At 57.5% G+C, this 43,243-nt stretch carries 41 protein-coding genes and 1 tRNA gene; 15 read left to right on the forward strand and 27 right to left on the reverse strand.

All coding sequences use genetic code 11. The annotated features are described in order from the left end of the window. From GHN92_RS20350 to rluD, 4 genes are all read right to left on the reverse strand, one after another. Positions 1-76 (reverse strand) — tRNA-Asn (locus tag GHN92_RS20350). Between the two features lie 306 nt (positions 77-382). Next, positions 383-2,950 (reverse strand): ATP-dependent chaperone ClpB, encoded by a 2,568-nt coding sequence (clpB, locus tag GHN92_RS20355; RefSeq protein ID WP_094999335.1) that lies wholly within the window; start codon positions 2,948-2,950, stop codon positions 383-385. Between the two features lie 120 nt (positions 2,951-3,070). Continuing rightward, complete coding sequence (gene pgeF, locus GHN92_RS20360; RefSeq protein WP_178102662.1) at positions 3,071-3,805, reverse strand: peptidoglycan editing factor PgeF; 735 nt, start codon at positions 3,803-3,805, stop codon at positions 3,071-3,073. Further along, positions 3,802-4,764, reverse strand: a complete 963-nt coding sequence (gene rluD / locus GHN92_RS20365; protein ID WP_094999964.1) for a 23S rRNA pseudouridine(1911/1915/1917) synthase RluD — start codon at positions 4,762-4,764, stop codon at positions 3,802-3,804. The genes pgeF and rluD overlap by 4 nt, the downstream gene beginning before the upstream one ends. Before the next feature lie 148 nt (positions 4,765-4,912). On the opposite strand from rluD, the gene GHN92_RS20370 reads away from it, so the two are divergent. Further along, a complete protein-coding gene (locus tag GHN92_RS20370) occupies positions 4,913-5,926 on the forward strand; it encodes an outer membrane protein assembly factor BamD (RefSeq protein WP_094999337.1) in 1,014 nt (337 codons plus the stop codon). Between the two features lie 118 nt (positions 5,927-6,044). After that, positions 6,045-6,275 (forward strand): PP0621 family protein, encoded by a 231-nt coding sequence (locus tag GHN92_RS20375; protein ID WP_094999338.1) that lies wholly within the window; start codon positions 6,045-6,047, stop codon positions 6,273-6,275. Between the two features lie 154 nt (positions 6,276-6,429). Here the strand turns inward: GHN92_RS20375 and thiO are convergent, their stop codons facing one another. The 5 genes from thiO to pilV are packed head-to-tail and all read right to left on the reverse strand — an operon-like array spanning position 6,430 to position 9,451. Beyond that, positions 6,430-7,530: a glycine oxidase ThiO gene (gene thiO / locus GHN92_RS20380; RefSeq protein ID WP_095018372.1), complete on the reverse strand. Its 1,101-nt coding sequence runs from the start codon at positions 7,528-7,530 to the stop codon at positions 6,430-6,432. A gap of 33 nt (positions 7,531-7,563) precedes the next feature. Then, entirely contained in the window at positions 7,564-7,965 is a 402-nt protein-coding gene (locus GHN92_RS20385; protein WP_095023416.1) for a type IV pilin protein, read from the reverse strand. A 10-nt stretch (positions 7,966-7,975) separates the two neighbouring features. Beyond that, positions 7,976-8,518 (reverse strand): PilX N-terminal domain-containing pilus assembly protein, encoded by a 543-nt coding sequence (locus GHN92_RS20390; RefSeq protein WP_095031754.1) that lies wholly within the window; start codon positions 8,516-8,518, stop codon positions 7,976-7,978. Between the two features lie 10 nt (positions 8,519-8,528). Next, positions 8,529-9,212, reverse strand: coding sequence for a PilW family protein (locus GHN92_RS20395; RefSeq protein WP_094999342.1), 684 nt, complete (start codon positions 9,210-9,212; stop codon positions 8,529-8,531). Then, the gene (gene pilV / locus GHN92_RS20400; RefSeq protein ID WP_094999343.1) at positions 9,209-9,451 is read right to left on the reverse strand and encodes a type IV pilus modification protein PilV; all 243 of its coding nucleotides are present in this window, start codon (positions 9,449-9,451) and stop codon (positions 9,209-9,211) included. Before pilV ends, GHN92_RS20395 begins: the two co-directional genes overlap by 4 nt. A 234-nt stretch (positions 9,452-9,685) precedes the next feature. Between pilV and GHN92_RS20405 the strand changes: the two genes are divergently transcribed. Then, on the forward strand, positions 9,686-10,207 hold the full coding sequence (locus GHN92_RS20405; protein ID WP_240043139.1) for a GspH/FimT family protein: 522 nt from the start codon (positions 9,686-9,688) through the stop codon (positions 10,205-10,207). Here the strand turns inward: GHN92_RS20405 and ispH are convergent. The 6 genes from ispH to murJ form a co-directional block, all read right to left on the reverse strand. Further along, entirely contained in the window at positions 10,204-11,151 is a 948-nt protein-coding gene (gene ispH, locus GHN92_RS20410; RefSeq protein WP_094999344.1) for a 4-hydroxy-3-methylbut-2-enyl diphosphate reductase, read from the reverse strand. The two genes, GHN92_RS20405 and ispH, sit on opposite strands and share 4 nt — an antisense overlap. Positions 11,152-11,216: 65 nt before the next feature. Next, positions 11,217-11,654 (reverse strand): FKBP-type peptidyl-prolyl cis-trans isomerase, encoded by a 438-nt coding sequence (fkpB, locus tag GHN92_RS20415; protein ID WP_086795845.1) that lies wholly within the window; start codon positions 11,652-11,654, stop codon positions 11,217-11,219. Next, positions 11,647-12,165 carry a signal peptidase II gene (gene lspA / locus GHN92_RS20420; protein ID WP_094999345.1) on the reverse strand — a complete coding sequence of 173 codons (519 nt, stop codon included), beginning with the start codon at positions 12,163-12,165 and terminating at the stop codon, positions 11,647-11,649. Before lspA ends, fkpB begins: the two co-directional genes overlap by 8 nt. Next, positions 12,158-14,989: an isoleucine--tRNA ligase gene (gene ileS, locus GHN92_RS20425; protein WP_095018377.1), complete on the reverse strand. Its 2,832-nt coding sequence runs from the start codon at positions 14,987-14,989 to the stop codon at positions 12,158-12,160. The genes lspA and ileS overlap by 8 nt, the downstream gene beginning before the upstream one ends. Beyond that, positions 14,986-15,936: a bifunctional riboflavin kinase/FAD synthetase gene (ribF, locus tag GHN92_RS20430; protein WP_094999347.1), complete on the reverse strand. Its 951-nt coding sequence runs from the start codon at positions 15,934-15,936 to the stop codon at positions 14,986-14,988. The genes ileS and ribF overlap by 4 nt, the downstream gene beginning before the upstream one ends. Positions 15,937-16,054: 118 nt before the next feature. Then, the gene (gene murJ / locus GHN92_RS20435) at positions 16,055-17,593 is read right to left on the reverse strand and encodes a murein biosynthesis integral membrane protein MurJ (RefSeq protein WP_095018378.1); all 1,539 of its coding nucleotides are present in this window, start codon (positions 17,591-17,593) and stop codon (positions 16,055-16,057) included. 250 nt (positions 17,594-17,843) lie between these two features. On the opposite strand from murJ, the gene rpsT reads away from it, so the two are divergent. Continuing rightward, positions 17,844-18,122, forward strand: a complete 279-nt coding sequence (gene rpsT, locus GHN92_RS20440) for a 30S ribosomal protein S20 (RefSeq protein ID WP_003443902.1) — start codon at positions 17,844-17,846, stop codon at positions 18,120-18,122. A gap of 323 nt (positions 18,123-18,445) precedes the next feature. Here rpsT and GHN92_RS20445 read toward each other — a convergent pair whose 3' ends face one another. The 5 genes from GHN92_RS20445 to rplU form a co-directional block, all read right to left on the reverse strand. Then, positions 18,446-18,907, reverse strand: coding sequence for a CreA family protein (locus GHN92_RS20445; protein ID WP_094999349.1), 462 nt, complete (start codon positions 18,905-18,907; stop codon positions 18,446-18,448). 14 nt (positions 18,908-18,921) lie between these two features. Further along, positions 18,922-20,040, reverse strand: coding sequence for a glutamate 5-kinase (proB, locus tag GHN92_RS20450; RefSeq protein WP_019824017.1), 1,119 nt, complete (start codon positions 20,038-20,040; stop codon positions 18,922-18,924). A gap of 123 nt (positions 20,041-20,163) precedes the next feature. After that, positions 20,164-21,390 (reverse strand): Obg family GTPase CgtA, encoded by a 1,227-nt coding sequence (gene cgtA / locus GHN92_RS20455; protein ID WP_153380994.1) that lies wholly within the window; start codon positions 21,388-21,390, stop codon positions 20,164-20,166. Positions 21,391-21,587: 197 nt separating this feature from the next. Beyond that, positions 21,588-21,863, reverse strand: coding sequence for a 50S ribosomal protein L27 (gene rpmA, locus GHN92_RS20460; RefSeq protein WP_003443913.1), 276 nt, complete (start codon positions 21,861-21,863; stop codon positions 21,588-21,590). A 34-nt stretch (positions 21,864-21,897) separates the two neighbouring features. Beyond that, positions 21,898-22,212 (reverse strand): 50S ribosomal protein L21, encoded by a 315-nt coding sequence (rplU, locus tag GHN92_RS20465; RefSeq protein ID WP_007901869.1) that lies wholly within the window; start codon positions 22,210-22,212, stop codon positions 21,898-21,900. A gap of 240 nt (positions 22,213-22,452) precedes the next feature. Here rplU and GHN92_RS20470 point away from each other — a divergent pair, with 240 nt between their 5' ends. The 3 genes from GHN92_RS20470 (at position 22,453) to GHN92_RS20480 (ending at position 24,348) form a co-directional block, all read left to right on the forward strand. After that, the gene (locus tag GHN92_RS20470) at positions 22,453-23,421 is read left to right on the forward strand and encodes a polyprenyl synthetase family protein (RefSeq protein WP_094999351.1); all 969 of its coding nucleotides are present in this window, start codon (positions 22,453-22,455) and stop codon (positions 23,419-23,421) included. A gap of 122 nt (positions 23,422-23,543) precedes the next feature. After that, positions 23,544-23,885: a zinc ribbon domain-containing protein YjdM gene (locus GHN92_RS20475; protein ID WP_094999352.1), complete on the forward strand. Its 342-nt coding sequence runs from the start codon at positions 23,544-23,546 to the stop codon at positions 23,883-23,885. Between the two features lie 190 nt (positions 23,886-24,075). Further along, complete coding sequence (locus tag GHN92_RS20480; protein ID WP_094999353.1) at positions 24,076-24,348, forward strand: hypothetical protein; 273 nt, start codon at positions 24,076-24,078, stop codon at positions 24,346-24,348. A 62-nt stretch (positions 24,349-24,410) separates the two neighbouring features. On the opposite strand, the gene GHN92_RS20485 is transcribed toward GHN92_RS20480, so the two are convergent. Beyond that, on the reverse strand, positions 24,411-25,028 hold the full coding sequence (locus GHN92_RS20485) for an FKBP-type peptidyl-prolyl cis-trans isomerase (RefSeq protein WP_016779413.1): 618 nt from the start codon (positions 25,026-25,028) through the stop codon (positions 24,411-24,413). A 124-nt stretch (positions 25,029-25,152) separates the two neighbouring features. Beyond that, entirely contained in the window at positions 25,153-25,641 is a 489-nt protein-coding gene (locus GHN92_RS20490; RefSeq protein ID WP_016779412.1) for a TIGR00645 family protein, read from the reverse strand. Positions 25,642-25,783: 142 nt separating this feature from the next. Here GHN92_RS20490 and GHN92_RS20495 point away from each other — a divergent pair, with 142 nt between their 5' ends. Then, positions 25,784-27,616 carry a hypothetical protein gene (locus GHN92_RS20495; protein WP_133143774.1) on the forward strand — a complete coding sequence of 611 codons (1,833 nt, stop codon included), beginning with the start codon at positions 25,784-25,786 and terminating at the stop codon, positions 27,614-27,616. An 8-nt stretch (positions 27,617-27,624) separates the two neighbouring features. Here the strand turns inward: GHN92_RS20495 and GHN92_RS20500 are convergent, their stop codons facing one another. Together GHN92_RS20500 and GHN92_RS20505 are read right to left on the reverse strand one after the other, a co-directional pair. Next, entirely contained in the window at positions 27,625-27,936 is a 312-nt protein-coding gene (locus GHN92_RS20500) for a hypothetical protein (RefSeq protein ID WP_094999355.1), read from the reverse strand. Between the two features lie 258 nt (positions 27,937-28,194). After that, positions 28,195-30,633: a Lon protease family protein gene (locus GHN92_RS20505; protein ID WP_153380996.1), complete on the reverse strand. Its 2,439-nt coding sequence runs from the start codon at positions 30,631-30,633 to the stop codon at positions 28,195-28,197. 273 nt (positions 30,634-30,906) lie between these two features. Between GHN92_RS20505 and GHN92_RS20510 the strand changes: the two genes are divergently transcribed. The 3 genes from GHN92_RS20510 to GHN92_RS20520 all read left to right on the forward strand — a co-directional run bounded on the left by GHN92_RS20510 (position 30,907) and on the right by GHN92_RS20520 (position 33,636). Continuing rightward, positions 30,907-31,395, forward strand: coding sequence for a DUF3015 domain-containing protein (locus GHN92_RS20510; RefSeq protein WP_029611228.1), 489 nt, complete (start codon positions 30,907-30,909; stop codon positions 31,393-31,395). A 79-nt stretch (positions 31,396-31,474) separates the two neighbouring features. Next, positions 31,475-33,328, forward strand: a complete 1,854-nt coding sequence (locus GHN92_RS20515; RefSeq protein WP_095021254.1) for a DUF4105 domain-containing protein — start codon at positions 31,475-31,477, stop codon at positions 33,326-33,328. Positions 33,329-33,342: 14 nt separating this feature from the next. Further along, a complete protein-coding gene (locus tag GHN92_RS20520; protein WP_095018382.1) occupies positions 33,343-33,636 on the forward strand; it encodes a chorismate mutase in 294 nt (97 codons plus the stop codon). A gap of 46 nt (positions 33,637-33,682) precedes the next feature. On the opposite strand, the gene gdhA is transcribed toward GHN92_RS20520, so the two are convergent. Both gdhA and ettA read right to left on the reverse strand, forming a co-directional pair. Beyond that, a complete protein-coding gene (gene gdhA / locus GHN92_RS20525) occupies positions 33,683-35,020 on the reverse strand; it encodes an NADP-specific glutamate dehydrogenase (RefSeq protein ID WP_094999359.1) in 1,338 nt (445 codons plus the stop codon). A gap of 283 nt (positions 35,021-35,303) precedes the next feature. Beyond that, on the reverse strand, positions 35,304-36,998 hold the full coding sequence (ettA, locus tag GHN92_RS20530; protein ID WP_133143777.1) for an energy-dependent translational throttle protein EttA: 1,695 nt from the start codon (positions 36,996-36,998) through the stop codon (positions 35,304-35,306). Between the two features lie 147 nt (positions 36,999-37,145). Here ettA and GHN92_RS20535 point away from each other — a divergent pair, with 147 nt between their 5' ends. The 4 genes from GHN92_RS20535 to GHN92_RS20550 are packed head-to-tail and all read left to right on the forward strand — an operon-like array spanning position 37,146 to position 42,620. Next, positions 37,146-38,411, forward strand: coding sequence for a site-specific integrase (locus tag GHN92_RS20535; RefSeq protein ID WP_153380998.1), 1,266 nt, complete (start codon positions 37,146-37,148; stop codon positions 38,409-38,411). Continuing rightward, positions 38,408-39,994 carry a site-specific integrase gene (locus GHN92_RS20540; RefSeq protein ID WP_178102663.1) on the forward strand — a complete coding sequence of 529 codons (1,587 nt, stop codon included), beginning with the start codon at positions 38,408-38,410 and terminating at the stop codon, positions 39,992-39,994. The genes GHN92_RS20535 and GHN92_RS20540 overlap by 4 nt, the downstream gene beginning before the upstream one ends. Then, complete coding sequence (locus tag GHN92_RS20545) at positions 39,991-42,219, forward strand: hypothetical protein (protein ID WP_048388108.1); 2,229 nt, start codon at positions 39,991-39,993, stop codon at positions 42,217-42,219. Before GHN92_RS20540 ends, GHN92_RS20545 begins: the two co-directional genes overlap by 4 nt. A 2-nt stretch (positions 42,220-42,221) precedes the next feature. Continuing rightward, complete coding sequence (locus tag GHN92_RS20550) at positions 42,222-42,620, forward strand: hypothetical protein (protein ID WP_016779401.1); 399 nt, start codon at positions 42,222-42,224, stop codon at positions 42,618-42,620. 197 nt (positions 42,621-42,817) lie between these two features. On the opposite strand, the gene GHN92_RS20555 is transcribed toward GHN92_RS20550, so the two are convergent. Then, positions 42,818-43,192, reverse strand: coding sequence for a hypothetical protein (locus GHN92_RS20555; protein ID WP_178102664.1), 375 nt, complete (start codon positions 43,190-43,192; stop codon positions 42,818-42,820). Positions 43,193-43,243 lie beyond the last annotated feature (51 nt).

Below are 43,243 nucleotides of genomic sequence, written 5' to 3' on the forward strand. Positions count from 1 at the left end.
TGGCTCCACGACCTGGACTCGAACCAGGGACCCAATGATTAACAGTCATTTGCTCTACCAACTGAGCTATCGCGGAACTACATATTTCAATTTGTAACGTTGTTGCCTTACTGCTTAGCAACACTCTTCGAGTTCTTCGCATCGCTGCGTTGGCGTCTCTGAGGTCGGCTATTCTACAAACTTTAAAAGCCTTGTCAACCCTTATTTTTCGTTAGAAGACAATTACTTAGCTCTTCCAGCGGGCTTCTCGGTTTGGGCCAAGTCGCTATTACGGGTTGCTTGCTGCGGGGCGCATATTACAAGCGTTTTCCTTACAGATCAACACCCTAGAAAAAAAAGGCCTCGCAAAGCGAGGCCTCTGTTAAAACACCGCTTTCAAACCTTATGCGAAGACGATTTCGTCGTCCTTCACGCTGGCTGTCACGGTGGTGCCAGGCAAGAACTGACCGGACAGGATCAGTTGTGCCAGCGGGTTTTCGATCCAGCGCTGGATCGCACGTTTCAGAGGGCGTGCGCCATAAACCGGGTCGTAACCAACCGCAATCAGCTTGTCCAGAGCATCCTGGTTCAGCTCAAGGCTCAAGTCACGCTCAGCCAGACGACTGCGCAGACGACCCAACTGGATTTCGGCGATGCCAGCAATCTGATCACGGGCCAGAGGCTCGAAGATCACCACTTCGTCGATCCGGTTCACGAACTCCGGACGGAAGTGGGTGCTGACCGCATCCATCACCGCTGCACGCTGTGCCTCGCGATCGCCCACCAGCTCCTGGATCTGTGCAGAGCCCAGGTTGGAGGTCATCACGATCACCGTGTTGCGGAAGTCCACGGTACGGCCGTGGCTGTCAGTCAGGCGACCGTCTTCCAGCACTTGCAGCAACACGTTGAACACGTCCGGGTGAGCCTTCTCGACTTCATCCAGCAGGATCACCGAGTAAGGCTTGCGCCGTACCGCTTCGGTCAGATAACCGCCTTCTTCGTAGCCCACATAGCCTGGTGGTGCACCGATCAGTCGAGCCACGGAATGTTTCTCCATGAACTCGGACATATCGATCCGCACCATCGCCTCTTCAGTATCAAAGAGGAACTCGGCCAGCGCCTTGCACAACTCGGTTTTACCCACACCGGTCGGGCCGAGGAACATGAACGAGCCGCTAGGACGGTTCGGGTCACTCAGGCCGGCACGGGAACGCCGCACGGCGTTGGACACAGCCACTACGGCCTCGTCCTGGCCAATCACGCGCTCATGCAACAGGCTTTCCATTTTCATCAGCTTGTCGCGTTCGCCTTCGAGCATCTTGGAGACCGGGATACCCGTCCACTTCGATACCACTTCCGCGATTTCCTCTTCAGTCACTTTGCTGCGCAACAACTGGTTTTCAGTTTTGCCGCTGTGCTCGTCGACCATCTGCAGGCTGCGTTCCAGATCAGGGATGATCCCGTACTGCAACTCGGCCATGCGGTTGAGGTTGCCGCTGCGGCGGGCCACTTCAAGCTCCTGGCGCGCCTGCTCGATTTTCTGCTGGATCTGGGCAGAACCCTGCACTTCGGCTTTTTCCGAGGTCCAGATCTCTTCGAGGTCCGAATATTCGCGCTCGTGACGCTCGATTTCTTCCTGCAATTTCTCGAGGCGTTTTTTCGCGGCCTCGTCTTCTTCTTTCTTCAACGCCTGGGCTTCAACCTTCAGTTGAATCAAGCGACGTTCAAGACGGTCCAGTACCTCAGGCTTGGAGTCGATCTCCATGCGGATACGGCTGGCAGCCTCGTCCATCAGGTCAATCGCCTTGTCCGGCAACTGCCGGTCGGTGATGTAACGATGGCTGAGTTTGACCGCCGCAATGATCGCACCGTCGGTAATCGCTACCTTGTGGTGAACTTCATAACGCTCTTTGAGGCCACGCAGGATCGCAATGGTGTCTTCTTCGCTCGGCTCGTCCACCAGTACTTTCTGGAAGCGACGCTCAAGTGCTGCGTCCTTCTCGATGTATTGGCGGTACTCGTTGAGCGTGGTCGCACCCACGCAGTGCAACTCACCGCGAGCCAGTGCAGGCTTGAGCATATTGCCCGCATCCATGGCACCCTCGCCTTTACCGGCGCCAACCATGACATGCAATTCGTCGATAAACAGGATGACTTGCCCTTCCTGCTTCGACAGCTCGTTAAGCACTGCTTTCAGGCGCTCCTCGAACTCACCGCGGAACTTGGCACCGGCAATCAGCGCACCGATGTCCAGGGACAGCAGACGTTTGCCCTTGAGGCCGTCAGGCACTTCGCCATTGATGATCCGTTGTGCCAGACCTTCGGCAATCGCGGTTTTACCCACGCCAGGCTCACCGATCAGTACCGGGTTGTTCTTGGTACGGCGCTGCAAGACCTGAATGGTGCGACGAATTTCATCGTCACGACCGATCACCGGGTCGAGCTTGCCCTCTTCGGCGCGCTTGGTCAGGTCAATGGTGTACTTGTCCAGCGCCTGGCGTGACTCTTCAACGTTCGGGTCATTGACCGCTTCGCCGCCACGCAGGTTGTTGATGGCATTTTCCAGGGCTTTCTTGCTCACGCCCTGACCCAGCAACAACTTGCCCAGCTTGCTGTTGTCGTCCATCGCCGCCAGCAATACAACTTCGCTGGTGATGTACTGGTCGCCTTTTTGCTGCGCCAGACGATCCGCCTGGTTCAACAGACGTGCCAAATCCTGCGACATGTTTACGTCGCCAGTCGGATTCTGAATTTTTGGCAGCTGATCGAGCTCTTTGGTCAGCTCTTTACGCAGGCTGTTTACATCGAAACCGACTTGCATCAGCAACGGCTTGATCGAACCGCCCTGCTGTTCCAGCAATGCCTGCATCAAGTGCGCAGGCTCGATGGCCGGATGATCGAGGCCAACGGCCAATGACTGAGCATCGGACAACGCCAATTGCAACTTGCTGGTTAATCTATCTATACGCATTCGTCACCTTCCTTATGAGCAGGCCGGAGGGATGGAAACTCCTGAATGAAGAAACCTGCCAGATACCATAGTAGATGCGGGCGATTACGAGAGTTTCAAGCGTTTGGAAAATGACGCAGATCAGCTGGACGGTCTTTCGATCCAAACCAGTGATGCGAAGCGGCCAGTATTGGGACTGCGCCGATAGGAGAAGAAACGCGGGTCGGTCACGGTGCAAAAACCCCCGCCGTACACAGCCGTGATACCGAAGCGGGCCAGACGCAAACGCGCCAGCTCATAGATATCGGCCATAAAACGCCCGGCATTGATGCTGGGCACAAAGGCGGCTTCGGCCTGGGGCATGTCTTTTACAAAGACCTCCCGCACCTCGGCCCCGACCTCAAATGCCTTGGGGCCAATGGCCGGCCCCAGCCACACAAGCAGCTCCTGTGGCGCAACATTGAGGCTTAGTGCGGCGGCTTCAAGCACCCCGGCCGCCAGCCCGCGCCAACCGGCATGGGCTACCGCAACACGAGTGCCAGCACGATCGCAGAACAATGCAGGCAAACAATCCGCCGTCATTGCCGTACAGGCAATACCGGGGGTGGCCGTCCAGCTGGCATCGGCCTCAACAATCAGTTCGGGATTGGCAGGTGCGACCACAACCCCGTGAACCTGGCTAAGCCAGGCGGGCTGTACGTCAAAAATATGGGTAAGGCGATGGCGGTTATGCGCAACGGCAACACGGTCGTCGCCTACATGGTCGCCCAGGTTGAAGCTGTCGAACGGCGCCACACTGACGCCGCCCGCACGGGTGGTCACACAGGCCCGGATGCCTGCCGGCGCTGGCCAGTCAGGAATCAGGAAGGTGTTCACCCGATAAATGCCTCACGGTCTTGCTTGAGCAACGTCAACAGCCAGACAAAGTCGTCAGGCAGTGCTGATTCCCAGCTCATGCGCTTACCGGTCGTCGGATGATCCAGCTCGAGGAAACGGGCATGGAGCGCCTGACGCGGGAAGTTTTTCAGGGACTCGACCATCGTCACGCTGGCAGACGGCGGAATACGGAAGCGACCGCCGTAAGCAGGGTCTCCGACCAACGGGAAGTTGATATGAGACATATGCACACGAATCTGGTGCGTACGACCGGTTTCCAGCTTTACCCGCACATGGGTGTGGGAACGGAAACGCTCAAGCACACGGTAATGACTGACCGCCTGCTTGCCGCCTTCCATTACCGCCATGCGCTGACGCTGCTGGCCGTGACGGCCGATAGGCGCGTCGATCTTGCCCCCGGCGGTCACGACACCGATAACGATGCACTCATAGATACGACTGACACTGCGGCTCTGCAACTGTGTAACCAGTTGTGTCTGCGCCTGAATGGTCTTGGCGACCACCATCAGACCGGTGGTGTCCTTGTCCAGGCGATGCACGATCCCCGCACGCGGCACATTGATAATGTCCGGTACGTGATGCAGCAAGGCATTGAGCAAAGTACCACTGGCATGCCCCGCAGCCGGGTGCACCACAAGGCCCGCAGGCTTGTTGATGACCAGGATGTCATCGTCTTCGTAGACGATATCCAGGGGGATGTCTTCAGCGATCCACTCACCCTGGGCTTCCTGCTCTGCAGTCAGCTCCAGGATGGCACCGCCGTGTACGATGTCACGGGGGCGTATGACGGCTCCGTCCACAGTAAGGCGGCCGTCTTTGATCCAGGCGGAAAGGCGCGAGCGCGAGTGCTCAGCGAATAATTGTGCGGCGACTTGATCGAGGCGTTGGCCACCCAGTTCGGACGGCACCTCTTCGCGAAGTTGAATTTTCTCGGACATGCTCATCAGGACCGCGCCAAGCCTTTGGTTTCGGCTGCGCGCTTGTGGTTAAATACGGCGTCTTTTGCCCCGAGGCTTTTCACGGGGCACTCATCATAACAGGACGGACCCGCCCAAGACAGCGGCCGTCATAGGGACGCAAGCCGCCATGCAAGTGAGACACCTGCTGCTGATCGCCATCCTCGCACTGACCGCCGCTTGCTCGTCGACTAAAGAAGTCGTTGACGAAAACCTCAGCGAAGTGGAGCTGTACCAGCAGGCACAGGCCGACCTGGACAACCACAGCTATACCAGTGCTACCGCCAAACTCAAGGCCCTTGAGTCACGCTACCCGTTCGGTCGCTACGCCGACCAGGCCCAGCTTGAACTTATTTACGCCTACTACAAGAACTCCGAGCCCGAAGCGGCCAAGTCGGCTGCCGAACGGTTTATCCGCCTGCATCCACAGCATCCGAACGTTGACTACGCCTACTACCTCAAGGGCCTGACCTCCTTTGACCAGGACGTTGGCCTGCTGGCGCGCTTCCTGCCGCTGGACATGAGCAAGCGTGACCCGGGCGCTGCACGCGACTCCTACAACGAGTTCGCCCAGCTCACCAGCCGCTTCCCCAACAGCCGCTACGCACCCGACGCCAAGCAGCGCATGATCTACCTGCGCAACCTGTTGGCAGCGTATGAAATCCACGTAGCCGATTACTACCTGACTCGTCAGGCTTATGTAGCCGCTGCCAACCGTGGCCGCTATGTGGTCGAAAACTTCCAGGAAACTCCTTCGGTCGGCGACGGCCTGGCGGTAATGGTTGAGTCCTACCAGCGCATGCATCTCGACCAGCTGGCCAACACCAGCCTTGAAGTGCTCAAGACCAACTACCCGGACCACCCGAGCCTGGTAGACGGCCAGTTTGTGCCGCAGGTTTCCGAGTCGGACAACCGTTCATGGCTGAGCAAGGCCACATTGGGCCTGATCGAATCCAGCACACCGCTGCCACCGGGTGAAACCCGTGCAAACATGGATATCCAGAAGCAGTACCAGGATGCCAAGGATGCAATCCCGGCAGAACTGAAGCCAAAGGATGCCGATGGCGACATCATCGAAGAACCGCAAGCTGAAGGTAAAAGCCGCTCCTGGTTCAGCTACATGACCCTGGGCCTGTTCGACTGATCGTTCAGCACATAAAAAAAGAGCTCTTCGGAGCTCTTTTTTTATGTTTGATTTACCGCTGTGCGCCTGCCAGGTCCTTGGCTAAACTGGTGCATCTTTTCTCGAATAGCGAATTACCATGCTTCGTTTACTGATCTGGGCAGCGCTGATTGCTGCAGGCGTTTGGCTGTGGCGCAAATACAAGACCGGTATGGCCGCGACCAAAAAACCGGTCGACCCGAGCGCTCAGCCAATGGTGCGCTGCGCCCACTGTGGCGTACACCTGCCCCGTGACCGCGCCCTGAGCCAGCAACAAGAGTGGTATTGCACCCAGCAGCATCTGGAGCAAGGGCCAAAACCAAGGGGTTAAGCCACCTGTGATCGCTGCCGCAGGCTACGACAGGAAAACGGCAACTGTGGGAGCGAGCCTGCTCGCGAAGGTCGTTCGCGAGCAGGCTCGCTCCCACAATAGGGCTTGATCTACAACAGAGTATCGACAGAAATCCCTCTGTGTTTGTAGCCGCTTAAATCCGCCCCTCTGGCGCATAAGGCGTCGGGTCGATAATCGGCTCACGCCCCAGCAGCAAGTCCGCGAATAATTGGCAGGACGCCGGTGCCAATACCAGACCGTTGCGATAGTGCCCGCAGTTGAGCCACAGACCATCAAAACCTGACACCCGCCCAATATACGGAATGCCCTCGGGCGAACCTGGCCGCAGCCCGGCCCAGTGCCCCACCACTTCAGCATCGGCCAGGGCCGGGATCAATTCGACTGCCGAGGCCTTGAGGCTCTCAAGGGCCGTAAGGGTCGGGGTTTTATCAAAGCCTTCATGCTCCAGCGTGCTACCGATCAGGATATGACCGTCGCGGCGGGGAATGGCATAACGCCCTTTTGCCAGCACCATGCACGACAAAAAGTCAGATGCGCATTTGTACAGGATCATCTGCCCCTTGACCGGCTCCACAGGCAACTCCAGCCCCAGCCCGCTCAACAACTCACCGCTCCAGGCCCCGGCCGACAACACCACCTCGTCGCCGCGAATCTCACCCCGGGCCGTATTGACCCCGCAAACTCTTTCGCCTTCGCGAACAAAGCCGAGCACCTCGCACTGCTCATGCACAGTGACATTCGGCATCGCCTGCAGTGCAGCCTTCAGCGATTTCACCAACCGCGGATTCCGCACATTGGCCACATTAGCCATATAAATTGCGTGTGCATAACCACCGCCCAGCACGGGCACGGCATCATGGACTGCCGACATATCGACCGCCCCCAGAGGTCGCCCTTCGCGCCCGGCCCACTCCAGCGCCTGAGCCTCATCATCCAGGTCCAGCCAGTACAGCCCGGTGGTGTGTACTTCAGGATCAATACCCGTCGAAGCAAACAGACGCTCGGCCAATTGCGGATAAAAGTCCTGAGACCAGTGCGCCAGGGCCGTTACAGCACAGTTATAGCGCCACGGATAAAGCGGCGAAACAATACCGCCGCCGGCCCAGGAGGACTCCTGGCCCGCCCCGCCACGCTCCAGCACAATCACCTGCTCTACATCAGCCGCCAGATTAAACGCAGTCAGCAGGCCTATGACACCGCCCCCGACAATCACCACCCGTTGCTGCCTAGCCATCTGTTAATCCAGCCCGTCATTCAAAATCAATCGTTAGCGCCCCCAACACTGCTGCATTGTCAGGCCAGGGGCGGCCTGGGTTATCGTTGCCATACCGGTGTGAGCCAGCGTAAAGCTCCCGCACGAATCCCCCGCCATTGCCGAACCTTGTTTGGGCGTCGCCTTCAGCCAGTAGCCGTGGTCGACGAGATCGGCACTGATGTCGTAGTGCTGATTGCCTGAACTAAGGTCTTTCATACCGCTATATACCGCGTTCTTTGTGTAAAAGCGCTCAAGACTTTGGGCTTGCTCCGTCAACAGGACAACAACTTGAGAGCGGTAAGCCCGCTTTACATAATCGCCGTACAACGGATAAACGAATGCGCCAAGGATACCGGTGATAACCACGACGATCATCAGTTCGATCAGGGTAAAACCTGCTACATACCTGTACATTTCGTGCGTCCTATTGCAGCTGTCGCCACATGACCCGGTGAAAACCCCTGGCAACACGCTCTTGCGAAGCGTTATCCGGCCCTTGATAACGCGCATAAATACTCTCCAGTACGGTGCGCGACTGCCCGTGCCAGCCAATACCGGTAACTCGATACAAACGGGTAGTGGTGGTCACTGGCAAATGGGCTGGCGTAATGCTTGGCCCAAGGTTCTGAACACCATACAGCCCGTTCGCAACGCTTATCCAACGTACCCCGGAGGCCGGATCGATGCCTGGCACAGCCTGAGTACGCACCTCTGGGGGCGGGTTACAGCTTGCTGGCGAAGTGCAAGGCATTACCCTGCCCCATTGGATCTGAAGCCAGGCCTCCCCGCTGCCAAGCGCCGCTTCTGCGGCCTGAAATGAGTGGTTGGCATGTTGAACGCCTGCAGACATTTTTTCCTGAAGGGTCGCACTGATCAATGCAGCCATCCCGATCAGGCTCAGCAACAGCATGAAAACCAGGCTGACCAGCAGTGCCATGCCGCGCTGACAAATCAATGGCAAAGGCATGATGCGCGCCCTAAGCCAGCCGGTTACGCAAAGCGACTTCCAACTGATAGACCTGGTCCTTGACCCGCCCGGCGCGGTCTCGCAATGTCAGGCCGATACGGATGCTGCGCAGACTGGAACCTTTGACCAGACGACTCTCATAACGCAGCACGGAGTGCGAACCTGCCGTCCCGGCCACGCCAAAACTCACGTCAAAGGCAGCCACATTATCGAGCAGCACCGCTTTATTGGGCCCGATCTTTAACTGCCCGTGCTCATGACGGTAAAACAATTCACGCACGGGAAATGCCGTTTCACCGGGAGCCAAAAACGACCTTGCCCCGGGATAGGCCCGGGCGAAACTTGTGCAGTCCGAGACCACAGTCCAGTCAGGCTTGGCAGCCTGAAGCGCCACGTCCGAACTGATCATGCGCAACACCCCCCTCTGCCAGGAGACCGGTGTTTTAAAAACAGAGGGCGCATCAACAATACGATCGACTGACAGGCAGCCAAACATGCCCGCCATGCGAATCTCCCGAGCCAGTTTACTCAGCACATAACGCGCATCCTCCTGCAGCCTTGCCGACGACCGCTGGCTTAAGTAAGCCTCGCGGCTGCTTGAGAAAATCTGCGTCATGCCCAGCACTACCAGCATTCCCAGCGCCAGAGCCACCATCAGCTCGATCAGGCCAAAACCTGAACGGGGATTGCTCATGATGACCCGGCCCCGGCATGACCGCTCGACAAGGGGTGGACGACCTCCGCGCGCATCTGATCCAGCCTGCTGTAGGCAATAAAACTGTCCTGGGTGCTTATCAGCGCGCTTGCCGTATGTTTCAAGGCATTGAGTTGCATAGCAGCAGAGCCCATCAGGCTGATAAACAGAATCAACAGCGCGATAAGCACTTCGATCAAGCTCATCCCGTCTTGTCGACTTTTAACTAATCGAGGCATCCGAATCGTCCATATCAGAGGGTTCGACGGCACGCCCTGTGCCGCCCAGACAAAAGCCTAGCCTCCCCCGCTGCTCTGCACGGCAGGACGAAGCCAAGCAAACCAGCCGGATTTTTCGCCTGAATTCGTAAGCTGTTAACGGTGAGAAAACATGATGAAACCATTGCCGTGAACCTGTAGTGCCAGAGTTCGCTATACAGAGAAAACACACTTGAACCGTCCAGGGAGGACGCTATGCATCAACGTGGCATGAGTCTGATCCAGCTGCTACTGACGCTGACGATCGTGGCGCTTACGGCCCGTTTTGCCAGCCCGGCCTATAGCGCCCTTGTCGAGCATCATCAGCGTCAGATCACTGCCGAACAACTGGCCAGCAGCCTGCGCAATGCACGCGCACAAGCACTGCTACGCCAACAATTTGTGGTGGTTTATCCGTACGAAGAAGATTGGAGCCGAGGCTGGAGGACGATTCTGGACTTGAGCGGCCAAGGCCATCTGGACAAGGGCAACCCGGTGCTGGTCGAGTCACAGGGCAGTGGGCGCATACCCATTGCGGGCAATACACCGGTTAAACGGTATGTGCGCTTCAACCCGCTGGGCGAGCCACAACTGATTGGAGGCGCCTTTCAAGCCGGGACACTGCATGTTTGTCAGGCAAGGACTGCACAGAGCCACTATCAAGTGGTGCTGGCCAAGAGCGGGCGCATCAGCCTGCGCAGCGATAAAACTGCACAGGCCTTATGCAGGCACGCTTAGGTAATGGCGCGAACGCGCAACTCTTTGGGCATGGAGAACGTAACATTCTCTTCACGGCCGGCCAGCTCGTCGGCACCGGTTGCGCCCCAGGCATGCAGCTGTTGAATCACGCCACGTACCAGTACCTCTGGGGCCGATGCACCGGCGGTGATACCGATGCTGTTTACGCCGTCGAACCAGCTTTTTTGCAGGTCTTCAGCACCGTCGATCAGGTAGGCGGGGGTCTGCATACGCTCCGCCAGTTCGCGCAGGCGGTTGGAGTTGGAGCTGTTCGGGCTGCCAACTACCAACACGACATCGCACTCATCAGCCAGTTGCTTGACCGCATCCTGACGGTTTTGCGTGGCATAGCAGATATCGTCCTTGCGCGGTCCGCCAATGGCCGGGAAGCGCGAACGCAGGGCGTCGATCACACGACTGGTGTCGTCCATCGACAAGGTTGTCTGGGTTACAAAGGCCAGTTTTTCCGGGTCTTTGACCTGCAGGTTCGCAACATCCTTTTCATCTTCGACCAGGTAGATCGCGCCACCATTACTGGCGTCGTACTGGCCCATGGTGCCTTCGACTTCCGGATGACCGGCATGACCAATCAAAATGCACTCACGGCCATCACGGCTATAGCGCGCGACCTCAATATGCACCTTTGTCACCAGCGGGCAGGTCGCGTCGAACACCTTGAGACCACGCCCGGCAGCCTCTGTACGCACGGCCTGGGAAACGCCGTGGGCACTGAATATCACAATGACGTCGTCCGGCACCTGATCCAGCTCTTCGACGAAAATAGCGCCACGGGAACGCAGGTCTTCAACGACAAATTTGTTGTGCACCACTTCGTGGCGAACATAGATAGGCGGACCGAAAACTTCCAGAGCACGATTGACGATTTCAATCGCACGGTCCACCCCGGCGCAGAAGCCACGGGGGTTGGCGAGTTTGATATGCATGCTGGGCCTCGTGGGACGCGCAGAAAAATAATGCCAATCAGGCCCGGCCGCAGCCGGGCACTGGATTACAGCGCTTGAACGTCTTTGATTTCCACGTCGAAGGTCAGGGTTTTGCCTGCCAGCGGATGGTTGAAATCAATGGTGACTTGCTCGTCATCGAACTCTTTGACCACACCCGGAAGCTCGGTGTTGGCCGCATCATTGAAGATCACCAGCAAACCTTGCGACAACTCCATGTCCTTGAACTGCGAACGCGGAATGATCTGCACGTTTTGCGGGTTAGGCTGGCCAAAGGCGTTTTCCGGAAGAATCTCCAGTGTGCGCTTGTCACCCGCCTTGAAACCGAACAACGCCGCTTCAAACCCTGGCAGCAAGCTGCCATCACCCACCTTGAAAGTGGCCGGGGATTTGTCGAAGGTGCTGTCAACGGTGTCGCCATTTTCCAGACGCAAAGCAAAATGCAGAGTGACCTGCGTGTTCTGACCAATACGCTGCTCAGTCATGAGCGGGTTCCTCGGGCTTTTTACTTTTGAACATATCCAGTGCCAGCATCACGGCACCTACGCAAATCGCACTGTCGGCGAAGTTGAACGCAGGGAAGTACCAGCGATTTTGCCAATGCACCAGAATGAAATCGACCACATGACCGTAGACAATACGGTCATACAGGTTACCCAGTGCGCCGCCCAGAATCAGGGCAAGGGCAATGGCCAACCAGGTGTCATTGCGCCCCAGACGCTTGAGCCAGACCACCAGCACGGCACTGACCACGACCGCGATCAGGGCAAACAGCCAGCGCTGCCAGCCGGCACTGTCCGCCAGGAAGCTGAAGGCCGCACCGGTGTTGTAAGCCAGGGTCCAGCTGAACAGGTCGGGAATCACCACAATCTGCTGGTACATCTGCAGCGAATTGTCGAAGTAGACCTTGCTGGTCAGGTCAATGACCAGGACCAGCACAGTCAACCAGAGCCAGCCCAGGCGCCCGAAGCGCCCGGTAGTGCTGGTATTAGGCATAGTGACGTACCTCACCAGCGCCGCTGATATTGTCTACACAACGACCGCAGATTTCAGGGTGCTCGGGGTTAACGCCGACGTCTTCACGGCAGTGCCAGCAACGGGCGCACTTGGCATGGGCCGACTTGACCACCTTGAGTTTGAGGCCAGCCACTTCGGTAACCACGGCATCTGCTGGAGCCTGCGCAAAAGGCGCAACGCTGGCAGTGGAGGTGATCAACACGAAACGCAGCTCGTTGCTCAACTTGGACAAATCAGCAGCCAGCTGATCTTCGGCGAACAGGGTCACTTCTGCTTGCAAGTTACCGCCAATGGCCTTGGCTGCGCGCAAGTTTTCCATTTCCTTGTTGACCGCAACCTTGACCGCCATGATTCGCTCCCAGTAGGCGCGATCCAGTTCGGTGCCTTCCGGCAGTTCAGTCAGGCCTTCGTACCAGGTGTTGAGCATCACCGATTCGTTGCGCTCGCCCGGCAGGTACTGCCACAACTCATCAGCGGTGAACGCCAGGATCGGAGCGATCCAGCGCACCAGCGCTTCAGAGATGTGGAACAGCGCGGTCTGGCACGAACGGCGAGCCTTGCTGTTGGCGCCGGTGGTGTACTGGCGGTCCTTGATGATGTCGAGATAGAAACCGCCCAGCTCCTGAACGCAGAAGTTGTGCACCTTGGAGTACACGTTCCAGAAACGGTATTCGCCGTAATGCAGCTCCAGCTCACGTTGCAGCAGCAACGCACGATCCACCGCCCAACGGTCCAGTGCCAGCATTTCTTCGGCAGGCAGGATGTCGGTGGCTGGATTGAAACCGGTCAGGTTCGACAGCAGGAAGCGTGCGGTATTGCGGATACGTCGGTAGGCGTCCGCACTGCGCTGCAGGATCTGGTCGGAAACCGCGATTTCGCCCGAGTAGTCGGTCGAGGCAACCCACAGACGCATGATGTCGGCGCCCAGGGTGTCGTTGACCTTTTGCGGTGCAATCACGTTGCCCAGCGACTTGGACATCTTGCGGCCCGCTTCGTCCACGGTAAAACCGTGGGTCAGCAGCTCGCGGTACGGCGCGTGGTTGTCGATGGCGCAACCCGTCAGCAACGACGAGTGGAACCAGCCACGGTGCTGGTCGGAGCCTTCAAGGTAGAGATCAGCGCGTGGGCCGGTTTCATGACCCATCGGGTGCGAACCGCGAAGGACATGCCAGTGCGTGGTGCCCGAATCGAACCAGACGTCGAGGGTATCGCTGATCTTGTCGTACAGCGGCGCTTCGTCGCCCAGCAGCTCGGCAGCATCCAGCTTGAACCACGCCTCGATGCCTTCGACTTCAACGCGCTTGGCCACTTCTTCCATCATTTCGACGGTGCGCGGGTGCAGCTCGCCGCTTTCCTTGTTCAGGAAAAACGGGATCGGCACGCCCCAGTTGCGTTGACGCGAGATGCACCAGTCCGGGCGGTTGGCGATCATCGAGTGCAGGCGCGCCTGACCCCAGGCCGGAACGAACTGGGTGTCTTCGATCGCTTGCAGCGCACGGGTGCGCAAGGTATCGCCATCAGTCGGCTGCTTGTCCATACCGATAAACCACTGGGCGGTGGCACGGTAGATCAGCGGCGTCTTGTGGCGCCAGCAGTGCATATAGCTGTGGCTGATGGTCTCGGTGAACATCAACGAACCGACTTCGATCAGCTTGTCGATGATGTTCTGGTTGGCCTTCCAGATGAACTGGCCACCGAAGAACTCCAGCGACGGCACGTAAACGCCATTGCTTTGCACCGGGTTGATGATGTCGTCGTTGACCATGCCATAGGCTTTGCAGGTCACGAAGTCGTCTACGCCGTAGGCTGGAGCCGAGTGAACCACACCAGTGCCAGCACCCAGCTCAACGTAGTCGGCCAGATAAACAGGCGACAGACGGTCATAGAACGGGTGACGGAAGTTGATCAGTTCAAGCGCTGAGCCAGTGGTGGTCGCGATGACCGAACCCTGCAGGTTGTAACGCGCCAGACTCGATTCGACCAGTTCTTCAGCCAGTACCAGCAACTTGTCGCCCACGTCGACCAGCGCGTAGGTGAATTCCGGGTGTACGTTAAGCGCCTGGTTGGCCGGAATGGTCCACGGGGTGGTGGTCCAGATCACGATCGAAGCAGGTTTGCTCAGTGCCGCCAGACCAAAGGCCTCTGCCAGCCTGGCTTCGTCGGCAACCGGGAAGGCAACGTCGATGGCCGCAGACTTCTTGTCCTGGTATTCAACTTCAGCTTCAGCCAGGGCCGAACCGCAATCGAAGCACCAGTTCACCGGCTTGAGGCCCTTGAACACAAAACCGCCCTTGACGATCTCAGCCAAAGCACGGATTTCACCGGCTTCGTTTTTGAAGTCCATGGTCTTGTACGGGTTGGCGAAATCACCCAGCACACCCAGACGGATGAACTCGGATTTCTGCCCCTCGATCTGCTCGGTGGCGTAGGCACGGCACAGCTCGCGGGTTTTATCCGCGCTCAGGTTTTTACCGTGGGTCACTTCGACCTTGTGTTCAATCGGCAAACCATGGCAATCCCAGCCCGGCACATACGGCGCGTCAAAACCCGACAGGGTCTTGGAGCGGATGATCATGTCTTTCAGAATCTTGTTCAGCGCATGACCGATATGGATAGTGCCGTTGGCGTACGGAGGACCGTCGTGAAGTACGAACTTCGGGCGATCCTTGCCAATCTCGCGCAACTTCCCGTACAGGCCAATGCTGTCCCAGCGCTGCAAAATTTGCGGTTCGCGCTGTGGCAGGCCGGCCTTCATTGGGAAGGCGGTGTCCGGGAGGTTTAGCGTGGCTTTGTAGTCGGTCATTTCAGGCTCTTTTTAAGCGGTTGACCCAGCCAAAAGGCTCGGGCGGCGGCGACGTCCGCATTGATCGCCGTCTTGAGCGCCTCCAGGGAGGCGAAACGCTGCTCATCACGCAGCTTGTGGTGGAATGCCACGTTCAAACGCCGACCATACAGATCGCCGGCGAAATCCAACAGATGTACTTCAAGATGGGCGCTGCCATCCCCTGCTACGGTTGGCCGCACGCCGATATTGGCGACGCCGGGCCAGGTTTTACCGTCGATCTCGACGCTGGCCAGGTACACCCCGGTCAACGGCACACGACGACGCTTGAGCTGAATATTGGCGGTCGGCGTGCCCAACTGGCGCGCCAGTTTTTGCCCGTGCAATACCCGGCCAGCGATTTGAAAAGGGCGCCCCAGCAAACGCTCTGCCAGGGAGAAGTCGGCACTGGCCAGAGCATCACGCACCTTGGTGCTGCTGATGCGTACGCCATCAAGCTCAACCGTTTGCGCCGCCTCGACGGTGAAACCCTGCATCTGGCCAGCCTGCTGCAAAAAGTCAAAATCGCCGACGCGATCGCAGCCAAAACGGAAGTCGTCACCGACCTCCAGATGCTGCACGCCCAGGCCGTCGACCAGAATGGTATCGACGAATTCGGCGGCGCTGAGCTTGCACAGACGTTGATTGAACGCCAGGCACAGCACCCGGTCGACTCCGGCGTCTGCCAGCAGTTGCAACTTGTCGCGCAACCGGGCCAGACGTGCAGGAGCCGTATCCGGGGCGAAGAATTCGCGCGGCTGCGGCTCGAAAATCACCACGCAGCTGGGCACGCCCAACTCCAGTGCACGCTCACGCAGCCGGCCCAGGATAGCCTGGTGACCACGGTGTACACCGTCAAAGTTGCCAATAGTGGCGACACAGCCCCGATGCTGGGGCCGCAGATTGTGAAGGCCTAGAACCAGCTGCATAACGCGCTTCTTGCTCATAAAGTGGTCGATTATAACCACACCCGGCCCAGTACGACAGGCAACAGCGCAAGGCAAATCGGGTCAATTCGACAAAATCGACGTCTGACCCGTCATTAGCTTACATAAGTGACTTGCGGGCGAAATCCTTCAAACGCAGCCCCAACAGCAGCAGCATACCGAAATACGCCAGCACGCCCGCGACAACCAAGCCGCCCAGACGAATAAAGCGCTCCAGCATATTGCCGTGATCCCAGGCCGGCATCAGGTGCATCAAGCCCAGCAATACCGCCGACATCACGGCTACGGCCAGCACCAGCTTGAACAGGTATTTGGTCCAGCCCGGCTGGGCGACAAACAGCTTTTGCCGGCGCAACTGCCAGAACAGCAGCCCGGCATTGATACAGGCGCCTACGCTGATGGCCAACGCCAGCCCCGCATGCTGCAACGGCACGATAAAGACCAAGTTGAGCAACTGCGTCACCACCAGGGTGAATACCGCTATTTTGACTGGCGTGCGAATGTTTTGCTGTGCATAAAAGCCTGGCGCCAACACCTTGATAATGATGATTCCGAGCAGGCCCAGCGAATAAGCGATCAATGCACGCTGGGTCATGGCCGCATCCAGCGCCGTGAACTGGCCGTACTGGAACAGTGAAACGGTAAGCGGCTCGGACAGGATGGCCAGCGCCAGGGAACATGGAAGCACCAGCACAAAACACAGGCGCAAGCCCCAGTCGAGAATACGCGAATACTCCTGACGGTCTTTGTTGGCGTAGGTCTTGGACAGGGTTGGCAGCAGGATGGTGCCCAGCGCCACCCCCAGCACTCCTGAAGGCAACTCCATTAGACGGTCCGCGTAGTACATCCATGACACCGATCCAGCCACAAGGAATGAGGCAAATATCGTATTGATGATCAGAGAGATCTGACTGACCGAGACCCCAAGGATGGCTGGCAGCATCTGTTTCATCACCCGCCACACGCCGGTATCGCGCAAATTGAGCCTTGGCAGCACCAGCATGCCGATCTTTTTCAGGTGTGGCAGTTGAAACAGCAACTGCGCCAGACCACCCACCAGCACGGCCCAGCCCAGAGCCATCACCGGCGGATCGAAATACGGCGTCAGGAACAACGCAAACACAATCATGCTGACGTTAAGCAGGGTCGGCACAAAGGCCGGCACCGCAAAACGGTTCCAGGTATTGAGGATCGCCCCCGCCAGGGATGACAGCGAGATCAGCAGGATATAAGGGAAGGTGACCCGCAGCATGTCGCTGGTGAGCTCGAATTTTTCAGGGGTCGTGGCGAACCCCGGGGCCGTTGCCCAGATGACCCAGGGGGCCGCCACCATGCCCAGCACGGTGACAATGGCCAGCACCAGGGTCAAAAGCCCGGCGACATAAGCGACAAAAGTGCGGGTCGCCTCCTCGCCCTGCTGGCTTTTGTACTCGGCCAGAATCGGCACAAAGGCCTGGGAAAAAGCGCCCTCGGCGAAGATCCTGCGCAGCAGGTTTGGCAGTTTGAAGGCAATAAAGAATGCATCCGTGGCCATTCCGGCACCGAAGGCACGGGCAATAATGGTGTCGCGAATGAAGCCCAGAACCCTGGAAATCATGGTGATTGAGCTGACGGCAGCCAACGACTTGAGCAAATTCATTGAAAGAGTTTTTGCCTATAGAGAAAGAGCAGGCGAACAAAGCGCCCACTTATGCGATACTGCGCGCCGCAACAGCACAGAGCCAAGCTCGCGAGTTTACAGGTCAAGCGCCGGAAATAAATATCCCGTCTGCCTCGATCCACCACTCAGCGGATCGCATCAAACGCCCTTGACAAGAGTTCTCGTCATCGGCATGATTCGCGGCCTATTTTGTTTGTTATTTCCCAAAAGTCTTTCGAGGAGCTCGACGGTGGCCAACACACCTTCCGCCAAAAAACGTGCAAAACAGGCTGAGAAGCGTCGCAGCCACAACGCCAGCCTGCGTTCCATGGTTCGTACCTACATCAAGAATGTAGTTAAAGCCATCGACGCAAAAGACGCTGCTAAAGCGCAAGCTGCTTATGTTCTGGCTGTTCCTGTTATCGACCGTATGGCCGATAAAGGTATCATCCACAAGAACAAAGCTGCTCGCCATAAGAGCCGCCTGAATGGCCACGTCAAGGCGTTGAACCTTGCGACTGCTGCTTAAGCGATAAGCTTTTTAAAAAACCGACCTTAGGGTCGGTTTTTTATTGCCTGCGATTTGATCAGCGTACGAAAAACCCTGTAGATACTCTGCGACAGACCTAGCCCACCTGCCAGCGGGCGCGACGACGCGACAATTCAGAGCCCAGCGCAATCAAAAGCCCCTCACCCCAACCCTCCCCCAAGGGAGAGGGAGCTGATCAACTGAGATCTTGAGGGTGCGCGCAGTCAGTCCCCTCTCCCTCCTGGAGAGGGACGAAGCAGCTACAAAGTGGCGAAAAAACGGCAAAAAAAAGCCGCGACAAGCGCGGCTTTTCTTGAGCAACGTTACTCGTGCGGCCACGGCAAAATCGGGATTGCCGTTACGGCATTCTGCGGACTGCCTTCGATCAAGCGGTCGCTGTACACCAGATACACCAGCGTATTACGCTTTTTATCCAGGAAACGCACCACCTGCATGGTCTTGAAGACCAGCGAAGTCCGCTCCTTGAACACCTCATCACCCTCTTTCAGGTCACCCTTGAAGCTGATCGGCCCGGTCTGACGGCAGGCAATCGACGCCTCGGCGCGATCTTCAGCCAAACCCAGACCACCTTTCATGCCACCCGTCTTGGCACGAGAAAGGTAGCAAGTCACGCCATCTACCTTGGGATCATCGAATGCCTCTACGACGATACGGTCATTAGGCCCGACAAATTTGAAGACCGTCGACACCGAGCCAATTTCTTCCGCCGAGGCCATTAGCGGCATCGCCAACATCAAACCCAATAAACCGCCAATCAAGCGCATACCACACCTCAAATTCAAACCAGAATCAGGTTATCGCGATGAACCAGCTCAGGTTCCGCCATATAACCCAACAAGCCGACAATCGCATCCGACGATTGCCCGATAATTTTTTGCGCCTCGGCAGCACTGTAGTTGGCCAGGCCACGAGCGATCTCCCGCCCGTCCGGCGCGACGCACACCACCATCTCGCCACGACGGAAACCGCCCTGAACCGCCTTGACCCCTACAGGCAACAGGCTTTTATTGCCCTTGGACAAGGCCGCCACAGCGCCTTCATCCAGCACCAGCGTGCCACGGGTCTGCAAGTGTCCGGCCAGCCACTGCTTGCGCGCAGCCAGCAGGCCACGCTCCGGGGACAGCAAGGTACCCAGTCGCTCGCCCGCCTTGAGACGATCCAGCACCCGCTCCAGACGCCCACCCACAATGATCGTGTGCGCACCGGAACGCGCCGCCAGGCGCGCCGCGCGCAACTTGGTCTGCATGCCGCCACGCCCCAACGCACCACCGGTACCGCCTGCCACTGCATCCAGCGCCGGATCATCGGCACGCGCCTCGTAGATCATCTTGGCATCAGGATTGTTGCGCGGATCAGCATCAAACATGCCGTCGCGATCAGTCAGGATCACCAGCAGATCAGCCTCGACCAGATTAGCCACCAACGCGGCCAGCGTATCGTTGTCACCGAAGCGGATTTCGTCCGTGACCACCGTGTCATTTTCATTGATGACCGGGATCACGCCCAATTCCACCAGCGCACGCAGGGTGCTGCGGGCATTGAGGTAGCGTTTGCGATCAGACAGATCGTCATGGGTCAGCAGGATCTGCGCGGTATGCCGGGAATGCTCGGCAAAGCTCGACTCCCAGGCCTGCACCAACCCCATCTGACCAATAGCCGCAGCAGCTTGCAGCTCGTGCATGGCACTCGGTCGCACCGTCCAGCCCAAGCGGCTCATTCCGGCCGCAACCGCACCCGAAGACACCAGCACCAGCTCTACGCCAGCCTCGTGCAACGCCACCATCTGTTCAACCCAAACGCCCATCGCCGCGCGATCCAGGCCCTTGCCATCCGCTGTCAGCAACGCGCTGCCGATCTTCACGACCCAGCGCTGCGCACCCGTCACCTTGCTCCGCATCATCATCCAACCTATGCCTGAGAGCAGCGCGACCGAGCGCCACCCATGGAATTATTTTTGATTACCAAATCGTAGATGCTAAAACGCCGCTCATTGAGCGGCGCTGTAGTTTACTGCAACGAATCAGTCGCGGACGTAAATGATTTCCGGACCATCTTCATCATCAACATCTTCTTCGTCCCAGTCATCTTTACCGATGTCATGGACGCTCTTCACGCCGCTGCGACGCAGGGCACGCTTGTCATCCAGCGCCTGCAACTGCGCACGCGCTTCATCTTCGATACGCTGATCCAGCTCGGCCAACTCTTGCTTGTAGGCAGGGTCAGCAGCCAGACGATCAGCACGATCTTCCAGATAACGCATGATGTCGTGGCACAGCTTTTCGGTACCGATCTTGGCAATGGCCGAGATCACGTAAACCGGGCCAGTCCACTCAAGGCGATCAACCACTTCCTTGACGCGCGCTTCGTGCTCGTCTTGTGGCAGCGAATCGCACTTGTTCAGCACCAGCCAACGATCACGCTCAGCCAGCGACGGGCTGAACTTGGTCAGTTCGTTAACGATGACTTCCGCGGTATCAGCAGCGCTCTCGCTACCCTCAACCGGTGCCATGTCAACGAGGTGCAACAACAGACGGGTACGCGCCAGGTGCTTGAGGAAACGGATCCCCAGGCCAGCACCATCGGAAGCCCCTTCGATCAGACCCGGAATATCGGCGATCACAAAGCTCTTCCAGCGATCCACGCTGACCACACCCAGGTTTGGCACCAGGGTGGTGAACGGATAATCCGCCACTTTTGGCTTGGCCGCAGACACCGAACGAATAAAGGTACTTTTACCGGCATTCGGCAAGCCCAACAGGCCAACGTCAGCCAACACCTTCAACTCCAGTTTCAGGTCACGCTGCTCACCCGGCTTACCCGGCGTGGTCTGGCGTGGCGCACGGTTGGTACTGGATTTGAATCGGGTATTACCCAGACCGTGCCAACCGCCATGCACCACCAGCAAACGCTGGCCGGCCTTGGTCAGGTCGCCGATGATTTCCTGGGTGCCAGCGTCGATCACGGTAGTGCCGACCGGAACACGCAGCTCCAGATCCTCACCCTTGCGACCGGTGCAATCCGTACTGCCGCCATTCGAGCCACGCTGGGCGTCAAAGTGACGGGTGTAACGGTAGTCAACCAGGGTGTTGAGGTTTTCGTCGGCGACCATGTAGATCGAGCCGCCATCACCGCCATCACCACCGTTTGGGCCACCGTTTTCGATGAACTTCTCACGACGGAAACTCATGCAACCGTTACCACCGTCGCCTGCTTTTACTTTGATCGATACTTCATCTACAAACTTCATAACAAAACGCGCCTCTCGTCATCAGGACGAGCCGATAAAAACCAAGACATAAGACTCTTGCAAAAATGAGCGCAGCGACCTCAATCAACGACCGTTAAATCCAGCGCCAGCAGCCCATACAAACAGTTTTGCAAGAGACTCACCCCACAAACGAAAAAGCCCCGTCGCAAGACAGGGCTCTTCCAGCTACCAAGCTATTACGCCGCGACGACTGCAGTCTTCGGAACGATGCTTACATAGCGACGACCGAAGGCGCCTTTAACCTGGAACTTGATCACGCCTTCCACTTTCGCGAACAGGGTGTGATCTTTGCCCATACCAACGCCGTAGCCAGCGTGGAATTGGGTGCCGCGCTGACGCACGATGATGTTGCCCGGAATGATAGCCTGGCCGCCATACATCTTCACGCCAAGGCGTTTGGCTTCTGAGTCGCGACCGTTACGGGTACTACCACCAGCTTTTTTGTGTGCCATGAGTCAATTCTCCTAGTGAGGAATTAGGCTGAAATTAAGCCTGAATACCGGTGATTTTGATCTCGGTGTACCACTGGCGGTGGCCCATACGCTTCATGTGGTGCTTACGACGACGGAACTTGATGATGCGGACTTTATCGTGACGACCTTGGGAGATCACCTCAGCCACAACAGTGGCGCCAGGTACAACTGGAGCGCCGATGTTCACGTCATCGCCATTGGCGACCAACAGAACGCGATCAAAAGTTACGGATTCGCCGGTAGCGATTTCCAGTTTTTCGATCTTCAGGTATTCACCTGGAGCTACTTTGTATTGCTTGCCACCAGTAACGATTACTGCGTACGACATGGTATTTCTCCGATAATCCTGCTCACCCAGCGCTTTATAGGTAAAGGTATTGGCTGGCATGGCTGCATGGGGCTGGAACGGCCCAGATGCAATTGCGTAAGGCAGGTGCTGCCCAGGAAGTTCAGGGTGCGCGATTGTACGCAAGGCAAGTCAGGCTTGCAAGGGGCCGTCCATCCGCCTTGACAGGCCCAGCCCCCCGACCTAGCATGCCGCGCAACCCTTCTGGAGCACCTGTCGCTGATGCAACCCCAAGCTTTCTACCGCGCGGTGGCGGACGATTTTAGCGCCGTCGATGGCATCATCAAGAAGCAGCTGACTTCACGCGTACCGCTGGTCTCAAAAATCGGCGACTACATTACTTCGGCCGGCGGCAAGCGCCTGCGTCCTTTATTAGTGTTGCTGTGTGGCAAGGCCCTGGGTCGCGAAGGCGACGACTTGCGCCTGCTGGCCGCCACCATTGAGTTCCTGCACACCGCCACCCTGCTGCACGACGACGTGGTCGACATGTCGGGCATGCGCCGTGGCCGCAAGACTGCCAATGCTACCTGGGGCAATGCCCCCAGCGTACTGGTCGGCGACTTTTTGTACTCGCGCTCCTTCGAGATGATGGTTGAGCTGGGCTCGATGCCAGTGATGAAAATCCTGTCGCAAGCCACCCGCATCATCGCCGAAGGCGAAGTATTGCAGCTGTCCAAAGTGCGCGACGCCAGCACCACCGAAGAAACCTACATGGAAGTCATCCGCGGCAAGACCGCGATGCTGTTCGAGGCTTCGACCCACAGCGCTGCAGCGCTGGCCGGTGCCACGCCGGAACAGAGCGAAGCGCTGCGCACCTTTGGCGATCACCTGGGCGTGGCATTCCAGCTGGTGGACGACCTGCTCGACTACCGTGGCGATGCAGAAACCCTGGGCAAGAACGTCGGTGACGATCTGGCCGAAGGCAAACCGACCCTGCCGCTGATCTACACCATGCGTGAAGGCACGCCTGAACAGGCAGCCCTGGTGCGCAAAGCGATCCAGAAAGGCGGTATCGAGGACCTGGAGAGCATTCGCGAAGCCGTTGAGGCCTCTGGTTCCCTGGACTACACCGCCCAGCTGGCTCGCGACTTCGTGGCCCGCGCCATTGTGTGCCTCGAAGCCTTGCCGCCAAGCGAATACCGCGATGCGCTGGTTGAGCTGAGCGAGTTTGCTGTAGCACGCACGCACTGACTGCCTGTGGGAGCGGGCAAGCCCGCTCCCACAGGGTCAATCTGCCCCGCCATTACCCGCCTCGCACTAAAACCCTATACAATACGTGCCTTTTAGCCATCCTGACTCTTAAGGAGCTTTGAGTGAGCACGTTGCCACCCTGCCCAAAATGCAATTCCGAATACACCTACGAAGACGGCGCCCAGCTGATCTGCCCGGAATGCGCCCACGAGTGGTCTGCCAGTGGCGACGCTGAAACAGCCGATGACGTGAAAGTCTACAAAGACTCCGCAGGCACCGTACTGACCGACGGTGACACCATCACCGTGATCAAGGACCTGAAAATCAAGGGTACTTCCCTGGTGGTTAAAGTGGGCACCAAGGTCAAGAATATCCGCCTGTGCGACGGCGACCACGATATCGACTGCAAGATCGATGGCATTGGCCCGATGAAACTCAAATCCGAGTTCGTACGCAAGGTCTGATTCTGCTGCATGCCTTCCTGTGCCCTGCGCAGGAAGGTGCTACACCCTCCCCCGCCCAGCAACATCAAAAAGCCAGCAACCTTGATCCCCAGCAGTTCTAACGCAGAAAGATCAGAAATCCGCCAATAGGCACTTGCTATTAATTGAATAAGAATTATTCTCATTGGTATTCATCAAGGAGATGACGACCATGACTTATTTAATTGATGCCTGGCTGGACCGTCCACACCCTTATCTGCGAATCCTGCATCGGGAAACCGGGGAAGTCTGTGCGGTACTGGAAGAAGAAGCACTAAGCGAGCTACAGGATCAGGGCGACCTGGATTTCAACGGCCTCAATTCCAGCGAGCCGGTGGTGCTCAAGGAGTTGGTGCGCAATCTGTTTCTGTTCTGCTATGCCCGGGCATTGCGCCCTTGCGGCACGACTGACACTCACCCGCACCACGCCAAGATACAGATATGACGGCACCGGTGTAGCTGCGGGTTTGCCAGCAAACCCGCAGCCAACGTTAAAACGCGGGGTTCTTACAGAACGTCCAGCAGCTCTACGTCGAATACCAGCACGCTGTGCGGAGCAATGCTGCCAACGCCCTGGGCGCCGTAGGCCAGTTCGCTCGGCACGTAGATGCGCCATTTGCTACCGGCGTTCATCAGTTGCAGGGCTTCAGTCCAGCCAGCGATCACGCCGCCAACCGGGAATTCAGCCGGCTGACCACGATCGTAGGAGCTGTCGAACACAGTGCCATCAATCAGGGTGCCGTGGTAGTGAACACGTACGGTGTCTTCACGGGATGGCTTGGCGCCTTCACCCGCGGTTACCACTTCAAATTGCAGGCCGGAAGCCAGGGTGGTGATACCGTCTTTCTTGGCGTTTTCAGCCAGGAAAGCCTTGCCTTCGCCCGCAGCAGCTTCTGCCTTGGCAGCGGCTTCAGCTTGCATGATCTCGCGGATCACCTTAAAGCTAGCCGACATTTCTTCCTGGCCTACACGGCTTTCCTTGCCTGCGTAGGCGTCAGTCAGACCAGCCAGGATTGCATCCAGGCTGATGCCAGGTGGCGGGTTGTCGCGCAACTGGTCGCCCAACTGGCGGCCAATGCCGTAGCTGACGCGGGTTTCGTCGGTCGACAGATTTACTTCGGACATAACACTGCTCCGCTGTGGAGGGGCCGGAAAGAAGCCGCGTCAACCGCGACCCCGAACACCCTGAACCAAAAAAGGGCCAGCAGACTACCACAGCCCCCAAAGCCTTCGCAGCCCGGGGTTGGCTTCAGTGTTTGGTCAGCTTGTCCAGATAGCCCATTGCAAACGCCGACACCACAAAGGTCATGTGAATAATCACGTACCACATCAGGTACTCGGTCTCGATATTGCGCGCGTCCATAAACACCCGCAGCAGGTGGATCGACGAAATGGCCACAATCGATGCCGCGACTTTCATCTTCAGCGAGGTGGAGTCCATGGTGCCCAACCAGCTGAGCTTCTCCTTGTGCTCGTCGATATCCAGTTGCGAAACAAAGTTCTCATAACCGGAAATCATCACCATGACCAGCAAACCGCCTACCAGCGCCATGTCGATCAGCGACAGAATGACCAGGATCAAGTCAGACTCAGTTAGCGCAAACACGTTGGGGATTACGTGAAACACTTCCTGAAAGAACTTCAATGCCAAAGCCAGCAGGCCCAGTGAGAGCCCGAAGTAAATAGGCGCCAAAATCCAGCGCGAGGCGTACATTGCGTTTTCGATAAAGCGTTCCATTGAATCTCACAGGCTATTACAAAATGGGCGCGAGTATATCAGTGCGAAAAGCACTGTGTTAAAGGCTTGGAAACAGCCTGTAAAAACATTTTCTGCTAGTGTCCACCCTCTCAGCATTGTTTACGGACAGGAAAACCGAACCATGGATCTGCGATTCCCCCTGGCTTGTTTTGGGCTTTCGATGGCTTTGCTCGCTGTCGGCGGCTGCTCTCCTGACGACGAACATCAGCAGGCCAGCCTTGAGGAACGCAGCGCAGCGTTCGAACAGAGCCTGGACGGGATCAAGGATCAGCAGCTCAAGGATGCTGTGGCCGACCTCGGCGGCTCCTTGTTGTTGCTCGAACGGGCACGCCTCAAGCTGCAAGACAAGCCGATAGAAACCGAATACGGTGCCGACGACCTGGCGGTGCTCAAGCACTACCCGAGCAGCCAGGCGCTTACCGATACCTATATCAACGGTTTGTTTGTACTGCGCAAAAATACAAGTTCCGATTACCTGACGGACCTGGAGCCGGTCTTCCCGTTCCCGCTTAACAGTGCATCCGAGTTCCCGTTCCCCCATGCGCTGGAATGGCAGTCGGTGACCCTGAGCAACAAGCAAGAGGTGCCTTTTGCGCCAGAATGGTCCGAGAGCGATCCCGGCATCCAGCTGAGCCCCTCCAGCGCCAACCTGAGCAACCCTGACGACCTGACCGTCACTTACCCCTATATCGACGGGGTTGAAACCGCCAACACCCAACAACCTCAACCCCTGACACTGCACGGCAAAGTCGAAGTCATCGCGCCGGGCAAAGTGGTCAATTTCAACCTCACTGCCAAGGACGTGGGTAAAACCAGCACCGACGGCACGATCAGCGTAACCCTGCTGGCACTGGGCAAGAACTTTGCCGAAGTGGATATCGTCAACAGCGCTGCACTGGCCGAACAAGTGCGTGACACCCCGCTCAATCCGCTGATCATCCAGGCCCGCGACCGTACCGGGCAGTTCCTGACACGCTCAGGCTCAATCAACGAAAACGCCGAACAACTGGCGTTTTATCAGCAGCAATTGGCCGAAATGCTCAAGCAAACTGCCTGGAGTGACGCTTTCGAGCAACAACTGGATAACGAGCAAAAGGCCTTCGATCAGCAGCACCCGCATCACTACAGCAAGGTGTACTTCAACGGTACCGTGGAAAATGTCGACATCAACGTGCTCGATTTCTCCACCGCCAATGTCACCCGCAAGTCCCTCGACCTGCCTGTGCGTACACTGGACAAAAACGTGCTGGGCAAAGACATACAGCCCCTGCCGCTCAACGTTGTGGTGTATGACGATCAGGCCGCCAACTATTTGAAAGACGCCACGCTGGCACCCGAGCAACTGGAAAAAAGCGTGGTGATCAGCCAGTCGGTGGACGATGCCAGTGCCGCGTCCCTTGAGTTCAGCCACCCTGCCACTTTCAACGGTGAAATGCTCGGTACGCTCCCGGACAGGTCTGACGCGCCGGTGACCTTTTTTGCTGAAGACGACAACGGTAATCGCAGCGAGCCACTGGAACTGCCCGCCGAAGCCTTCGATGTGGACCCGCATGCAGGCGTTATCACCTACGACCTCAACCTGTTCCCCGAAACGCCAGCCTATGCGGTGGGCTCAATCCCCCTGTTTATTGCCGACATCGACAAGCAAGAGCTGGATATCACCCGCCTGCCCAAAGGCCTTGAGCTCAAAGGCAATGCCCTGATCGTTGATCAAAAAGTGTTCCCGGCCGAGGCCTGGCGCTTTTATGCCAAGGACGACACGGGTAATTATCTGAAGGAAGTGGCCGCAGTCAGCCATAGAAGCGAGCCCGATGGGGCGCCCGCATTTGACGTGCACTACTTTTATGGCCAGCCGACCCGACTGGAAAGCTATGCCCGCACCGCGCTGAACCCTGTCGAGTACGGATTTGAAGTCAAACTCGACAAAGCCCCTGAAGCCAGCACGCCACAATAAAACGCTGCCTAGCCGTGGCAACGCCCGCCATTGATCTGCCGCAACTGGGCCTGCACATGCAGGCACCAGATCTGCGGGTCGTTGGCGAGTTCATAGCCATGCAGGGTCAGGCTTTCAACGATTGATTCAAGAATGGTTTCGGCCACGAACGGCCCTGGGAACGGGCCCTGCGCCTTGATCGTTGAGGGTTGTTCGCCTGCCAGGCCGGCGGCGAAGAGCAGTGTCCACATCCCGTTGTTGCCTGCCAGCGGTCGAATGCTGCATTCAATACGGGTCACCAGGCCCAAGCATTGGCGAGTAAGGCAAAGGTTGCGCGACATGACGGCGACCCTCGGTAGAGTCTGTCTTCAGCCGCAGACTACGGGCTGCATCGATCCGGTGACGACAGTGGTGTCCATGACCTGAGAATAGAAGAAAATTTGCGTATGAAAAGTCACCAATGACCAACGGCTTTGTCGATTGGCATCGCAGATCTGTGGGAGCGGGCTTGCCCGCGATTGGATTGCCGCGGTGTAACCATTCCTCCGCGTCGTTCGCATCGCGAGCAAGCCCGCTCCCACAGGTTTCGCTTTAAGGGATCAGGCCGGTTTTTTCGCTGCCAGGGCTTCCGCCAGCAACTCCTTTTCGGCTTCCTTGAGGTCGTCGTCGTTGATCATTTCAGCAATCACCCGCAACCGCTCGACTACCCGGGCATTGACGCTGCCTTCCGGGAATTGTCCCTCTGCATCCGGCTCTCCCGCAGGCTCACCCACCAGCAAACTCAGGGCCTCATCGGCCTGACGCACGGCATAGACGTGGAACTTGCCATCACGCACTGCCTGCAGCACCTTCTCGTCCAGCATCAGGGTAGCCACGTTGGCCTGCGGAATGATCGCGCCCTGCTCGCCTGTCAGCCCGCGTGCTTCGCAGAGTCGGAAGAAGCCTTCGATTTTCTCGTTGACCCCACCCACGGCCTGCACTTCGCCGAACTGGTTGATCGAGCCGGTAATGGCAAAACACTGCTTGAGCGGGGTTTTTGACAGTGCCGAAATCAGCGTACAGGCCTCCCCCAGCGACGCACTGTCGCCATCGACATAACCGTAGGACTGCTCCAGCGCGATGCTGGCCGAAATCGCCAGCGGAAACTCCTGAGCATAACGGCTGCCCAGGTATCCGGTCAGAATCATCACGCCCTTGGAGTGGATCGGCTGCCCCAGGTTAACTTCGCGCTCGATATCGACAATACCGCTGCCGCCCGGATACACCGTGGCGGAAATCCGCGCAGGCACACCAAAGGCCGAGTCGCCGACTTCCAGCACCGTCAGGCCGTTGCACTTGCCCACGGCCGCGCCATCGGTATCGATCAGGATGATCCCCGCCAGCATGTCATCCAGGATACGCGCCGAGACTCGTCCGGTACGGGTTGCCTTGGCCTTGAGCGCACGCTCGATATGACCCGCATCGGTCATTTCATCGCCCGCCAGGTGACGGATGAAGTCCGCTTCGCTGACCAGTTGGAACAGATCGCCAATACGCGCCGACAAACGTCCCTGGTGCTCGGCCAGACGCGCGCTGTAGGTCGCCAGCCGCGCCACTGCACCGGCGGTCAGCGGTGCCATGCCTTCTTCCGAAGTGCGTGTAGTGAGCAACTGGGCAAACTGCTCAAGGCTCTCATCAACCATCGGGATATCTTCGTCGAAGTCCACCAGAACCCGGAACATTTCCTGGAAGTCCGGATCCAGGTCCTGCAGCGTGTAATACAGCTGGCGGGCACCGATGATGATGACCTTGACCTGCAGGGGGATGACCTGCGGGTTGAGCGTCACGGTGGCCAGGCGCCCCATTTCGCCCAGCGGCGACTCCATCTTCAGCTTGCGCGATTGCAGGGCACGCTTGAGAGCATCCCAGACAAAAGGCTCGCTGAGCATTTTCTCGGCTTCAAGAATCAAAAAGCCGCCATTGGCACGGTGCAAGGCGCCCGGGCGCAACTGTCGATAAGTGGTGTAGAGCGCGCCCTGGTCAGTGCTGTATTCGATACGGCCAAACAGGTTGTCGTAGGTCGGGTGCGGCTCGAACACTACCGGCGCACCGCCGCTTAGCGGCTGCCCTACCACCAGGCTCGGCAGGTACTGCTCTTCAAGCAGCTTGCGCGCCTGGGCGTCGGTCTTGCTGTCGTCGACCAGTTGCTCGACCACGGTTTTCAGCAAGTAAACCTGCATCGCCTGCAGATAACCGCAAACCGCGGCATTTTCGGCGTATTTTTGCGACAACGGCGACAGCAACGGCTGCAGGGCCAGGGTGATGGTTTCTTCGTTCAGTTGGCGCAGCTGATTGTTCGAATCACGCTTCCACTGCGGCAGACTGGCCAGCTCTTCGTTCAGTCGCTCCTCCAGCTCGGAAATATCTTCATGGAAGCGTTCACGATCAGCCTCAGGCAATTGCGAAAACTCGGCCTCATCCAGCGCCTTGCCATCACTCATCGGCGTAAATGCCACGTTGCTGCTGTCGCGATAGAGCGCCACGCCTTTTTCCAGGGCCAGACGCTCGATCACATCCAGCGCACGGTCGTAACGCTGATTGAAGCCGCGGTCGATCGCGCTTTTGCGTTGTTGATACGTCGGGTGTTCAAACACTGCCGGGAAGGTCGCCAGCAGGTTGTCGATCAAGTGATTGATATCGCCAATAAAGGCACCAGCGCTACTGGACGGCAGCTCCAGGGCTCGCGGCTCACGGGGCTCATCGAAGTTGTTGACGTAGACCCAGTCGCTCGGCGACTTCAGGCGCTTGCCCTCGGCCTTGAGGTAGCGTTTGACGAACGAGAAACGACCGGTTCCCGGCTCGCCCATGACAAAAACGTTGTAACCCGGACGTGGCATGGCCACGCCGAACTGCAAGGCCTCGACCGCACGTTCCTGGCCGAGAATGCCGCGAAAAGGCTCCAGATCATTGGTGTTCGAGAAGCTGAACTGTTCAGCAGAAAAAGGACGGGTTAGCGCATCAGGCGCTAGACGCAAGCTGGTGGCAACAGAATCAGGCATCGGGCTTCCTTACATCGGGCGGGGCAGATGGCAGCATTCTGGCGCTGGCTGCACATCACTGGCAAGGCGAACAACACGGGAAAGCACGCCCCCCAATGTTTAGGGGCCAAAAATGTGCAGCAACAGCGATTGTTTTACAAAAAGCCACGGAACCCCCCGAACGTGCCTAGACTCCAAGCTGTTACGCGGCTGGACGGTATAACCGGCCCGTACTGGCGCTTCAGGGCCAGAAACCCTTGTCCATTGGTTGCATACCTATAGAGAACAAAGCTTATGAAACGGATTCTTCTTGGTACTCTCTTTACAGTTGTTTCCCTCAACGCCATGGCCCAGGCACCGGGCGGCCCTAACTGCGGTTGGGGCAACATGCTGTTTGAAGGCCAGCGCGGCACTCCTGCCCACTTCCTGGCATCCACCACAAACGGCACGTCCGGCAACGCCACCTTCGGCATGACCTCCGGCACCAACGGCTGTACCACCAAGGACGCCCTGACTTACGGCGGCAAATCGTGGATTGCCATGAATGGCATGATGAACGAGCTGTCCGAAGACATGGCCAAAGGCAATGGCGAAGCACTGACCACCTACGCGGTGGTACTGGGCGTCGCCCCTGAAGACCGCGAGCATTTCGCCGCCGTCACCCACGAGCACTTCCAGCAAATCTTCAGCAAAGCCGATGTCACGGCTGAAGACGTACACAGCAATACTCTGGCCATCCTCAAGGGCGATGCACGCCTGGCCAAATACGCCACCGCGGCGTAAGTAAATGAGACCCGCCCGCTCCTCTCGGAGCGGGTATTCTCCTGCTTCACTTCTCTTCGTCTGACAACAGTTGCCGAACATGCTCAAACGCCTTGCCTATCTGGCGCTCTGTGCCTGCGCCCCGCTGTATGCCGCACCCCATATCGACGATCAACGTGTGCAGCAGTTGGCCAACGACCCTTTCTGGATTTCGCTGGGGCACTACGAAGCCGGCAAGCTGAGCGGCTGGCGAAGCTATGTCAGCGACGACAAATTCTTTCTCGCCGCCCAGGGCGCCCATCACCCTGATGCCGAACTGCGTGCCACGGTTGAGGCGTTGTATGCGCCCTTGAGCCTGGGCGACAAACACCCGCAGTGCGTGTACCCGGCCCGTACCCGCTGGCTCAAGGCCCAACTGAATCTGACCGACCTGCCCAAGGCCGAATGCGCAGAGTTCAGCCAATGGTTCAAGGACGTGGCACCCCACAGCACGGTGATGATTTTCCCGGCGGCCTACCTCAACAGCCCGTCCTCCATGTTCGGCCATACCCTGTTACGCATCGACCAGGCCGATGTGCAGGACAACAAGACCGCCCTGCTCAGCTACGCGATCAACTTCGGCGCCTATATCGAGGGTTCCGACAACAGTATCCTGTACGCCTGGAAGGGCTTGGCCGGTGGCTATCCGGGCCTGTTCGCCCTGGTGCCCTATCAGGAGAAACTCTCGGAGTACCGGAGCCTTGAAAACCGCGACCTGTGGGAATACCGCCTTAATCTGACACCCGAAGAAACCCAACGCATGGTTGAACATGTGTGGGAACTCAAACAGATCCAGTTCGACTATTTCTTCTTTGACGAAAACTGCTCCTACCGCCTGCTGGAGCTGCTGCAAGTGGCCCGCCCGGGCCTGCAACTGACCACCCAGTTTCCGCTGACCGCGATCCCCACCGACACCGTGAAAGCGGTCAAGGAAGCCGGACTGGTTGAAAGTATCGAGTACCGCCCGTCCCGCGAACGGGAGCTGCTGGACCGGGCCAAGGCCCTCGATCCAGAAGAGCAGCAATGGGTATTGCAGGTCAGCGCCGATCAAGCCCAATTGCAAACCCCGGCCTTCAAGGCGCTACCCAAAGCGCGCCAGGCGTTGATTATCGACGCGGCTTACCGGCTTGAGCGGTACCGGGCCAATGGCCTTGAGCGCGATCCTGCACGCTCGCAGCGCAGTTTCGAACTGCTACGGGCGATCAATCAGAACCCCGCGCCAGAACTGCAAGTCGACAAACCCGAACTGCCTGAAAACGGCCACGAGTCGCGCACCTGGCAGCTGGGCGCCGGTAGCCGTGACGACAAGGCCTTTGCCGAATATGGCCTGCGCATGGCTTACCACGACCTCAACGACAACGCACCGGGCTTTCCCCTGGGCGCGCAGATTGAAATTCTGCAACTGAAACTGCGCCAGTACGAAGGCAACAAGTGGCAAGTGCAACAACTGGACCTGGCCAATATCCGCTCCCTGACCCCGCGCAATGACCTGCTGCAACCCTGGTCATGGCAAGTGGGCGGCGGGCTGGAACGGGTACTCGGCAAGCATGGCGACGAAAACCTGGTCAGTCATGTCAATGGCGGTGCAGGCGGCACCTGGCAATTGGCGGACAATATGCTCGGTTTCGCTCTCGGTACGGTACGCATCGAGCACAACAACGACTTCGCGGCGTTTGTGTCACCGGCAGCGGGCTTCAATACCGGGCTTCTTTGGCGTAACCCGGTGGGCAACCTGAGCCTGGAAGCCAAGGGCGACTACTTCACCAACGGTGAAGTCCGTCGTAGCCTGAGCCTTAATCAGCAATGGGAAGTTTCGCGAAATCTTGGTCTGCGCCTGAGCGCACAGCGTGAGTTCAGCAAACTGACCACCCCTATCAACGAAGTGATGCTGGAGCTGAAGTGGTATCACTACTAAGGAGTTTTCAAGACATGGTTGTTAATTGTGATTCCCTCGAGCAGGTGCGCGAGAAAATCGATGGGCTGGATCGCCAGATTGTCGGCCTGATCGCCGAGCGCGGGGCTTACGTATCGCAAGCGGCGCGGTTTAAAAAAGACAGCGATGCGGTCAGGGCGCCGCAGCGGGTTGAGCAGGTGATTGGCAAGGTGCGGACGTTGGCCGATGAGCTGGGCGCCAACCCGGACGTCACTGAAAGCGTCTACCGCGCCATGATCGCGGCCTTTATCGAACAGGAACTGGCTGAACACAAGACGCTTGCAAAATAGACAGCCCCAATGTGGGAGCGGGCTTGCCCGCTCCCACAGGATGGGGTTACACCACGCCTTGGGCCAGCATTGCGTCGGCAACTTTGACGAAACCGGCAATGTTCGCGCCTTTTACGTAGTTGATCCGCCCGTTTTCCTCGCCGTAGTGCACGCAAGCGTGGTGGATCGACTGCATGATGTTGTGCAACTTGCTGTCCACTTCGCCGGCCGTCCACAGCAGACGCATGGCGTTTTGCGACATTTCCAGCCCGCTCACCGCCACGCCACCGGCGTTGGATGCCTTGCCCGGTGCAAACAAAATACCTGCTTCGATAAACAGATCGACCGCTTCCAGGGTGGTCGGCATGTTCGCACCTTCAGCCACGCACACGCAGCCATTGGCCAGCAACGTACGGGCCGCTTCAGCGTCCAGCTCATTCTGGGTAGCGCATGGCAGCGCGATATCACACGCCAGGCTCCACGGGTGCTGCCCTGCCAGGAATTCAACCCCGAACTGCCCCGCCAACTCGCTGATACGGCCGCGCTTGACGTTTTTCAGTTCCATGAGCGCTTCCCACTGCTCTTCGCTCAAACCGGCTTCGCAATACAGCGTGCCTTCGGAATCCGACAGCGAAATAACCTTGCCGCCCAGGTCCATGACCTTGCGCGCGGCGTATTGCGCCACGTTACCCGAGCCCGAAATCGCCACGCGCTTGCCGTCGATGCGCTGGCCGCTGCGCTTGAGCATTTCCTGGGCGAAGTACACACAACCAAAGCCGGTAGCTTCAGGACGGATCAGACTGCCACCGTAGCTCATGCCTTTGCCGGTCAATACGGAGGTGAACTGGTTGCTCAGGCGCTTGTACTGACCAAACATAAAGCCGATTTCGCGGGCGCCGACACCGATGTCGCCTGCTGGCACATCAACATCCGAACCGATATGGCGATACAGCTCGCTCATAAAGGCCTGGCAGAAACGCATGACTTCGGCGTCGCTCTTGCCCTTGGGGTTGAAGTCCGAACCGCCCTTGCCGCCGCCCATGGGCAAGGAGGTCAGGGAGTTCTTGAAGGTTTGCTCAAAGGCCAGAAACTTGAGGACGCCCAGATTCACCGACGGATGAAAACGCAGACCGCCCTTGTACGGACCAATGGCGCTGTTCATCTGGATACGGAAGCCGCGGTTAACCCGCACTTTGCCTTCGTCATCTACCCACGAAACGCGGAACACGATCGCACGCTCTGGTTCGCAAATGCGCTCAAGAATCCCTGAAGTCAGATAATGCGGATTGGCTTCAAGAAACGGCCACAGACTGCGAAGGACCTCTTCCACTGCCTGGTGGAATTCTGGTTGGTCCGGGTCACGTTTTTTCAGGCGGGCAAGGAACTGGTCGACGGATTCGATCATGGTAAGTCTCGGCAAATTTATTGTCGTTAAACGGAGATTGACCGGAACTTTATCAATTCATGTGGCACCGCGACAGCGCAAAATGTCGCAGTTATGAATTTAAATGGTGCATTTATATAAATAGCACCGATTTATCGGGCTTTTGCGCACCAAAAAAATACTTCTTGTACCCAGTTTCGCACCAACTTATAAACGCCAAAATCCCATTGTGGGAGGGGGAAAAGGTTTGTGATGCGCAAAAAAAACGGCGCCCGAAGGCGCCGTTCTGTTATGCAAACTGCCCTTACTGGGCCAGTTTTTTGTGACGCACACGGTGCGGCAGGGTAGCCGCTTCGCCGAGGCGCTTTTTACGGTCAGCTTCGTACTCGGTGTAGTTACCTTCGAAGAAGATCGCCTGCGAGTCGTCTTCGTACGCCAGGATGTGAGTCGCGACGCGGTCAAGGAACCACCGATCGTGAGAGATCACAATGGCGGCGCCAGGGAAGTCCAGCAGTGCTTCTTCAAGCGAACGCAATGTCTCAACGTCAAGGTCGTTGGACGGTTCGTCGAGCAGCAGCACGTTGGCGCCCTCTTTCAAGGTCAGGGCCAGGTGCAGGCGACCACGCTCACCACCGGACAGATCCTTGACGAACTTCTGCTGATCGCCACCTTTGAAGTTGAAACGACCTACATAGGTACGCGACGGGATTTCATAGTTACCAATACGGATCACATCGGAACCGTCAGAAATCGCCTGGAACACCGTCTTGCTGCCATCCAGGTCGTCACGGCTCTGGTCAACGCACGCCAGTTGCACGGTTTCACCGATTTCGATGCTGCCCGAATCCGGCTGTTCCTTGCCCATCAGCATGCGGAACAGGGTCGATTTACCGGCACCGTTACCACCGATCACGCCAACAATGGCGCCTTTGGGCATGGCGAACGACAGGTTGTCGATCAGCACGCGATCGCCGTAACCCTTGGAGACGTTCTTGAACTCGATAACCTTGTCACCCAGGCGCGGACCGGCCGGGATGTAGATTTCGTTGGTTTCGCTGCGCTTCTGGAATTCCTGCGACTGCAGTTCTTCGAAACGTTGCAGACGGGCCTTGGACTTGGACTGACGCGCCTTGGCACCTTTGCGAACCCATTCCAGCTCGTCTTTCATGGCCTTTTCATGGGCCGACTGCTGCTTGGATTCCTGGGCCAGACGATCGGACTTGGCTTCCAGCCAGCCCGAATAGTTGCCCTCGTAAGGAATGCCCGCACCGCGGTCAAGCTCCAGAATCCAGCCCGCTACGTTATCCAGGAAGTAACGGTCGTGCGTAATCGCAACCACGGTACCCGGGAAGTCGTGCAGGAAGTGCTCCAGCCAGGCGACCGAATCGGCATCCAGGTGGTTGGTCGGTTCATCGAGCAGCAGCATGTCCGGGGCCGACAGCAGCAGGCGACAAAGGGCAACACGGCGCTTCTCACCACCCGACAGGTGCTCTACCTTGGCATCCCAGGCCGGCAGGCGCAGCGCATCGGCTGCAACTTCCAGCTGGCGCTCAAGGTTGTGCCCGTCGCTTGCTTGCAGGATCGCTTCGAGCTTGGCCTGTTCTGCGGCCAGCTTGTCGAAGTCGGCATCAGGGTCGGCATATTCGGCATACACTTGATCAAGACGCGCCTGAGCGTCCTTGATCACGCTAACGGCTTCTTCAACCACTTCGCGTACGGTTTTGCTCGGATCCAGCTGCGGTTCCTGCGGCAGGTAACCGATGTTCAGGTCCGGCATCGGACGGGCTTCGCCGTCGAACTCGGTGTCAACGCCTGCCATGATTTTCAACAGGGTGGATTTACCCGAACCGTTCAAGCCGAGTACGCCGATTTTGGCCCCCGGGAAAAACGACAGGGAGATGTTTTTCAGGATTTCCCGCTTCGGCGGAACAACTTTGCTCAGCCGATGCATGGTGAAAACGTAAGAGCCTGTTTTGCCTGCTTTGTCACTTTTTGACATGGTTTGATTCGCCTTTAATCCTGTGTTTTCAGTGCTTTAATGGTAGCGAAAACGCTTAAATTCTGGAAAGCAAAACGTTAGGTTTTGCATTGACCTTACCCTGTTCCTGACTATACTTAGAAAAGTTATGTTTTATGAGGGAGCAACATGGATTTCCAGGTCATAGAGCAGATTGTGAATGGTGCTCGTAGAAAGCTGCTGGTGCAAGACTGCATCCCGGTTTACTACCCCAATCTTTACATCACCATGGAGCACTCCGGCAGAGCACTGGAAACAACAAAGAAGTACCTTGAGCATCTGATTGTGCTTGAACAGTTTCTGTCCTTTTCCTCCATTGATCTGATTTCTCGCCTCGAACAGCGCCCTCACAGCCAATACCTGACAGACAGTGAGCTTTCTAGATTTGTGTCGGACGCGGGGTTTCGCAAGAAAACCTTGGCCATGAAGTATGCGGGGATACGTTTACATCCGACTGCATACAGATCCGTTGGCAAAGCCCATGCGCAGCAGCGAATCGAAGCGGTACGCGACTATCTGGGCTTCCTCTATGACAAGTTGGGTGATCACTCAACACGATATGAGGCGGTTGACGATCTGAAGAAGCGCATCAACCGCAAGATCAAAGCAGCCAGACCTGCGTGGAAAAAAAAGCGAACGGAAGAGATGAAGGGCCTAACGAGTCAGGAGCGAACTCGATTGCTGGAAATCATGCATCCGAATAGCGCCGAGAACCCCTTTTCAGATGGCGCAATCAGGCTGCGTAACTACATCATTTTGCTGTTGGGACTCGACATGGGGCTGCGACGCTCCGAGATGCTGCTGATCAAGACCAGCGATATTCACTGGCACAGTCGTCAACTGGCGGTGGTCAACCTGGAGGATGAGAGCCTCGATCCGCGAACGATGGCTCCGCAATTCAAAACCCACGAGCGCATGTTGGTGATGACCGATGAACTCTATGACGCGATTACTGAGTACGAATCGAAATATCGCCAAAGAAGGCCCCGTAGCGGCACATCGCAAGCGAGGAAGCATCCGTTTTTGCTGGTGGCGCACAAGCGAAATGAGGGCGGGCCTCTGACCATCAAGGCAATCGATGGCGTTCTGTCCAGGGTTCGAGAAATAGCGCCGGAAATGGCTCATGTGCACCCGCATATTCTCAGGCATGACGCGGTCTACACGATGCTGGAAAGCATGCGTGAGGAGCTGGCAGCGTTCACGCCGGAGGATCGCACCACGCAAGTTCAAAAGACCCTCACATGGATGTTCGGCTGGAGTCCCGAATCGAACATGCCCGGCCTCTACGGCGCGAAGTTCTGGAAGGAGGAGGCAGACAAAGCGATACAGAAACGGGCCGAGCGGTTTAAGGCCAATCGTCAGAAAGCCGGCACGACACCAGGAGGTTCAGCGTGAACATCGCCGTCGAAGCACTTCAGGCACCCACGAAGGACAGCCTCGATGCATGGCTGAGCGCGCCTCGCTTGGCGAAATGTGGGGAGGTGTTCACACCCGCAGAACCAATGTGGAAACCGGATAAATCGGCCAGAATCTCAGTCAACTGGGAAGCGGCCCTTGCCTGCGTCTCGCCGGATTGGCAGCCCTGGTTGCACGCCGCCCTGGCGTATCGAATGGCCGATCAGGTAGCGGACTCGGTTGCTCAGCTCGCCAGTGTGTTGTCGCGGGCTGCTCAGGCCGGGCTTGACCCGCTCAACGAGAATCACCTGATCGCTCTGCGGGAGCGCTTTAACGGGAACGAATCCAGTACTCTCGGCGCTTTCATGGCCTTTTGGCACGACTGCGAATCCCTCGAACAACGTCCGCCGCGAACCCTGATCGAGGCCTACCAGGCACTGCCCAGGAAAAAGGGTTCCAGCAAGGATGTGGTCCTCAGCCTGGCCCCCGAAGAAGGCCCGCTCACGCAGGTGGAGCAGGACGCGCTGCACCAATGGATACATGAGCAGTTCTGTCACGGTCAGCTAGATCCCGAGCAGTACCTGTATCTGCGCCTGTTGATGATTTACGGGCAGCGTGGCGCTCAGGTACGCATGATGGTTTTTGGTGATTTCACGAAAACCGACCAGGGCTGCAAGGTCAGGTTTCATTGGGCAAAGCAAAAAGACGACGAGGCGGGTTGGCGAACAAAGTCCGAAACCTTCAGTCTGGATGAGGACCTCTACAACACCGTGCAGGCTTACAAGGACATGGTTCTGGCGCAACTCTGGCAAACCTATCCAGACGGTTCCGACTGGAATGCAGCCATTGAGAATGTGCCGCTCTTTCGTCGGAAGCTGGATGATGAGGCAGAATTTTCGGAGCGGTTTGATCCCCCTGTTTTGCTGGATAGCCCCCTGCAAAAAGCCCTCGAAGAGGCACCGCAGCCGATCTTTCATGTTGGATCAACCACGGTTCGGAGATGGCTTAAGCGAATCGAGCGGATGGAGGGCTTTCCGATTTCGCCTCGCACCCATCAGCCGCTGAAAGTGACACGGGGACACCGGTTCAGGCACACCCTCGGCACGGACCTGTCCAATGCGGGGCTGGACGAGTGGTCGATGGCCCGCGCATTGATGCACAAAAATACTCAGACAGTGCGAAAGTACCGCCAGGTGTCGGCTGAACTGCTGGCGTTGATCGACGCGAAGATGAGCGACCATCTGGCCTTGGTTGTGAATGCGTTCACCGGGATCATCGTCACGGATCGCACCTCAGCAAAGAACGGGGATCGAGCGGATCGACAAATCGAGGATGTGGCAGTGTGCGGTGCCATTGCCACCTGCCATCTCGATGCCCCCTTCACTTGTTATCCCTGCGGAAAATTCCAACCCCTGCTGGACGCCGATCACGGCGCGGTTCTGGAGCGGTTGGAGCGTCGTCGGGCGCAAACCCTTGCCACGGATAAAACGACCGGCGTGCTCTGGGATCGGGCCATTCTGGCGTGCCGCAAGGTGATTCTGGATTGTGAGGCCATGCGCCAATCAGGGAGGAAAGGCGAGTGACCGATGCGTTTGATTCTGAGCCGACGAACAATATTGTCGATTTTAAGCCCAGGAGCCAACTGGCTGCGGAGGCTCAGCTCGCGGCGTTTATCCAATGGGCAAAACAGACCCTGCCCAAAGGCATTCCCAATCGCGTGCACGAGAGTATTTGCTGGGAAGACGGCAGTTGGCACGAGCATGGCCTCAAAAGCTGCAGCTTCACGGCACTGGGATCGACCAGAGTTGCCCCGAAGGCGATACAGGCACCCTTCACGGAGTTTGCCAAGGCCATCATGGTGTACCGGCGGGTGTATTTGCAGAAAAAGGCTGTTGGAGAGTGGCTGGATGCCCTGAAGGTGCTGGAAGCCGCCCTGTTCGAGTTGACCGGCACGCGGGATGTGACGCAGGTGTCCGCCGCGGTCTGTAATAAAGCGTGCGAGCACCTGAACCGTCACTGGGCAAAAGGCGACACCGCATACCGTTCCGGGCTGGCACTTGCGGCCCTCATCCCCCTGATGCGGGCCAAAAAACTGCTCAAGACCGATTTTCGGTGGACCTCTCCGCTGACGCTGAAGCCCCGTGGCACACTCAAGCAACAAAAAGAGGATCGGGAACAGAAGCTGCCCAGGCCCGAAGCGATCAAAGCGCTCGGGGAGATGTTCAATAACGAATTGACACGCCCGCTCGATATCGTTGTGACATCCGCCTGTGCGCTGTTGCTGAGCGCCCCGAGTCGTGTGGGTGAATTGGCGGATATTGAATTGGATTGCCTAGTGTTCAAAGAGGACACCCAGGGTAAGGGGCGCCTGTTCCTGCGCTGGTATGCGGAAAAGATAAACCAGGTCACGCTGAAGCCCGTCGTTAAGCCCGAGATGGAGCCGGTCGTCGAGCGTGTCATCACCTTACTGCAACCGATCACCGATGAGGCGCGGGCTTACGCCGCCTGGCTGGAAGACCATCCCGATGAGTTCCCGCCCCATGAAGGGCTGCCCCCCAAGGGACCTGATGAACCGCTCACCTGTGCCGAAGCCTGTGCCGCGCTGAAACTCTCCAGTCGTGAGAACGCTTGGCGATCCCAATTCAATGCCAACTTCCTCAAACCCCTGGAGCAGAAAAAGGCGCTCAGCCCCGCCGCCCGAGACCTGTTGGCCGAAATCCGTGAAGGATGGGATACCAGCACAGGGAAGCAGATCCGCGCCAAGGGCAAGCTCCAGGGTGTTGAGTTTGACGACCGGTGTGTGATCACGCTGCGCAAGCTCAATGTGCTGTTGCGGGAGAAGTATCTCCCGAAGGATTTTCCATACACCACGTCGTACACGCAGGGTAAAGCACGGGTGAAGTACCGTGATGCCTTGTTCACCGTGCGCACGGGAGCGCTGGCTGAAGACTCAAGCCACATTGCTGTGACACACGGGTTTGGTGTAGAGATCGCGGTGAGCACTATCCGAATGGCTGTGGAATTAGGCGGTTCGAACAACCCGGTAAGGAAAAGTCTGTTCGAGCGCCATGGATACCCCGGTGTCAAGGTCAACACGCACGCGTTTCGGCACGAATTGAACACGCGGATGCACCAGGCCGGTCTGTCGCAGCTGCTGATTGACGCCTTCTCCGGGCGCACGACGATGGGATCGGTCTACAACCACGAGACCATCGAGGAGCGCACTCAAGGGGTTGCGGCGTACCACCCCAAAACCAAGCAGAGCACAGCGACTCAGCGTCTGGAGAAGGTCAAAACCAATCAGCCACTGAGCCTGATTGAGGTGATGGAACTGCGCGAGGGTGAGCAGGACCGCATTATCCATCAAACCCATCTCGGCGTTTGTGTGCACAACTTCGCGTCCGAGCCCTGCCCGAAAATGGGCGCTTGTCTGGACTGCGGGCGGCTTGGCTGCGTCAAGGGGGATGAGGTGAAGTTGGCCAACCTCAAGGAAGAAAGCGACGACCTCAAACGCCGCCTCGATAAAGCCCTGGATGCACGGTCTCGGGGTGTGTTTGGGGCATCGGAGTCGGCCAAAAAACTGGGTGAGAAGCTCTTTAAGTGCGAGGCGCTAATCCAAATGCTGGAAAACTCCGAACTCGAAAACGGTGACATTGTGTGGAACGCCGATAACGGTTGGACGCTGACCAAAAATGCCGCCGCAATGTCGGGGCTGATCGAGGTCAAAGTCATTGAAGAGAACCAGACGCAAGAGGCGTTGTCATCGTTGGATGACGTCTTAGCTTTGCTTGATGAGATCGAGGGTTAACGATGGGGCATTTAACGCCAAAGGATGAGAAACGCATCATTAAGCTGATTGAGGAATGGTCAGAGCCGAAGCTGACCTGGCCTTTGCTCGTTGAGGCCTGCAAAGAAAAACTGGGTATCAGTCGTGCTCGCCAGTCCCTGATGAATCTACCTGCCGTGGATTTAGCGATGAAGAATTGCAAGGCGGCATTGAAGGCTCAGAAGCTGAAACCGGGCTGGATTAGCGATATTCAGGCAGCCAACGAGCACATTGAGAAACTGACAGCGAACAATCAGAAGCTGTTAGCTGCTGTTCGAGATATGCATAGCCGTTTTTTGATCTGGCAAGCCAATGCCGATATGCATGGGCTAACGCAATCAATGTTGGAGCGGCCGGTTTCACAGCTTCAAAAGAAGACATGATTGCGCAATAGCGCGTACTGACCAGCCGTTCGCATTCCAGCTGACTTGGAGTTGACCATCTTCACATCTGTCGTTTGGTCAACGACCTCGTAGTGTCGACCAACAGTTACCGTCACGATGTCTCCTGCCCAAGAAACTTTATAGCAATCAGCCCCCTCCCAAGAGTTTCCTGATTCGTGGCCGGCTGCTAAGGACTGTTACCCTCCATAAGCTCGCAAATCGCGATCTGCGGAGAAAATTATCTCAGTCACTTTTAGGTTGCTGTGATCGCGTGAGTGGTGGGTGCTGTAACTGACTCCTCCCGCAACCTTGAACAGATACCCTTCGACCTCACCTTTATTGTCTTGAGCAACACCTACCTCAATCAGTGGCTCCATTTTCCAGTTGTCACCTCCTCGTAGATGGCCAGGAGACATCAGGTGTGCTTGGCCGAACCATGAGCGTTCATCCAACTCCGAAAGCATCTGTTGAAGTATCGGCACCGTTGGGACCATCAACATGCTGCCCACGATGTCGTCGCCATAATCCCTCACCAATTCGATGTAGTGAATCGCCCCTAGTTTCGTAGACACCTCCAAGCCTTAAAATGAGGCCCATTAGGAGGTGCCATGAGCAACCAGCGA

Source organism: Pseudomonas sp. FSL R10-2964, assembly GCF_009600035.1.
In the GTDB taxonomy this organism is placed as follows: Bacteria; Pseudomonadota; Gammaproteobacteria; order Pseudomonadales; family Pseudomonadaceae; genus Aquipseudomonas; species Aquipseudomonas bubulae.

Bases quoted from the DNA above. Each gene is read 5' to 3' on its own strand.
- clpB (WP_094999335.1), bottom strand. From the start codon at position 2,950: ATGCGTATAGATAGATTAACCAGCAAGTTGCAATTGGCGTTGTCCGAT.
- rluD (WP_094999964.1), bottom strand. From the start codon at position 4,764: ATGTCCGAGAAAATTCAACTTCGCGAAGAGGTGCCGTCCGAACTGGGT.
- GHN92_RS20370 (WP_094999337.1), top strand. From the start codon at position 4,913: ATGCAAGTGAGACACCTGCTGCTGATCGCCATCCTCGCACTGACCGCC.
- GHN92_RS20375 (WP_094999338.1), top strand. From the start codon at position 6,045: ATGCTTCGTTTACTGATCTGGGCAGCGCTGATTGCTGCAGGCGTTTGG.
- thiO (WP_095018372.1), bottom strand. From the start codon at position 7,530: ATGGCTAGGCAGCAACGGGTGGTGATTGTCGGGGGCGGTGTCATAGGC.
- GHN92_RS20385 (WP_095023416.1), bottom strand. From the start codon at position 7,965: ATGTACAGGTATGTAGCAGGTTTTACCCTGATCGAACTGATGATCGTC.
- GHN92_RS20390 (WP_095031754.1), bottom strand. From the start codon at position 8,518: ATGCCTTTGCCATTGATTTGTCAGCGCGGCATGGCACTGCTGGTCAGC.
- GHN92_RS20395 (WP_094999342.1), bottom strand. From the start codon at position 9,212: ATGAGCAATCCCCGTTCAGGTTTTGGCCTGATCGAGCTGATGGTGGCT.
- pilV (WP_094999343.1), bottom strand. From the start codon at position 9,451: ATGCCTCGATTAGTTAAAAGTCGACAAGACGGGATGAGCTTGATCGAA.
- GHN92_RS20405 (WP_240043139.1), top strand. From the start codon at position 9,686: ATGCATCAACGTGGCATGAGTCTGATCCAGCTGCTACTGACGCTGACG.
- ispH (WP_094999344.1), bottom strand. From the start codon at position 11,151: ATGCATATCAAACTCGCCAACCCCCGTGGCTTCTGCGCCGGGGTGGAC.
- fkpB (WP_086795845.1), bottom strand. From the start codon at position 11,654: ATGACTGAGCAGCGTATTGGTCAGAACACGCAGGTCACTCTGCATTTT.
- lspA (WP_094999345.1), bottom strand. From the start codon at position 12,165: ATGCCTAATACCAGCACTACCGGGCGCTTCGGGCGCCTGGGCTGGCTC.
- ileS (WP_095018377.1), bottom strand. From the start codon at position 14,989: ATGACCGACTACAAAGCCACGCTAAACCTCCCGGACACCGCCTTCCCA.
- ribF (WP_094999347.1), bottom strand. From the start codon at position 15,936: ATGCAGCTGGTTCTAGGCCTTCACAATCTGCGGCCCCAGCATCGGGGC.
- murJ (WP_095018378.1), bottom strand. From the start codon at position 17,593: ATGAATTTGCTCAAGTCGTTGGCTGCCGTCAGCTCAATCACCATGATT.
- GHN92_RS20445 (WP_094999349.1), bottom strand. From the start codon at position 18,907: ATGCGCTTGATTGGCGGTTTATTGGGTTTGATGTTGGCGATGCCGCTA.
- proB (WP_019824017.1), bottom strand. From the start codon at position 20,040: ATGCGGAGCAAGGTGACGGGTGCGCAGCGCTGGGTCGTGAAGATCGGC.
- cgtA (WP_153380994.1), bottom strand. From the start codon at position 21,390: ATGAAGTTTGTAGATGAAGTATCGATCAAAGTAAAAGCAGGCGACGGT.
- rpmA (WP_003443913.1), bottom strand. From the start codon at position 21,863: ATGGCACACAAAAAAGCTGGTGGTAGTACCCGTAACGGTCGCGACTCA.
- rplU (WP_007901869.1), bottom strand. From the start codon at position 22,212: ATGTCGTACGCAGTAATCGTTACTGGTGGCAAGCAATACAAAGTAGCT.
- GHN92_RS20470 (WP_094999351.1), top strand. From the start codon at position 22,453: ATGCAACCCCAAGCTTTCTACCGCGCGGTGGCGGACGATTTTAGCGCC.
- GHN92_RS20480 (WP_094999353.1), top strand. From the start codon at position 24,076: ATGACTTATTTAATTGATGCCTGGCTGGACCGTCCACACCCTTATCTG.
- GHN92_RS20485 (WP_016779413.1), bottom strand. From the start codon at position 25,028: ATGTCCGAAGTAAATCTGTCGACCGACGAAACCCGCGTCAGCTACGGC.
- GHN92_RS20490 (WP_016779412.1), bottom strand. From the start codon at position 25,641: ATGGAACGCTTTATCGAAAACGCAATGTACGCCTCGCGCTGGATTTTG.
- GHN92_RS20495 (WP_133143774.1), top strand. From the start codon at position 25,784: ATGGATCTGCGATTCCCCCTGGCTTGTTTTGGGCTTTCGATGGCTTTG.
- GHN92_RS20500 (WP_094999355.1), bottom strand. From the start codon at position 27,936: ATGTCGCGCAACCTTTGCCTTACTCGCCAATGCTTGGGCCTGGTGACC.
- GHN92_RS20505 (WP_153380996.1), bottom strand. From the start codon at position 30,633: ATGCCTGATTCTGTTGCCACCAGCTTGCGTCTAGCGCCTGATGCGCTA.
- GHN92_RS20510 (WP_029611228.1), top strand. From the start codon at position 30,907: ATGAAACGGATTCTTCTTGGTACTCTCTTTACAGTTGTTTCCCTCAAC.
- GHN92_RS20515 (WP_095021254.1), top strand. From the start codon at position 31,475: ATGCTCAAACGCCTTGCCTATCTGGCGCTCTGTGCCTGCGCCCCGCTG.
- GHN92_RS20520 (WP_095018382.1), top strand. From the start codon at position 33,343: ATGGTTGTTAATTGTGATTCCCTCGAGCAGGTGCGCGAGAAAATCGAT.
- gdhA (WP_094999359.1), bottom strand. From the start codon at position 35,020: ATGATCGAATCCGTCGACCAGTTCCTTGCCCGCCTGAAAAAACGTGAC.
- ettA (WP_133143777.1), bottom strand. From the start codon at position 36,998: ATGTCAAAAAGTGACAAAGCAGGCAAAACAGGCTCTTACGTTTTCACC.
- GHN92_RS20535 (WP_153380998.1), top strand. From the start codon at position 37,146: ATGGATTTCCAGGTCATAGAGCAGATTGTGAATGGTGCTCGTAGAAAG.
- GHN92_RS20550 (WP_016779401.1), top strand. From the start codon at position 42,222: ATGGGGCATTTAACGCCAAAGGATGAGAAACGCATCATTAAGCTGATT.